This window comes from Streptomyces sp. NPDC008317 (assembly GCF_042955955.1).
Taxonomy (GTDB): Bacteria; Actinomycetota; Actinomycetes; order Streptomycetales; family Streptomycetaceae; genus Actinacidiphila.
This window is the reverse complement of record NZ_JBIBFQ010000004.1, coordinates 408,000-465,670: the sequence shown is the minus strand read 5'-3', so window position 1 is coordinate 465,670 and position 57,671 is coordinate 408,000. Positions and strand designations below refer to the sequence as shown.

Sequence of the window (57,671 nt, the reverse complement as noted above, 5' to 3'; positions counted from 1 at the left end):
CTCGCTCAGACCGCCGAGGATCACGCCCTGGTTGTACGTCCACGTCGGCTGGCCGTTGTTGACGCAGGAGTCGTTGAGCCCGTCGTTGACCAGGTGCGAGGAGTTGATCATCCCGCTGCTCTGGAACCAGCTCCACTCGCTCCGCGCCCGCCCGAGATAGACGCTGTCACCGGAGATCCGGTTGTGGAGCGCGGCGTTGAGCTGGAGGTACAGCTCGTTGGTGATGGCGTTCTTGTACGCGTTCGTCTCGTTCCACTGCACTCCGCCGCCGCACTTGCTCGTCCAGTAGCCGAACATGTGGTCGGCGTCGGCGCGGGCGGTGTTCAGGTAGCGGCTGTCGCCGGTCAGGTCGTACGCGTCGACCCAGGCCAGGCCCCACCAGCCGGTGTCGTCCAGGTAGTCGTTCCTGAACTGGCCCTCGCGCGCGTTGACGTTGAGGTCGTAGGTGCGCGAGACCGCGTAGCCGTAGCTGGGCATGCCGCTGGTGCGGATGTTGTCGATCACCGAGGTGAGCGCGTTGGCCGCGGTCCACCAGCCGTTGCCGCCGAACAGCCCGGTGCCGCGGTCCCACTTCATCATCAGCGCGGTGGCGGCGGCCGTGCTCTGGCTCCAGGCGTTCCAGTTGGACCTGGCCCACTGGGTGCAGGCGATCTCGGGCCGGTCGCCCGCCTTGCCGCAGGCGCGCAGCGCGCCGACCCCGTTGGTGTTCCAGTCGTCCACGTTGTACATCAGCGTGCGCCAGCCGCTGTTGGCCGCGGGCGTGACGGTGTCGCCGAGCTTGCTGCCGTTTGTCCAGGTGGCGCCGCCGTCGAAGGACCGGTCGAGCCAGACCTCGTCGCCCGGACTGCCGTTGCCGATGGACGCCCAGCCCATGGCATCGTTGTCATCCACATGAAGTTGAATGCTGCGGGAGTAGATCGAGGCGCTGACGGGCACGCGCTCCGAGGGCGCGGCGGCCGGATCGCGCGCGTCGCAGTACGTGTTGCAGATCGCTGTCGCGGCCTGTGCCCTGAAGGTCGTGGGGACCAGACTCAGCAGCAGGCAGGACAGCACGAGGACGAGGACGCGCGAGGAACGCACGCGCGACGGACGGTGGGGGACCGCGTGGTGAGCGGACAGGTGCGCGGGCATGTGTGCGGGCATGGCTCCGCTTCCCGGCGGCTCGGACGCCGCCTGTGCGACGGATGGTGGGGGGTGGCCGGGACCGGGGACCGGGCCGGGCCGCGGGGTCCGGCCAAGTGCCGTCCTCCGGGCCGTGGTCGAGACCAGAACACCCCTATGTCCTGCCCATGTCAAGATGGCCGCCCTGCGTCCCATGGGACGGATGTTCCCCGGAACGGACACATGTGCGGGATAGGCTTTCCGCGCGACGGCCGGAAACAGTCCCCCCAAGCCCAGCCCCGAAGGGGATCAGGAACTTGATACAGATAGATTCGGTGACCAAGCGATACCCCGACGGCACTGTGGCGGTCGACGAACTCTCCCTTGACATACCCGACGGCTCGATCACCGTACTGGTCGGACCCTCCGGCTGCGGCAAGACCACCACCTTGCGGATGATCAACCGGATGGTCGAGCCCAGCGGTGGCCGGATCCTGCTGGACGGCGCCGACATCCACGCGCAGCCGGTCAACGCGCTGCGCCGGTCGATGGGTTACGTGATCCAGAACGCCGGACTCTTCCAGCACCGCACCATCGTGGACAACATCGCGACCGTGCCGCGCATGCTGGGCTGGGACCGCAACCGGGCCAGGAAGCGAGCCAGGGACCTGATGGAACGCGTCGGCCTGGACGCCTCGATGGCCAAGCGCTACCCGTACCAGCTCTCCGGCGGTCAGCAGCAGCGCGTCGGCGTGGCCAGGGCGCTCGCCGCCGACCCGCCCGTCCTGCTGATGGACGAGCCCTTCTCCGCGGTCGACCCGATCGTCCGCAAGGGGCTCCAGGCCGAACTGCTGCGTATCCAGGCCGAGTTGGGCAAGACCATCGTCTTCGTCACGCACGACATCGACGAGGCCATCAAGCTCGGCGACATGGTCGCGGTGCTGCGGACCGGCGGGAAACTCGCCCAGTACGCGCCGCCGGACGAGCTGCTGACCGCCCCCGCCGACGCGTTCGTCGAGGACTTCCTCGGCACCGACCGCGGCATCCGCCGGCTGTCCTTCTTCACCTCGGCGGGACTCGAACTCACCACCGCGCCGATCATCGCCGTCGACTCGAGCTCCGCCCAGGTCGCCGAGCGCACCGCGGCGTCCGACGCCCCGTACCTCCTGGTCACCGACACCGACGGCAGGCCGATCGGCTGGACCGAGCCCGCCGCCGCGGCCAAGGGCGCCGACCGGCTGGACCGCGCCGATCTGCTGCCGCACGGGCGCCCGTTCGTCTTCGGCGAGGAGTCGCTGCGCGACGCGCTGGACTGCGCGGTGCTCTCGCCCACCGGCTGGGCGGTCGCCGTGGACGACACCGGGCGGGTGGTCGGCGTCACCTCGCAGACGACGATCGCCGAGGCCATCCGCGGCGCCCACGCGGAACGCGGCGCGGGCAGGGGCGCCGCGAAGACCGCCGCGTCCGGCGGGCACGGCGGGTCCGGCGCGAAGGCCGCGGACCCGGCCGACGCCGACCCGGAGACCGCTGCCAAGGCCGCCCGATGAGCGAGTACTTCACCATCCCCAGCGACCTCCAGCACTCCTATCTCGGCCTGATCGGCCTGCACTTGCGCGAGGCGCTGCTCCCGGTGCTCTTCGGCACGCTCATCGCGCTGCCGGTCGCCCAGCTCTGCGTCCGCTTCAAGTGGATCTACTCGCCCGTGCTGTGGGTCACGACCGTGCTGTACGCGATCCCGTCGCTCGCCTTCTTCGTCGTCCTCATCGACTACACCGGCGCGACCGAGACCACCGTGATGATCCCGCTGACCGTCTACAGCCTCGTGCTGCTGGTCCCGGCGATCGTGGACGGCGTCCGGTCGGTGCCCGAGGAGACGATGGCCGCCGCGACCGCCATGGGCCTCGGCCCCGGACGCCGGTATCTCCAGGTGCAGTTGCCCATCGCGGTGCCCGCGATCTTCGCCGGGCTGCGGGTCGCGGCCGTGTCCAGCATCAGCCTGGTCAGCGTCGGCGCCCTGATCGGCAACCAGGGAGCGCTCGGCAATCTGCTCACCGACGGCATGTTCTACCACCGCACACCGCTGGTGGTGACCTCCGTGGTCTCCATCGCCGTACTGGGCATGGCGGTCGACGGCGTACTCGTCCTGATCCGCATGCTGCTCACGCCGTGGATGCCGCGCGGCGGACAGGCCAGGCGCAAGGGCGTACCGCTGTCGGAACCGGCGGAGCCCGCCTCACGACCCGCGCCCACCGCGCCCACCCTGAAGGACGCCGCCCGATGAACGTCCTGCACTTCGTCAACGCCTTCTTCAGCGACGGCTCGCACTGGCACGGCGCCGACGGCATCCCGCACCGGCTGTTCGAGCACGTCCAGTACAGCCTCATGGCCCTCGCCATCGCCGCCGCCATCGGACTGCCGATCGGCATGTTCACCGGCCACACCGGACGCGGTGGGAACGCGCTGGCGGCCATCGCGACCGCCGCGCGGGCGCTGCCCAGCTTCGGCCTGCTGGTGCTGATCACCGTATGGGTCGGCATCGGCCTGACCCCGGTGATGATCCCGCTGGTCGCGCTCGCGGTGCCGCCGATCCTGGTCACCACCTACGAGGCCGTGCGCACCGTCGACCCCTCGCCGGTCGACGCGGCCCGCGGCATGGGCATGAGCACCACGAGCGTGCTCTTCCAGGTCGAACTGCCGGTCGCGCTCCCGCTGATCCTCAGCGGCCTGCGCTCCGCGGCGATCCAGGTGGTCTCCACCGCGTCGATCGCCGCGTACGTCAGCTTCGGCGGTGTCGGCCGCTACATCATCGACGGCCTCTACCAGCGCAACTACGAGAAGGTCGTCGGCGGGGCGACCCTCGTGGCGGGCCTCGCCCTCGCCACGATCGGCCTGTTCTGGCTGGTCAACCGGCTCGTGGTGTCCCCGGGAGTGCGCCGCGGCGGCTGACCGCCGGGCAGCGCGAAGGAGCAGGGGGAAGCCACGCGGGAGCGGTGGGGGAACGGTCGGGGGCCGTACGGCAACGGCCCCCGCTCAGCCCTCCGCGCGCGCCAGCGCCAGCTCCAGGACGACCAGCAGCGCGTCCCGTACCGAACCGCGCTCGCGCGCGTCGAAGGTGAACACCGGCACCTGCTCGGCGATGTCCAGCGCCCAGCGCACCTCGTCCATGGCGTGCTCGACGTGCCCGTCGAAAGCGTTGACGGCGACGGCGAACGGGATCGCCTTGTGCTCGAAGTAGTCGACGGCGGCGTAGCAGTCGTCGAGCCGCCGGGTGTCGACGATGACGAGCCCGCCGAGCGCGCCCTCCACCAGGTCGTCCCACATGAAGCCGAAACGGTCCTGCCCCGGCGTGCCGAACAGGTACAGCTTCAGCGACGCGTCGATCGTGATGCAGCCGAAGTCCATGGCGACCGTGGTGGTCGTCTTGTGCGGCGTGTGGCTGAGGTCGTCCACGCCCGCGGCGACCTCGGTGATGGCCGCTTCCGTGGTCAGCGGCCTGATCTCGGAGATCGACCCGACGGTGGTGGTCTTGCCGACACCGAAGCCGCCCGCGATCACCATCTTCACCGGCAGCGGCGGCCGGACGGCGGTCGGCAGCCCTGAGTCGGTCCTGCGGGCGGCCCGGCCCGCCGGTTCACTCGGTGTCACGTAATGCCCCCCTGGAGTCGGGGATGGTGCGGAGCCCATCGATAACCCTTCGCAGTACGGAGATGTCCTGGGCGATGTCGGAGCTGGGAACGTAGACCGACAGATGGCCGCCGGACTGGAGGTCCTCGGCCAGCACGCGGACCACGTTCAGATGCAGGCGGAGCTTGGCCGCGATCTCCGCCAGCGACTGCGGCACGCGGCAGAGCGCGACGATGTCGTGCTCCTCGAAGGAGAGCCCGTCGAGCGCCCCGACACCGGCCGCGGTCGTCACCACCTGGGTCTCGACCGGGATCGGCGGTCCCGACCTGGTGCCGGCCACCCGGCCCGCGGTGACCAGGAACGGCCGTACCGCGGGTGCCCGGCCGACCGGGTCGTCGGCGGAGCCCGTACGGGACCCCTCGCCGACTGGCGTGTCACCGGCCGCCATGTGCCTGCCTCCTCCTTCTGCTCTCCTCGCTTTTCGCTAGTCCCAGGACCGGCCGCGCGGGGACGGAACGGCGACGCTGTTCTTGAGTTCGAGGACGAGCTGCGGGCTGAGGGCGGCGCCCGCGCGGTTGGCGAAGACCGTCATCTCGTAGGCGATGTTGCCGAGCTTGGCTTCCTTGGAGGTGACGACGCCGAGCACCGCGCCGCTGCCGATCGCGGAGACCAGCACATGGCCGTCCTCCAGATCGATGATCACCTTGTTGAGGCCGCCGAGACCGTAGTTGCCCGCCGCGCCCGCCGCCAGGCTCGTGATGCCGGAGACGATGGCCGCAAGCCGCTCGGAGTCGGCCGCGTCGCGCAGTTGCGAGACGGCGATGAGCAGGCCGTCGGAGGATACGGCGATGGCGTCGACCACGCCCGCGGTCTCGGTGGCGAAACGGTTCAGCAGCCAGGTGAAGTCGGCTGCGGCGGCGCGCAGATCGGCGGGCGGGTCCTGTCCGGCCGGGGTCCCACCTGTCGGCGATGTCACTGGTCCGCTCCTTCCGGAAGCCCTGCTTGGCTGTTCGTCGTACCGGGTGCCGTGCCGCTCGCGACGTCACGGTTGGCCCGCTCCACTGCGGCCTCGAACTCGTCGAGTTCCGAGCGGACTTCTTCTGCGTCTGTCTGACGGGGGGCCCGGCGCGCGGCCGCGCGTCCCGCGTCGGTCAGTGTGGTGGCGAGCGTGGCACCGCGCACCCGGCGGCGCAGCGGACGGGCGCCGCCGTCCTCGCCGTCGCTCGGGGGCCGGTCCTGCTCGGAGTGGGGGGCGGTGGGTCCGCCCGCCGCGGGCGCCGGGGCGGCCGGGGTCTCCTCGGCCGCCTGGCGCTGCGGGACGCGGCGGGGGAGCGGGGTCAGGCCGTCGCGGCCGTCGCCCGGTCCGCCGGGGCCGCCGGGTTCGCCCGGTCCGGCTGATCCTGATCCGTCGCGTCCGTCGTCGCGTCCCGCCGCCGGTTCCGGCGCGCGCGGCGCGGGCACCGGGGCGGGGCCCGCGGGTGTCGTGGGAGTCGTGGGGGAGCCTGCCGCGGGCGTACCGGCCCACGACGGCGCGGTACGGCGTTCGGGCAGCGCGACCGTCTCCTCGGCCTCGACGTGGCGGGGAGCCGCGACGGCCTCCCGCGCGCCGCCGACGGCCTTGGCGGCCGGAGCCGCCCCCTCTGCGACGGGCTCCGCGAACGGGCTCATGAGCAGCAGCAGCGTCGCCGGGATCGTCACCCGGCTGGTGACACCGCCGCCGGGCGTCCGCGTCAGCGTGACCCGTACGCCCCAGCGCCGGGCCAGGCTGCCGACCACGAACAGGCCGAGCACCTTCGTCGGCACCAGGTCGAGGCGCTCGCGGCGGATCAGCCGGGCGTTCTCCTCCGCCAGCCGCTCCGCGCTCATGCCCAGGCCGTGGTCGGTGATCTCGATCAGCGCGCCCTCGGCGCCGTCGCGCACCGACACCTCGACGGGGCTGCGGGCCGGGGAGAACGCCACGGCGTTCTCCAGGAGTTCGGCCAGCATCAGCGTCAGGTCGGCGATGATGTCGGGCGCGACCGTGACGTCGGTGTCCGCGAGCAGCGAGACCCGCTGGTAGCCCTCGATCTGGCCGAGCGCGGCGCGTACGACGTTGGTCAGCGCGGTGGGGCTGGCGTCCAGGCCCGCCTCGCGGATACCGGCGAGCAGCATCAGGCTGTCGGCGTTGCGCTGGAGGCGTACGGCCAGGTGGTCGATCCGGTACAGCCGGTCGAGCAGCGCGGGGTCGGTCTCGCCGCGCTCCAGGGCGTCGATCAGGGTGAGTTGACGGGCCGTCAGGTTGCTGACGCGGCGGCCGACGTTGCCGAACATCTCGGCCACGTTGCGGCGGCTGAGCACCTGGCGTTCCAGCAGCGCCGCCGCGGTGGACTGCACGCGGTTGAACGCCTCGGCAAGGTCGCCGATCTCGTCGTGCGCGGTGACCGGCACCTCCTGGAGGCGCGGCGCCCCGGCGAAGTCCGCGTCGTCGTCGGCGACCCGGGCCAGTTCCTGCCCGGCCACCTCGGCGACCTCCGTCGCGGCCCCGGTCAGCACCTGCACCGGCCGGATCACCGAGCGGCGTACGGCCACGGAGAAGGCCAGCCACAGCACGAACGCCAGCAGCGCGCCGCCGAGCAGCCACGCGGCCCGCCACCAGGCGTCGTCGGACGCCCGGTCGGCGCGGTGCGCGATCTGGTCGATCAGCGAGCCGGTGATCTTCAGCCGGGTCTGCGCCTGCTTCTGGTAGTCCGGGTAGGACTTGAGGGCCTTGGTGAAGGCCGCCCGCACCTGCGCGGGGCCGCTGGCCTCCAGCGCGCTCGGGTCGATCTGGAGGCCCGCGTACTGGAGCGCGATGCCGTTCCAGACCGGGTTCATCTCGATCCCGGCCAGCTCCGTGCGCTGCGCGTCGCTGGCGAACCGCCCGAAGCGGCTGGCCTGGGAGACGTAGAGCTGCTGGTAGCCGACCGCGTTGTTGAACTCGATCAGCGCGTTGGTGTCACCGGTCTGCGCGGAGAAGACGCTGGTCTCGAAGGAGGCGTGCGCGGCCTCCGCGCGCAGCAGCGAGTCCAGCATGCTGCCGGTGCGGGTCGAGCTGAGGTTCTTGTTCAGATCCAGGCCGAGGCCGTCGATCAGGCCGTCCACGGTCGCGGTGTACGCCGGGTCGATGTTGTCCGCGGGCAGATAGCTCTGCTCGATGGTGCTCCGCAGGCTGCCGAGGCCGTTGATCTCCTTGAGGACCTGGGCCTCCGCGGCGGGCAGCCGCGATCCGAAGGTGGCGCGTACGTTCTCCACCTGCGCGTCCACGGCGGTGCGCGCCTGCCGGTAGGCGACCAGCGACGGGCGCTTGCCCGAGGTGGCCGATTCGTAGCGCACGGACAGCAGCAGAGCCTGCTGGTGCTCGGTCTCGACCAGGTCGACGAGTTCGGCGACCTGGCGGCTGTCGCGGACGAGCTGCGCGGCCGAGGCCGCGTCCTGGGCCTGGCCGACGAGGCCGGTGATCACGTAGGCGAGCAGCATCGCGACCACGACAAGCGGAACGCCGACGAGGACGTTGAGCTTGCGCCGGAACGGCCAGCGGTCGGCGAAGTTCCGTACCCCGCCCCTGACGTGTGGCTCCGGGTCAGGACGTGCCGACCCGTCCACCTCGTGCACGGACACCAAGCCTCCTCCGGAACCGCTTACCGGCTCGCCGACAACCGGACACGACGACAGTGGCGCAAAATGAACGCTTCTGTACGTAACCGGAATGAAGTGACCGGATACTCCCCGCGGTTGTCCGAGCACCTGACCAACGTCGGGGAGACTACCTCCTCTTGACCACGACTACCTGACCACACCATCAATAATTTGTTACGGACACGACCGTACGGAACGGGAATCACCGACCAATCCACCGGTGTTCAGACATCGATGCCGATCGGTGATCAGGCTGCTCTTGACTGACGCGGAAGCGGCTGGATTGGATCGCTGGGTAGCACTCGCAACCGCACGTGTGTACGTACTCGACGTACGTCCGCGTGTGTGGGTGCGCCTACGCCACGAGTACGCCCGATCAGAGACCGAAACTCCCCGAGCCCGGAAGCGGAAATCGTGACCTCTCACGTGAAGAGCACCTGGTCCAGCCCGAGCCACATACGCCGCCTCGCGGCGGTCGCCGTCGTCGCCGCCGTCGCGGCGCCCCTGCTCGCGGGTTGTGGTGACTCCGGCTCCGACAAGGCCAAGGACCCGCTGGCCGGGTCGAAGGCGAGCGGCGACACCGTGGTCGTCGGCTCCAACAACTTCCCCGAGAGCATCCTCATCGCCGACATCTACGGCGAGGCCCTGAAGGCCAAGGGGATCAAGGTCAGCTACAAGCCGAACATCGGCAGCCGGGAGACCACCTACGGCCTGCTGAAGAACGGTTCGCTGACCGTACTGCCGGAGTTCAACGGCGCACTTCTGGCATACCTGGACGCCAAGGCCACGCCCAAGACGGCCCAGGCCACCAACGAGGCGGCACTCGCCAAGCTCGACCCGAAGCTGACGCTGCTCGACATGGCACCGGCCGAGGACAAGGACTCCCTGACGGTCAACGCGGCCACCGCGGCGAAGTACAAGCTGACCGAGAAGTCCACCATCGCGGACCTGGCGAAGTACGGCTCCGAGATCACCATCGGCGCCTCGCCCGAGTTCCAGACCCGGCAGCAGGGCCTGGTCGGCCTGAAGTCGGTCTACAACCTCACGCCGAAGTCGTTCAAGGCGCTCGACGCGGGCGGTCCGCTGACCGCGGCGGCGCTCAAGAACAACAACGTGCAGGCCGCCGACGTCTTCACCACGGACCCGACCATCGAAAAGGAGAAGTTCGTCGTCCTCCAGGACCCGGAGAACCTCTTCGGCTTCGAGAACGTGATCCCGCTGGTCTACAAGAGCGGTCTGTCCAAGGAGGGCGTCGCCGCGCTCAACGCGGTGTCGGCGAAGCTCGACACGGCGGCCCTGCTCCGCCTGGACACCCAGGTGCAGAGCGACAACAAGGACCCGCTGGAGGTCGCCAAGACCTGGCTGACCTCCGTCGGCCTCGGCTGACCGCGGCAGCGGGACCGATACAGCGCAGTGGGTACAGCCTCTGATTCCGAGACGCCGACGCACCGCACGACGGCACCCTCCGCCGAGGAGGGGGCCTTCGTGGTGCTCGACGGCGCCGGCCTGGACGCCGACGCCGTGACGCGGATCGCGGACCGGACGGCCGTACCCACCGTGCCGCCCGAGGCGCTGGCCCGCGCGGACCGCTCCTGGCGGGCCGCGCGGCAGGCCGCCGCCGCGGGCCGGATGTACGGGCGGCACACCGGCGTCGGCGCGAACCGGCTCGTGCCGGTCAGCGACGAGGACCAGGCGGGACAGGACCTGCGGCTGCTGCGCAGCCACGCGGGCGGGGTCGGGGCGCTGCTCCCGGCCCGCCAGGTGCGTGCCGCGCTCGCCGTCCGCGCCAACCAGGCGCTGGCGGGCGGCTCCGCGCTCCAACCGGCCGTCGTGCAGGCCCTGGTGGAGGCGCTGCGGCTCGGTGTGCACCCGGCGGTCAGCGAGTACGGGGCCGTCGGCACCGGCGATCTGACGGCGCTCGCCGAGACCGGTCTCGCGCTGATCGGCGAACGGCCGTGGCTGCACGAGGACTTGGGGCGGCAGCCGGATCCCGCGGACGCCTTCCGCGAGGGGCCGTGGCCGTCGCCGTCGCCGCAGTCCTCGCCGTCGCCGTCGTTCTCGCCGCAGTCCACGCCGTCGCCCTCGCGGGCACCTTCGCAGTCGCCTTCGCCGTCGTCCGGTCCGTCGCCCGACGGTGAAGTGCCGCCGTCCGCCGGTGGGTTGGACCCGGCCGCCGCGCTCGACCCGGCCGCGGTGCCCGCGCCCTTCCCCGGCCGCGTCACCCTCCAGCAGGGCGACGCGCTCGCGCTGATGAGCAGCAGCGCCTTCACCCTCGGGCAGGCCGCGCTGGTCTGCCACGACCTGGACATCCTGCTGCGCGCCTCGCACGCCGTGACGGCCCTCTCGCTCGCCGCCGTCTCCGGCTCGCTCGAGGCGTACGCGGCGCCCGCCCTCGCCATCCGCCCCTATCCGGGCGCGCTGCACGCCGGGGCCGAGGTCCGCAGACTGCTCGGCGTCCCCGACCGGCCGCGCGCCACCGGCCGCCGCATCCAGGACCCGTACGGCTTCCGGGCCTTCCCGCAGGTGCACGGCCCGGCGCTGGAGGCGGCCTGGGCACTGCGCCGGATTCTGGACGTCGAGGTCAACTGCCCCTCGGAGAACCCGCTGATCGGCGAGGAGGGACCGGACGGCGGGCCGGTCGCGTACCACCACGGCGGTTTCATGGCCACGCCCGTCGGGCTCGCGCTCGACCACCTCTGCCTCGCCGTACTCCAGACCGCGCAGCTGTCCGCCGCGCGGCTGACCGCCTTCGGCGACCCCGAGATCACCGGCCTGCGCTCCTACCTCGCCGGGGGCTCGGCGGCCAGCTCGGGCATGATGATCCTGGAGTACAGCGCCAATTCCGCCCTCGCGGAGATACGCGCCAGCGCCGTACCGGCCTCGGCCGGGCACGCGGTGCTCTCGCGCGGCGTCGAGGAGGCCGCGAGCTTCGCCTCCCAGGCCACCCGGCAGGCGCTGCGCGCCGTGGACGCCTACCGGCTCGTGCTCGCCTGCGAACTCGTCGCCGCCGTACGGGCGTTGCGCCTGCACCCGGCGCTTCCCGCGCTGTCGGCGGGCGCCGGTACGCACGCGCCGGTCTTCGCCGTCCTGGACTCCGCGCTGCCGACGGCCACCGAGGACCGGGCGCTGACCCCCGACGTGTCGCTCGCGGTGGACCTGCTGCCGGAGCTGGCGGCGCTCTGACATCCGCCGCCGGGAGCGGGCGGAAGCGGCGGCGCTCTGACATCCGCCGCCAGGAGCGCGCGGAGGCGGCGGCGCTCTGACATCCGCCGCCGGGACCCGCGGAAGGCGACTGACCTGCGGCAGGGCGCCGCGCGGCGGACGGGCGGCACCTGTAGAGTCCGGGTGCATGGCTCAGATCATCGAAGGGGTCTCGCGCACCTTCAACGAGTTCCTGCTGCTGCCCAACCGGACGCGGACGGACTGTTCGCCGGAGGCGGTGGACCTGCGGACACCCCTGGTCCGGCACGCGCGGGACGAGCCGTCGCCGATCGAGCTGCGGACCCCGTTCACGTCCGCGATCATGCAGTCGGTGAGCTCTCCTGAGCTGGCCATCGCGCTCGCGCGCGACGGCGGGCTGAGCTTCCTGCACCACAACCGGCCGGTGGCCGACCAGGTCGCGGACGTCCGCGCGGTGAAGAACTTCAAGGCCGGATTCGTGGTCAGCGACACCAACGTACGGCCGCAGGACCCGCTGGGCCGGCTGCGGGAGCTGATGCGGGCCACCGGTCACAGCACGGCCGCCGTCACCCACGACGGCACCGGCACCGGGCGGCTGCTGGGCCTGGTGACCTCCCGCGACTTCCACCCGCAGCGCCACCGGTCCGACGAGCCGGTCTCCAGCCGGATGGTCCCGGTCGACGTCCTCGCCTGCGCGACCGACGACATCACCTTGTCGCAGGCCAACTCCCGGCTGTGGGACGAGCGTCTGGACTGCCTGCCGGTGGTCGACGCCGAGGGCTTCCTGCGCTACCTGGTCTTCCGCTCCGACTACTCGGACAACAAGCGCTTCCCCCACCAACTGGTCGACCAGGACAAGAGGTTGCGGGTCGGCGCGGGCGTCAACACGCACGACTACCGCGAGCGCGTCCCGCGACTGGCCGAGGCCGGGGCCGACGTGCTCTGCTTCGACTCCTCCGACGGCTTCAGCGACTGGCAGGCCCAGGCGATCGCGTGGTCGAAGGAGCACTTCCCGCGGATCCCGGTCGGCGGCGGCAACGTCGTGGACGGCGAGGGCTTCCGCTTCCTCGCCGAGGCGGGCGCCGACTTCGTCAAGGTCGGTGTCGGCGGCGGTTCCATCTGCATCACCCGCGACCAGAAGGGCATCGGCCGCGGCCAGGCCAGCGCCGTCCTCGACGTCGCCGCGGCCCGCGACGCCTTCGCCGAGCGGACCGGCCAGTACGTGCCGATCTGCTCCGACGGCGGCCTGGTGCACGATTACCACATGTCCCTGGCCCTCGCGATGGGCGCCGACTTCGTCATGATGGGCCGCTACTTCGCCCGCTTCGACCAGGCACCCGGCGCCAAGCTCCCCACCCGCGACGGCTTCGTCAAGGAGTACTGGGGCGAGGGCTCCAGCCGCGCCCGCAACTGGCAGCGCTACGAACAGGGCGGCCAGGGCCTGGTCTTCGAAGAGGGCGTGGACGGTTACGTCCCCTACGCGGGCGACCTCAGCGAAGGTCTCGCCGTCACCGTCGCCAAAATGAAGGCCACCATGGTCTCCTGCGGCGCCCTGACCGTCCGCGACTTCCAGGCCACCGCCCGCCTCACCGTCGTCTCCGAACAGAGCTTCCAGGAAAGCCACGCCACGGTCGCCCTCCGCGACCCCACCGACTCCTTCGACCGCGCCTGACGGTCAGTCACCCGCTGCGGGCGACACCGGCTCGGCCGGTTCCTCGGCTTCCGCCGCCTCGACGGGCGCCAGGACCGCCGCCGGGTCGGGGAGGTGGGGGAGGACTTCGGTGGTGTAGCTCTCGACCGTGGCGTCGAGGCCCACGTCGCGCTGGGCGCGCTCGGAGAGGTACCAGCGGTGTTCGAGGAGTTCGTGGTAGACCTGCGCCGGGTCGACGCGGGCGCGCAGGTCCTGGGGGACGGAGCGGACGGCGGGGCGGAAGACGTCGCGCAGCCAGCGGTGGGCGAGGACTTCGGGGCGGGCGGCGGGCAGGCCGTCGGCGGGGGCGTGGTCGTCCTGGGTGGCCATCCAGGACTCCAGGTCGTTGAGGAGGCTGCGGGCCTGGTTCTCCTCGGTGTCGAGGCCGGTCAGGCGCAGGAGTTGGCGCTGGTGGTGGCCCGCGTCGACGACCTTGGGCAGGAAGGTCACGGTGTCGCCCCCGGGTGAGCGCTCGATCTGCATCTCGGCGACGTCGAAGCCGAGGTCGTTCAGGCGGCGGATTCTGCGGTCGATGTAGTGCCGCTTGCTGGCCGGGTAGACGGACTCGCGGGTCAGCTCGTGCCACAGGTCGGCGTAGCGGCGGACGATCGCCTCGCCGAACGGGACCGGGTCGACCGAGGGGTGCAGGGAGCCGCCCGCTTCGAGGTCCATCAGCTCGCCCGCGATGTTCACCCGGGCCAGCTCGATGTCGTACTCCCGCTGCCCGCGCGTGAGTTCGGGCTGGATCTGCCCCGTCTCGGCGTCCACCAGGTAGGCGGCGTACGCGCCCGCGTCACGGCGGAAGAGCGTGTTGGACAGCGAGCAGTCGCCCCAGGCGAAACCGACCAGGTGGAGCCGTACGAGGAGGACCGCGAGCGCGTCCAGCAGGCGGTTGACGGTGTCAGGGCGCATCGTCGTCTCGAACATCGAGCGGTACGGCAGCGAGCCGTTCAGGTGCCGGGTGATGAGCGCGGGCTCCAGCGGGGTGCCGTCGGCGGCGGCCCGGCCGGTCACCACCGCGATCGGGTCCACGGCCGGTATCGCGAGCCGGTCGAGGTCGCGCAGCAGCCCGTACTCGCGCACGGCCGCCCACTCGCTGACCTCCTTGATCGCCACGACCTCGTCCCCGGCCCGCGCGAAGCGCACGACGTGCCGGGAGATGCCGCGCGGCAGCGCGACCAGTGAGGTGTCCGGCCACTCCTCCAGCGGCAGGTTCCACTCCAGGTCGAGCAGCGCCGACGGGTGCTCCGCGTCGGTGGCGGTGATCTGCAACGGCATGCTGTGCGCCTCTCGCTTCCTTGTCCGGTCCGGCCGTCCCCGATGCTGCCATGCCCCGCCGGGGAGGCGGTGGCGCCCACCGGGCCATACTCGGTATACATACTCAGTATGCATACCGAGTATGGTCTTTCCCGGCCGACCCGCTGTCCCCGCCGCTTCCGGGGAAGGCGTCCGCTATGAGTGACGTGTCGGTCGTTCAGCCCGCGGTGCTGCCGCGGCCCACGCAGCGGACAGGACAGGTACGGCCGGCCCCACGGCGCAGGCGCTGGCCGGTCCCGGCGGTGGCGGTCGCCTGCGCGGCGCCGCTGTACGCGCTCTGGGCGTGGCTGCTGGCCACGGGCGGCGGCGACCTCGCGGCCCAGGTCGCGTGGGCCGGTTTCGCGGGGCGGCATCCGGGCACGCCGTACAACCTCGCCTGGTACGGCGGCATGCACACGATGGACTACAGCGTGCTCACCCCGCCGCTGATGGCGTACGCCGGGGTCCGGGCCGTCTCGGTCGCGGCCGGTCTGGCGGCGACGTGGGCGATGGCCGTGCTCTTCGTCCGCTCCGGCGTGCGGCGGCCGATGGTCCCGGCGCTGCTGGGCGCCGTGTGCCAGTGGTGCGACGTGGCCTCGGGGCGTACGACCTTCGCGGTCGGCGCGGCCTTCGGGCTGCTGGCGCTGTGCCGGGTGCGACGGGCGCCGGACCGCTGGGCGGGCGCCGCGGTCCTCGCGGCGCTCACGGCGATGTCCAGCCCGGTCGCCGCCCTCTTCTTGTGGGTCGCGGGCGCGGGTCTGCTGGCGGCGGGCCGCCGCGCCGCCGCGCTCGCCCTGGCGGCGCCGCCGGTGCTGGTGCTGGGCGCGGTGTACGTGCTCTTCCCCTTCCAGGGCGAGCAGTTGATGAGCGCCGACGCGGCGGTCTGCCCGCTGGCGACCTCCCTGGCGCTGGCCCTGGCCGCGCCGCGGTCCTGGCGCACGGTCCGGGCGGGCGCGGTCGCGTACGCGCTCGGCACGGCGCTCACCGCCTGCGTGGCCTCGCCCGTCGGCACCAACGTCGAGCGGCTGGCCGGGATCGCCGGACTGCCCCTGCTGGCCGCCGCGCTGATGGAACGCGTGGCCCGACGCCCGCGCGGCGGCTCGTACGTGCGCCTGGACCGGGGCCCGACCCGTACGGCCGCCCGCGCCCCCGTGCTCGGCGCGGTCCTCGTCGTCGTGCTGACCGGCGCGCTCGGTCACAACGGCTACGCGCTGGCCGCCAAGACCGGCAGGGAACTGCGCATGTCCACCGCCGTCCCGGACTGGGCCTCGCACACCGAGGGGGTGACCCGCGCGCTGCGCGAACTGCGCGCCGAGCGGCACCGTATCGAAGTCGTTCCGGCCCGCGATCACCGCGAGTCGACGCTCTTCGCCGACGTCGCCCAGATCGCCCGCGGCTGGAACCGCCAACTCGACGTGAAGAGGGACCCGTTGTTCTACGGCGGGACGCTGCCGGACGGGACGCTTCCGGCCGCCGCCTACCGCCGCTGGCTCGACGACTGGGCGGTGGCGTACGTCGTGCTGCCCCACGGCGACATGGGCGGTCCCGGCGCGGCGGAGGCCGCGCTGCTCGCGCCCGCCGCCCGCCCCGACTGGCTGCGGCCGGTCTGGCGGGACCCGTACTGGACGGTCTTCGCGGTGGAGCGCCCGGTGCCGCTGGCCTCGGCGCCCGCGCGGGTGCTGCGGGCGGGTGAGGCCGACGTGACGGTCCGGCTGCCGAAGGCCGGGAGCACCGTCGTCCGCGTCGCCTGGTCGCCCTGGTTCCGGGTGACCGGCGGATGCGTGAGCCGCGCGGGCCGCTGGACGCGGATCACCGCGCCGTCCGCCGGCGACTACCGCCTATACAGCATATACAGTCGCGCTAAAAGGAGTTGCGGATAAAAAAGACGCTGTCTTTGCGAACCCGCGCGCATATGCCGACACCCGACGGACATCTTCGTGCGGGTGCGCGCGGGCATGTGTAGGGTATACGTTGTACACATGCTCAACCATGCCCCATGGGGCAATTGACGGCACCGGCACCGACCGCGATCATCGGCCAGCACCCTGGATCGGCCTGTCCGCCGACGCGGGGCGCCTCGGCAGCGGTGCTTCCACCACGGCATGGTCACCATCCATAGTCAGCAGCCAGATTCGCCGGATACGGCGACTTTCCACACTCTGGAGTCGGCATGACCGAAACGCCCCACCCCCCCGCTGCTTTAAGGTGGTGGACCCTGGCAGTGGTATCCGTCGGCACATTCATGCTGATGCTGGACCTGAGTGTGGTCTCGGTCGCCCTGCCCGGCATTCATGATTCACTGCACGCCAGCTTCAGCGGTATGCAGTGGGTGTTCGACGCGTATGCGCTGACACTCGCGGCTTTCCTCGTGACCGCCGGATCGGTGGCGGACAGGACCGGCCGCAAGCGGCTCTTCCTGATCGGCCTGATCATCTTCACCGCGGCTTCCCTCGCCTGCGGACTGGCCGGGGATATCGGGGTATTGAATGTCAGCCGCGGAGTCCAGGGTGTCGGCGCGGCCATCATGTTCGCCGTGGGCCCCGCTCTGCTCGGTCATGAGTTCCGCGGCAAGGAGCGCGCCACCGCGTTCAGCGCGTTCGGCGCCGCGGTGGGTCTCGCCGTCGCCACGGGACCGCTGATCGGCGGCGCGCTGACCAATGGCCCCGGTTGGCGCTGGATCTTCTATCTGAATGTGCCGGTCGGCCTGATCACCGTCCTGATCGCGATGCGCCAGGTCCGTGAATCGCGGCTGCCCAGCGCCGCCGCCCCCGACTTCGTCGGCATGGTCTCCTTCACGCTCTCGCTGGCCGCCCTGGTGCTGGCCATCATCCGCGGCAACACCGACGGCTGGTTCTCCGGCAGCAACATCGCGCTGTACGCGGTGGCCGCGGTGTGCCTGGCGGTCTTCCTCGCGGTCGCGCGCTCCCGCGGCGAGCAGGCGATGTTCGACACCCAGCTCTTCCGCAACCGCACCTTCCTCGGCCTGTCCGCGACGACCTTCCTGGCCAACGCCGCGGGTCTGCCGCCGATCTTCCTGGTCACGACGTATTTGCAGAGCGTCGAGGGCGCTTCCGCCTGGTCCGCCGGCCTGCGCTTCCTGCCGCTGACGCTGGCGATGTTCTTCTTCGGCGCGCTGGCCGGCGGGCTCACCGGCAAGGTGCCGTTCCGGGTCATCATGGCCACCTCCCAATTCGCCCTGGGCATCGGCCTGTTGCTCATCCACCTCAGCGGCGCGGGCGACAGTTGGACCTCGCTCATCCCCGCCCTGGTGGTCATCGGCCTGGCCTTCGGCCTGTTCAACCCGACCCGCGCGGCGCTCGCCATCGGTGTCGCGGAACCGGCCAAGGCCGGTGTCGCCTCCGGCATCAGCGAGACATTCCAGCAGGTGGGAACGGCTCTGGGCATCGCGGTCGCGGGCGCGTTCTTCGAGAACCACGTCACCAGCGCCTTCAAGGCGTCCGACGCCGCGGCCACGCTCACCAGCGCCCAGAGCGACAAGATCGCCAACGGGATCAGCGCGGGCAGCATCGACGAGGCCGCGCACTCGGCGGGCCCCGGCCTGGCCGACAAGGTGCTGGCCGCCGGGCGCGACGCGTTCACCACCGGCTTCCACGACGCCATGACCCTGTGCGCCGTGTTCGCCTTCGTCGCCGCGGTGATCGCCGCGCTGACGCTGCGCCACAAGGACCTGCATGAGAGCGCGTTGACCGGCATCCTGCCCGAGCTGCCCGAAGAGGGCGAGGAGTCCGTCCGCGAGACGGCGCCGGCCGGACAGCGCTGACGGAACCCGCCGGGCGGCACTGACCCGGCTCAGGAGGACCGCGCCGGGCGGCACTGACCCGGCTCAGGAGGACCGCCCGCGGCGCCGTACGACAGGCGTCCGCACGGCGAGCGTGACAGTGGCGGCGGGCCCGCGGAAGCGGCCCGCCGCCACTGTCGTTGTCGCCGGGCTTCACAGGAATTCACTTTGACCGATCTGGTCAGTAATGCGACGGCGTCCCGGTGACCAGCCCATTGTGACTCCCGCAGGGGAAATGCGCTGGTCACCGGGATGAGTTCCGGTCATCGGGACGCGTTCCAGTATGGTATTGCCATCGGAACTGCCGGACGCTAGGCTGTCAAACAATTCCAGTACTGATACGGGGGTATGCGAGTGCTGGCACGAGAATATTCGAGGTCCGACACCTGGTCGGCCTCTCATGCACGGTTGATCGACCCCGCACCACCAGGCCGTACGGCCGGTGACGTCCGGACATCCCGTCCCTCCGTGCCTTCGGGCGCGAATCCACGGGAACAGCAATCCGTGATCTCGCACAACTCGTGACTTCGGCTGGAGCCTGACGCGCCGCCGAGGCACTGAGTAATCGTTGTGCCGAGGCACGACTCCACCGCGCTTCACCGTTCCTCTCGCCGAGATTTTTCGCACCCAAAAGCCCAATGCCTGACTTTGTCATGCCGGAAATCAATTCCCCACGAGGGTGCCGGCCCGGTCAGGCATGCGCAGGTCCGTACGAGTGTCACTGCATTTCGTCAGCAACCACGCTCTTAAGGGGACGCAAGGTATGAAGCCGCTCGGCTTAATCGACCGTGTCGATCTTCCGGTCGATAAGATTCCCACCCGTTGGTACAACGTCATCCCGGATCTGCCCCGCTTGCCCGAGGAGTACATCGACAACTCCACCGGCAAGAAGGTCACGCGGGAGTGGCTGGAGCGGCTGTTCGTCAAGTCGATGGCCGCGCAGGAGACCTCGCTGGAGCGCTGGATCACGATCCCCGAGCCGGTACGCGAGGCGTACAAGCTCTGGCGGCCGACCCCGCTGATCCGCGCCGTCGCGCTGGAGCGGGAGCTGGGCACTCCGGCCCAGATCTGGTTCAAGTACGAGGCCACCTCGCCCAGCGGCAGCCACAAACTCAACTCCGCCCTCGCGCAGGCGTACTACGCCAAGCGCGACGGCCACACCCGGCTGGTCACCGACACCGGCGCCGGCCAGTGGGGCAGCGCCCTGGCCATCGCCTGCCAGATCTTCGGCCTCGACCTCACGGTCTTCATGGTGCGGGCGAGCTACCACACCAAGCCGTACCGCCGGAATCTGATGGAGACCTACGGCGCCGAGGTGCGGCCCAGCCCCGGCGACACCACGGACTACGGCCGCAAGCTCCTCGCGGAGTACCCCGACCACCCCGGCAGCGAGGCCACCGCGGTCAGCGAGGCGCTGGAGTGCGTCGACGCCGACGAGGGCACCCGCTTCGCGGTCGGCGCCTTCTCCAACCACTGCCTGCTGCACCACTCGGTGATCGGCCTGGAGCTGAAGGAACAGCTCAGGATGATCGGCCGCACCCCCGACTACCTGATCGCCTCGGTCGGTTGCGGGTCCAACCTCAGCGGCTTCGCCTCGCCCTTCGTCGAGGACAAGCTCAACGGCGCCGACATCACCATCCTGGCCGCCGAGCCGGAGGCGTGCGCGCCGCTGACCTACGGCGAGTACCGGCTGGACTTCGCCGACTCCAACGGCCGCGGCCCCGGTGTGCACACCTACACCCTCGGCCACGAGTTCGTGCCGCCGCCCATCCACGCGGGCGGCCTGCGTTACCACGGTTGCGCCCCGATCGTGGGTCTCATGCGGCACGAGGGGCTGCTCGACGCCGAGGCGTACGGGCAGGTGTCCGTCTTCGACGCGGGCACCACGTTCGCGAAGCTCCAGGGCTACCTCCCGGCCCCCGAGACCTCGCACGCCATCCGGGCCGTCATCGACAAGGCCCTGGAGTGCAAGCGGACCGGGCGGGAGGCCACCATCGTGTTCAACTACAGCGGCCACGGCCTGCTGGACCTGGGCGCGTACGGCCGGTACAACGAGGGCCTGCTGCGCGACGTCGAGAAGGAAGACTTCGTCGCCCCCAGCATGGAGGGCCTCCAGGCATGAGGTCCTACCCTCAGTACATCGACGGCAAGGACGTCGAGGGTGCTCGATGGACGTACGTCCTGCGCGCCTCGGCGTACCTGAAGGAGAACCGCCCGACGTTCAACCTCAAGCGGGCGCTGGAACTCGGGCGGCCCGTGGAGTCGACCGAGGCCGTGGTGGCCCGGTGCGCGGTGGGCGCCCCCGAGGACAACGACCGGGCGCTGGAAGCGGCCCGCCGGGCGAGCCGGACCTTCCGGCTCCTCCCGCAGGAGACCCGCAGCCAGATCGTCCTGGAGTTCAACGAGACGCTGGCCGAACGGTCAGAGGAACTCATCGACATCCTGATCGCCGAGGGGCACCCGCGCCGGCTCGCCCAGTGGGAAGTCAGCGGCATGCTGCGCTGCTGCGACGAGCCGACGGTCCGCTGGTACGAGAGCCAGCTCCACCAGGAGTTCGCGCCGCAGGGCCGCACGCTGGAACTGGTGCGCAAGCCCGACGGCGTGGTGTGCGTCAACCCCCCGCAGAACGCGGCGGGTTCGAACTCCACGCTGGGCGTGCTCGCCCTCCTGGCGGGCAACACGCTGGTGGTGAAGGCGCCGCGCACCACGCCGCTGAGCGTGATGTTCGTCTACCGCGACATCCTCGCGCCGATCCTGGAGAAGCACGGCGCCCCTCCGGGGACGCTCAATGTGATCTGCGGTCACACCGAGGCCGTGCTGCGGACCTGGCTCGCCAGCCCGCTGGTGGACGACATCCTGTTCTTCGGCGACAGCGCCGCGGGCCTCAAGCTCGGCGAGGACTGTCTGCGCAACGGCAAGAAGGCGATCCTGGAACTCGCGGGCAACGACGGCTTCGTGGTCTGGAAGGACGCGGATCTCGAAGCCGCCGCGCGGGCCCTGGAGGAGTCGTTCTACGGCTCCAGCCAGATCTGCATGGTGCCGAAGTACGCGATCGTGCACCCCGAGGTCGCCGACCGCTTCCTCGAGGTGTTCGTGGAGCGCGCCAAGGCCATCGTGCCCGGCTACCCGGAGAACCCGGAGATCCTGCTCAGCCCGGTACTGAAGGTCGACGGCTTCTTCGACTTCCTGTCCGAGGCCGAGACCAAGGGCGCGTCCGTGCTCTGCGGCGGCACGCGCGTGGACGTCGACGGCGAGACATCGAGCACCGGGATGTTCTGCCTGCCGACGGTGGTCAGGGTCGACGGACTCACCGAGTCGCGGGACCTGTCCTGCGTACGCGAGGAGACCTTCTTCCCGCTGCTGCCGGTCGTGGTGCCCGAGGCGACCACGGACGACGACGCGCTGCTGGAAGACATCATCGACTTCCTCAACGCCAACAAGTACGGGCTGCGCAACTCGGTGTGGACCGGCGACGAGCAGACCGCCCACCGGTTCGCCGACGGCGTGACCAACGGCGGCCTGCTGAAGGTCAACGACTCGCACATCGGGTTCAACTCCATCCTCTCCACCCACGGTGGCAACGGCCTCACCGGCGGACCGTACGGAGAGCTGAACTACGCGGGACTGCGCACCACGCACCTCCAGGGCATTTCGTGGGGTGACGGTGATCCGCGTCCGCTGGACTCGCAGATCGTCCCGGCCGGCGAAAGGGCGCGGAGCTAAGACCATGACGACCAAGGGCCTGGCCGGGAGCGAAATCCGGCGAAACCGTACGGACGCCGAGCACTTCGACGTCATCATCGTGGGCGCCCGCTGTGCCGGGTCGCCGCTCGCCACGCTGCTCTCGCGCGCGGGCCTGAAGGTCGTCGTGGTCGAGCAGGCGACGTTCCCCCGTGAGGTGCTCTCCTCGCACCTCATGGAGGCCGACGGACTCCTGTTCCTCAAACGCCTCGGTGTGCTCGACTCCGTCGAGAAGACCGGTGTGCGTTTCATGCGCCGCGCCGACACCAAGCTCAACGACTTCCACGTCGTCTCGCAGTTCCCGCTGCGTTTCGACGACGTGGGCGGCGCGACCTTCCTGCGTCGGCACCTGCTCGACTCGATCCTCCACGAGGCCGCGGTCGAGGCCGGTGCCGACGTCAGGATGGGCACCAAGGTCGTCGAAATGATCTGGGAGCGCGGCCGGGTGGCCGGTGTGCGCGCCCAGCACGACGGCAAGGAGACGGTGCTGCGCGCGCCGCTCGTCGTGGGCGCGGACGGCCGCAACTCGACGGTCGCGTACATGGTCGGCTCGCGCAAATACAACGTTGTACCCAACGAACGCTCCTACTACTTCACCTTCTTCGAGGGCGCCCACCCGTCCTCCGACGACACCTTCGTCTTCCACCGCTGGGGCGACCGGATGGTGTGGGCGGGCCCCGCGGACAACGGCCTGTACCTGGTCGGCGTCTCTCCCGAGGGACACGAACGCGAGTACTTCCGCCGCAACACCGAAGCGGGCCTGCTGGCCCACATGCGGTCCTGCGAACCGACCGCGGAGGCGCTGGCCGACGCGAAGATCGCCACCAAGATCTCCGGGATCGTCAAATTCGAGGGCTACTTCCGGCAGTCCTCGGGACCCGGCTGGGTGCTGGTCGGCGACGCGGGCCACTTCAAGGACCCCTCCGCCGGCCGCGGCATCGGCGACGCCTTCCGCCAGGTGGAGCGCCTCGCGCCCGCCATCGTCGCCGCCCTCGGCCGCTCGGGCCCCGGTGTGTCGGCGCTCGGCCAGGACGAGACGCTGCGGCTGTGGACGCAGTGGCGCGACCGCCGCTTCGAGGGCCACTACTGGCTCGCGAACATCCTCGGCGAGGCGGGCGCGCTGCCCGCCGCCGTCCCCGAGGCGCTCAAGGGCATGGCCGAGCGCGGTGAGATCGGCCGCTTCCTCGACCTCTACCACCACCGCTCGAAGTACTACGAGGTCTTCCCGCTGACCGACATGGCCGTGATCACCGGACGGATGATGCTGTCCGGCAAGCACAAGCGGCTGCCGCTGGTGCGGGAGACCGTCAAGCTGCTGGCCCGCGAGCCGCGCCGCCGGTGGATCAACCGCCACCCGCAGTTGGTGTCCTCCGACGTCACCGCGGCCCCGCCGGTACGCGTACGGCCCGTCCCGTCCGCCGCCGCCGACCCGCTCCCGGCCCCGGCCCCGGCCCCGCAGAACGGCTCCAACGGCTCCGCCGGCGCGAACGGGACCACCGGCTCCGTAGTGAAAGACGCCGATCAGAAGAACGCGGAGGTCTGAACGTGCTGCATGTGACAGACGAGCCCAGCGCGGAAGCCGATGTCATCGTCGTCGGCGCGGGCCTGGCGGGACTGACGGCGACCCGCGAGCTGAAAGAGGCCGGGTGGACCGTCAAGACGCTCGAAGCGCGCGAGCGCGTCGGCGGACGGCTCAAGGGCCTCGACGTGGGCGGCGGCAAGGCGGTCGACCTGGGCGGCGAGTACTTCGGCGACAAGAGCACGATGATCGCCGAGACCGCCGAGTCCGTCGGCGTGACCGGCTTTCGCAGCTACGACGAGGGCGAACGCCTCACCTTCGTCAACGGCCGCCGCCACGCGTACTCCGGCCTGTTCCCCTGGCGGATGGGCCCGGCCGCCATCGCCGACCTCGGCCAGGCGATCCTGAAGATCGAGCGCATGGCGCGCACGGTCCCGCCCGACGGCCCGTGGAACGCGCCGAACGCCGAGAAGCTGGACAGCCAGACCCTCTGGTCGTGGATGCAGCGCAACGTCACCACCTCCACCGCGCGGGCCTTCATCACCATGATGATCGAGGCCGCCTTCTGCGCCCGCCCGGCCGACCTGTCGCTGATGCACGTGCTCTACTACGCCAACGCCTCCGGCGGCTTCCGCTACCTGCTGGAGGTCAGCGGCGGCATCCAGCGCTACCGCTTCGACGGCGGCGCGCACAGCATCCCGAAGAAGATGGCCGCGCGGATGCCCGACGAGGTACGCGTCGGCGCCGCCGTCCGCACCATCGAGCAGCGCTCCGACTCCGTCGTGGTCTCGGGCCCCGGCTTCGAGTACCGCGGCCGGTGGGTCGTCGTCGCCATCCCGGTCACGCTCGCCGGACGCATCACCTACGCGCCCTCGCTGCCCGGCTACCGCGACCAGTTCGCGCAGCGGATGCCCGCGGGCGCCGCCATGAAGTGCCTGGCGGTCTACGACGAGCCGTTCTGGCGCGCCGCCGGGCTCAGCGGCCAGATCACCAGCAGCGACGGCCCGTTCCGGGTCGCCTTCGACACCTCGCCCGCCGACGGCAGCCCCGGCGTGATGTCGGCCTTCGTCACCGGCTCCGCCGCCCGCGCGCTGACCCGCCTGTCGCCGTCCGAGCGGCGTACCGCCGTACTCGACGGACTGGTCGCCGGGCTCGGCGCGAAGGCGGGCAAGCCCCGTGAATTCGTCGAACAGAACTGGCTGGACGAGGAGTTCACCCGCGGCTGCTACCACGGCTTCGGCCCGCCCGGACTGTACACGGCGTACGGCAAGGCGCTGCGCGAGCCGATCGGCCGGATCCACTGGGCGGGCACCGAGAGCGGTGTCCACCAGATGGGTTCGATGGGCGGCGCCGTCGACTCCGGCCGCCGGGTGGCCCGCGAGCTGTTCGCGCGGGCGGCGGAGGAGCGCGGCGAGGAGCGCAAGCCGGACACCACGATCAGCGGCGCGGTGAGCCATGGCCAGTAGACCCAGACGCGCCGCCGCCCGGCCGCCGCTGCTCATCGTGGGCGGTTACGGAGTGGTGGGCGAGCACGCGGCGCGGCTGATCCGGCAGCGCCACCCCGACCTGCCGATCGTGCTGGCGGGCCGCAACCCCGAACGGGCGACGGCGCTGGCCGCGCGGATCGGCGCGAGCACCGCCGTCATCGACGTACGCGCCGAACGCCCGCTGGGGGCGCTGCCCGAGCGGCCCGCGGCCGTCCTCGCCGTGGTCAGCGACCCCGGCGACCACCTCATCGTGGACGCCATGCGCCGGGGTATCCCGATCGCGGACATCAACCGCGCGGGCCACGCCGGGATTCTCGACGTCACCGTCGCGGTCTCGCGTGAACGGCCCACGTCCCCCGTGCTGTTGTCGGGCGCCTGGTACGCCGGGCTCAACGCGCTGATGGCCGCCGCGGCCGTCCGCGAACTCGGCCAGGCCGAGCGGGTGGAGATCGCGGTGCTGTCCTCGTCCGACGACAAGGTCGGCCCCGACTCCTGGGGCTTCGCCGAACGGCTGGCCTGGCCGTACTACGCGATGCGCGACGGCAGGCGGCAGCCCACGCACCCGCTGACCGGCCGCCGCCTGGTGCGCTGCGCCGACGGCAACGAGCGGCCCGCCGCGTATGTGAGCACGCTGGAGCAGACCACCGTGCCGCTCACCCTCGGCGTGCCGACGGTCGAGACCCGCATCGCGCTCCAGAGCGTGCCGTCGCTGTACGCGATGATCGGGCTGAAGCGGTCGGGCGCGCTGCGGGCGCTGACCAAGCCGCCGCTGCACGGGGTGCGCGCGGCGCTCTTCCAGAGCGCGGGCACCGGCGACTTCTGCGGGCTCACCGTCACCGCGCACAGCGCGAACCGCTCGGTCTCCATCGATCTGCTCGACACCCGCGGCCAGGGCCACCTCAGCGCGATGGGCGCGGTCCGCGCGGCCGAGCGCGTGCTGAGCCGGGACCTGCCGGCCGGGATCTCGTTCCCCGAGCAGTCCGCGGAACCCGAGACGGACATCGAGATGTTGCGGCAGGCCGGAGTCGTCGTCCGGCTCACCGGCTTCGCCAAGGAATTCCCACCGACACCGGCTCCCAGTGCCACGACGTGATGTCGATGGCCGAGGCGCGAGAGGAACTCGCATCACTATGAACAAGAGCGATACGCCGGCTGTTCTGCTCAGCACCCTGCGTACGGTCGGCGCGGCGGCGTTCCTGGCGCCCGCCATCGGGGCGAAGAAGCTGCACATCAACGAGGACGCCGACGGCGAGTACCTGGTCCGGCTGTTCGCCGCCCGCAACATCGCCCTGATCGTGGGCGTCCTGGCCAGCAGGGGCGAGACCCGCAGGCTGCTGCTCAAGGCCGGCATCCTCTGCGACGGCCTCGACGTCGCGGCCGGAATCCTCGGCCACCGCAAGGGCCGGCTGAAGAAGTCCACCGTGGTCGACACCAGCGCCGCGGCCACCGCGACCCTGCTCGGCCTGCTGGCGCTGGCGAGCACCGAGCGCGCGGGGGAGTCCTGATGACCACCACGCACGAGCCGGTGGCCGATGCCGCGTCCGCGCCCGAGGACCGCAGGGACAAGGTCTGCGTCATCGGCGCGGGCTCCGCGGGCATCGCGATGTGCCGCTCGCTGAAGATCCGCGACATCGCCTTCGACGCCTACGAGCGGCGCTCGGAACTCGGCGGCCTGTGGCGGTATCCCGCGCAGGGCGGCAAGAGCTGCGCGTACCCGGCGCTGTTCGCCAACACCTCCAAGACCGTCATGCAGTTCCCGAGCTTCCCGATGCCGGACGACTACCCGGACTACCCCCACCACACCCAGGTGGCGCGGTACTTCGACTCCTACGTCGACCACTACGGGCTGCGCGAGCACATCCAACTGGACACCGAGGTCAGCCGGGTCGAGCAGGCGGCGGGCGGCGGCTGGGCGGTGACCTTCGGCGACGGCACGACGCATCTGTACCGCGCGGTGATGGTCGCCTCCGGCGGGCGGCACGGGCTGCCGCTCTTCGGCTCGTACGAGGGCAAGTTCACCGGCACCGAGATGCACTCCTACGACTACGAGGGTCCGGCGGACCTCGCGGGCAAGAAGGTCGTGATCATCGGTCTCGGCGCCACCTCCGCCGACATCGCCACCGAGGTGTCGCGCGTCGCGGAGGCCACGTACCTGTCGGTGCGCACCGGCCACTACGTCGTCCCGAAGATCCTCGAAGGCGGCCCGATCGACAAGCTGTCGCCGATGATGAAGAAGCTCTCGGTCGAACAGCGGCGCCCGCTGGTGACGTTGATGATCAAGCTGGTGCACGGCCACATGTCGGCGTACGGGCTGCCCGACCCGCCGTACAAGGTCGGGCAGGGGCCGCTGGTCGCCAGCAGCGAGCTGCTGCCCGCCATCGCGCACGGCAGGATCACCGCCAAGCCGGTGATCGACACGGTCGACGGCCGTACCGTCCGCTTCTCGGACGGCACCGAGACCGAGGCCGATGTGATCATCCACTGCACCGGCTACAAGATCGACTACCCCTTCCTCGACGACACCCTCGTCGGTGACGGCGACGACGCGCCCGCGCTCTACCACCAGGTGGTGCCGCCGGAGACCGAGGGCCTGTACTTCATCGGCCTGCTGCACTCGATGATGTCGCTGATGCCGCTGGCCGAGTTCCAGTCGGAGTGGGTCGGCGACCTGCTGACCGAGACCGTCAGCCTCCCCTCGCGCGCGCAGATGTGGTCGGAGCTGAGGAACGCCCGCCGCCGCCAGGACAAGCGGTTCCACGACTCGTCCGGCCATCTGCTGGTCGACCCCAACGAATACGAACGGCTCATGGCGGACGAGCGCCGCAAGTACGCAACCACCGATCGCACGGGTGTCGGCACGGCAACCCGCAGGAAGGGATGAGTCGTATGGTTTCGATCGCTGGCGACCGGACACGGTCCAAGATCCCGCTCTCCGCCCGGCGTCTGGACGCGGCCAAGATGCTCAAGGCCCAGTTCAAGCCCGACCGGGTCGCCCTGGTCAAGCCGCTCAACGTCGGCCTGGTCGCCGAGCGCGCGGCCGAGAAGCACGGCCGGGTGCCGATCTACCTCGACCAGCCGTTCACCTGGGACCCCGAGCAGCGCGTCGAACTCGACTTCGTCGAATTCGCCACCCTGGTCGACCAGATGGCCGCCGTCCTGAAGTCCGCGGGCGTCAAGCGCTGGGACCGGGTCGCGATCGTCAAGTCGCCCAACTACGACATCCAGGCGCTGGCCTGGGCGACCGCCAGGATCGGCGCGATCCCCGCGCTGCTGTCGGCCCGCCTGGACCCGGACATCATCAACATCCTGCTGGAGCGCCTCCAGGCGAAATTCCTGGTCACCGACCCCGAGGTCGCCAAGTACGCCCGGCTGGACGGCGAGCGGCTGCGGCACCTGGGCATGACCGCCATCGCCGACATCGACGGCGGCATACCGGTGGCGGACCTGTGGGGCGGCCGGATTCCGGCGCCGAGTCCGCTCAAGGACGACGAGCCGATGCTGATCACCCACACGTCGAGCACCACCGGGGTGTCCAAGCTCGCCGAGGCGTCCGCCAAGGGCGTGTCCTACAACGCCCTGATGGAGTCGATCTTCCCCGGCTTCCACACCCCCGACGAGCTGTTCGCCAGCGCCATCTCGCACGTCCATGTGCGGGCCGCCATCACGCAGATGGCGTCCTTCTCGCGCGGCACCCCGCTGCTGGGCATCGCCAGGCCCGACGAGGAGACGATGCTGCGGCTGCTGCCCCAGTACCGGCCCACGATCCTGGAGTCGCACCCCAACAACTTCATGGGCTGGGAGCGGATCATCGACGATCCGTCGGAGCCGTTCTCCAGCATCCGGCTGTACTTCAACTCCTTCGACGCGATGCACCCGCGCACCATCCAGGCGCTGCTGGACGCGTCCAAGCGCAAGTACCCGGTCTGGCTCCAGTGCTACGGCATGACCGAGACGCAGGTGGTGTCGGTCCGCCCGTACACCCGTGGCTCGTTCGGCCGGCTCAAGGGCCGCGACACCCGCAGCGTCGGCTGGGAGGTGCCCGGCATCCGGGCCAGGATCGCCGACCCGGAGACCGGCAAGCGCCGCTCCGACCAGTCGGAACCGGGCATGATCCAGGTCAAGACCCCGGCCCGCGCGCTGTCGTTCGTGGGCACGCCGGAGAAGTTCGCCGAGCGGCGGCACGGCAAGTGGTTCGACACCGGCGACTGGGGGCGGCGCGGCCGGCTCGGGCAGATCGAGATCCTGGACCGCATCGCGGACCGGATCGAGGGCGTCGAGAGCTGCCTGTGGATCGAGGACGTGCTGCTGGAGCGGATTCCCAACGCCGAGGAGATCGTGGTCGTCCCCGACGAGCAGGGCAAGCCGGTCCCGGTGGTCTGCATGCGCGACGGGAAGTCCCTCGACCCCGAGGTCTGGAAGTCCGCCTCCGCCGGGATCACCGGCCTGGGCGTCCCGTTGGAGGTCACGCCCGACGACCTCCAGCGCACCGCGACCGTCAAGGCCCGGCGCTACCTCCTCACCGAGATGATCAAGAACCGCGACAACGGCGGTCTGGAGGCGGTCAGCCAGGACGTGGTGCTGCGCGACGGCGCGTAACCACGGTCCACGTCACGGCCGGTGCACGGCGGAACCCAGCGCGGATCGACACCCGAACTGTAGGAGAGGGCATTGCACGACATCAGCGAGTACCCATCGATAGAAGCCGATGTGATCGTCGTCGGTGCGGGTTTTGCCGGGATCACGGCCGCGCGCGAACTGAAGATGGCCGGGAAGAGCGTGGCGCTGCTCGAAGCCCGCTCCCGCCTCGGCGGCCGGTCGCTGAGCAAGCCCCTCGGGGACGGCAAGGTCGCCGAACTGGGCTGTGAGTTCTACGGCCAGGCCGGGACGATCAGCCACCGGGCCGCCCAGTCCGTCGGCATCAAGACCGCGAAGGTCTACGACACCGGCTACCGGCTGATCGACGACGGCGGCAAGATGCAGCCCTGGAAGGGCATGGCGCCCAAGGTCAGCGCGGCCACGCTGCTGGACTTCGGCCAGGCGGCGCTGCGCATCGAGCGGATGCGCCGCGAAGTACCGCAGGACGCCCCCTGGGAGGCCCCGCACGCCACCCAGTGGGACAGCGAGACCATGTGGTCCTGGACGCAGCGCAATGTCCGCACCAAGGGCGGCCGGGCCCTGATGCGGCTGATGATCGAGGCGGGCATGGCCGCCGCACCGGCCGACGTCTCCCTGCTGCACGTCCTCAACTACTCCAACGGCACCGGCGGGTTCAGGGCCATGACCCAGATCACCGGCGGCACCCTGGAGAACCGCTTCGTCGGCGGCTCGCACAACCTCGCGACGACCCTGGCGAAGACCGTCGACGACGAGACGTACCTCAACGCCGAGGTCCGCAGCATCCAGCACTCCGGTGAGCACGTCCGGGTGCGCGGCGCCGGATTCGAGGCGGTCGGCCGCTGGGTCGTGATGGCCGTGCCCGTGCCGCTGGCCGGGCGGATCGAGTACGACCCGCCGCTGCCCGAGCACCGCGACCACGTCAGCCAGCGCATGACGATGGGCGCCGCCATCAAGTACCTGGCCCTGTACGACGAGCCGTTCTGGCGCGCCGAGGGCTTCACCGGGCATGTGATCAGCCACTCCAGCCCGGTACGCGCCACGGTCGACAGTTGCCCGCCCGACGGCACACCCGGCGTCCTCACCGGCTTCGTCACCGGGCCGCCCGCCCGGCAGGTCGCCAAGCTGCCCGCGGGGGAGCGACGCGCCCTGGTCCTGCGGGAGCTGGAGCGCTTCTTCGGACCGCGCGCGGGCAAGCCGTACGACCTGCTGGAACAGAACTGGATGGCGGAGCCGTACACCCGCGGCTGCTACCACGCCTACGCCCCGCCCGGTCTGTACACCGAGTACGGTCCCGCGCTCAAGCAGCCGGTCGGCCGGATCCACTGGGCCGGAGCGGAGTCCGTGCCCCACGAGTTCGGGTCGATGTCCGGGGCGATCTACTCCGGCCGCCGCGTCGCCACCGAGATCATCGGGCGCGAGACCGGCGAGGACCCCGGGCGGCTGCTGGTGACCCAGAAGACCGCCGTGCCCGTCGAAGAGCCCACGCGATGAGATCCGGAAGCGCCCACGCGACGAAAGGCGACTGCCAGCGTGCCTGAGAACCTGGAAACACCCCGTATCGGCTCGGGCATGATCATGTCCCTGCACCTCGCCGAGGTCGGCCCCGCCAAGGCCATGAGCGCCCTGCGCAACGGGCCCAAGCCCGAGGCGCACGAGGGCCTGCACTGGGCGAGCCCCTTCCTGATGAGCCCGCTGCGCTCGCAGAGCGCGATGTTCGACGTCAAGCCCACCGGCGCCGCGATGATCGCCGCGTGGGACAACGACGAGGCGCTGGACCGCTTCCTGTCGCACCCGGTCGCCAAGCCGTACGAGAACGGCTGGCGGGCCCGGTTCGAGCCGGTCCGCACCCTCGGCGCCTGGCCCGGCCTGCTGGAGCTGCCGCGCCGCGAGATACCCGTGGACGATCACCCCATCGGGGTGCTCACCCTGGCCCGGGTACGCCTCAACCGGGTGGTGCCGTTCGTCGCCGCCGCCTCGCACGCCGAGCGCGACGCCGCCCACCACCCCGCCTTCCTCGAGGGCACCTCGCTGATCAGGCCGCCCAATCAGGTGGCGACCTTCTCGCTCTGGCGCAGCGTCAAGGAAATGCGCCAGTACACGGTCGGTTCCTACCCCGGCGGCCACGTCAGGGCAATGAAGAAGCACGAGGAACGCGATTTCCACCACGAAACGCTGTTCGTGCGGCTCAGGCCGTACGCGGTCGACGGACATTGGAGCGGGCGCAATCCGCTCGATATGCTCAAGCCGCTGACCACCAACTGAGGCCAATGCGGGGAGTGCTGACGGAGCATCCGTCGGATAAACCCCGCCACGGCGAGCCGACAGACGGGTTTGACGTATGACCATGGAACAGATCGAACTCTCGGCCGGGACGATCGACTACCAGGACACCGGCGGCGACGGGCCGGTGCTCGTCCTGCTGCACGGCCTCCTGATGGACGAGACCCTCTGGGCGGACGTGGTCGCCGATCTGCGCGCCGACCACCGGTGCGTGGTGCCGGTGCTGCCGATGGGCGCCCACACCAAGCCGGTCAAGGAGGACGCCGACCTTTCGCCGCGCGGACTCGCCCGGCTGGTCGGGGAATTCCTCGAACGGCTGGATCTGGACAATGTCACCCTGGTCGGCAATGACACCGGCGGCGCCGTCGTGCAATTGCTCGTGGACGAAGGCGCGCCGCGCGTCGGCTCAATTGTGCTGGCGTCCTGCGACGCATTCGACAACTTTCCGCCGGGGCTGACCGGCAAGACCGTCGTGATGACCGGCAAGTTGTCGCCCACCTTCTTCGGCCTTTTCATGCAGCAGATGCGGCTGAAGCTGGTACGGCGCCAGCCGATCGCCTTCGGCTGGCTCACCAAGCGGGGCGACGCCGTCAGCAAGAACTGGATCAAGCCGATCCTCGCCCAGGCCGACGTGCGGCGCGACACGGTGCGGGTGCTCCGCGGTATCGCCGCCGACAAGAAGCTGCTGGTCGGCGTGAGCGAGGGGCTCTCCTCCTTCGACCGGCCCGCGCTGGTGGTGTGGGCCGAGAAGGACCGCGTCATGCCGCCCGCGCACGGCCGCCGGCTCGCCGAGATCCTGCCGCAGGGAAGCCTCGTCGAGATCGCCGACAGCTACTCGCTCCTCCCGCTCGACCAGCCCACCCAATTCGCCACCGCGGTACGGGAGTTCACCCGCAAGAGCTGATCCTCCCCATGCCGTGACGACCCGACGCCGGCGGTTCGGGGCACCGCCCCGAGCCGCCCGTACGCCTTGCCCTGCCCGAAAACACCCGCCCACAAGGTTCCCTCTCGCCTCCGCCTCCCCTCATGGCAACCGCCCGCGCCGGTCACCACCGGCGTATCGCGCCCGCACCCGTGCCCGGTCGGGGGACCAGGCCACCGGATGGAGAAGACCCATGAGCATTGCGGCGGACCTCGCCGTCTGCCTCGTCGGCGCCGGCCCGCGGGGCCTGTCCGTACTGGAGCGGCTCTGCGCCCACGAGCGCAAGTCGCCCTCCTGCTCCTCGCTGACGGTCCACGTGGTGGACCCCGCCGAGCCGGGGGCAGGAAGCGTCTGGCGCACCGACCAGTCGCGGCATCTGCTGATGAACACCGTCGCCTCCCAGATCACCGTCTTCACCGACGACCGGGTGACCATCGACGGCCCCATCGAGCCGGGCCCGAGCCTGTACGAGTGGGCGAAGGGCCTGCTGGGGCCGGGGGACGGCGATCCGGGGGCCGGGGCACCGGGCGGTGCCGTGCCGGGGAGCCGTATGCCCGACGCGCACGACCCGGAGGACCTGGCCGAGGCCCGGCGGCTCGACCCCGACTCGTACCCCACCCGCGCCTTCTACGGCCGCTACCTGCGCTCCTGCTTCCTGCGGATCACCGGCAACGCGCCCGCGCATGTCACCGTCGAGGAACACCGCTCGCGCGCGGTGGCCGTCGCCGACGCCATGGGCGACCCGGACGGGCCGCAGAGCATCCGGCTGGACAACGGCACATGGCTGCACGGGCTGGACGCGGTGGTCCTCGCCCAGGGCCATGTCGCCGCGCGCCCGACCCCGCGCGAGGAGCGCACCGCGACGCTGGCCGCGATCCACCGGCTGACGTACATCACCCCCGCCAACCCGGCGGACGTCGACCTGTCCCGGATCGCTCCCGGCGAGACCGTGCTGCTCAGGGGCCTCGGCCTGAACTTCTTCGACCACATGACGCTGCTCACCGCGGGCCGCGGCGGCACCTTCCGCAGGGAGGGCGACCGGCTGGTCTATCTGCCCTCCGGGCGCGAGCCGTCGCTGTACGCGACCTCCCGGCGCGGGGTCCCGTACCACGCGCGCGGCGAGAACCAGAAGGGCGCGTACGGCCGTTACCACCCGCGGCTGCTCACCCCCGCCTACATCGCGGCCTCCCGCGACCGGGCGACCGGCGGTCCCGGACTGCACTTTCGGACCCATCTGTGGCCGCTGATCTCCAAGGAGGTCCAGAGCGTCTACTACCAGGCGCTGCTGCACGCCCAGGACCGCGCGGCGGAGGGCGCGGAGCTGGGCGTGCGCTTCCTGGAGACGGCCGGGTCGCGCGAGGAGACCGAACTCCTCGACAAGTACGGCGTCGAGCCGGAGGAGCGCTGGAGCTGGGAGCGGCTGCTGACGCCCTACCTGGGACGGCGGTTCGCCGACCGGGAGGAGTTCAGGGTCTGGCTGCTCGGGTACTTGGCGCGCGATGTGCGCGAGGCCAGGGCGGGCAATGTCAGCGGCCCGCTGAAGGCCGCGCTCGACGTGCTGCGCGATCTGCGCAACGAGGTGCGGCTGGCCGTGGACCACGGCGGACTCGACGGCACGTCGCACCGGGACGAGCTGGAGGGGTGGTACACCCCGATGAACGCCTTCCTGTCCATCGGGCCCCCCGCCTCCCGCATCGAGGAGATGATCGCGCTGATCGAGGCGCGGGTGCTGGTCGTCACGGGACCCGGCACCGAAGTGCGCCTCGACCCGGCCAGGCCCGCCTTCGTCGCCTCGTCGCATGTCGTGCCGGGGCCGCCGGTCGTGGCCTCCGCGCTGATCGAGGCGCGGCTGCCGGAGCCGGACCTGCGCCGGACCGCCGAGCCGCTGCTGAACTATCTGATGGCGACCGAGCAGTGCGCGCCGTACCGCATCCCGACCGGCTCGGGCGGCGGATACGAGTCCGGCGGCCTCGCCGTCACCGAGCGCCCCTACCGGCTGCTCGACCCGCGCGGGCAGGCGCATCCGCGCCGTTTCGCCTACGGTGTGCCGACCGAGTCCGTGCACTGGGTCACGGCGGCGGGCATCAGGCCCGGCGTCGACTCGGTGACGCTCGGCGACTCGGAGTCCATCGCGTGCGCGCTGCTCGCGCTGGCGGCGGGCGGCCGGGGCGCCGGTGACACAGAGGCGCGGGGCGCGGTCCCCGCGGCCAGGCTGGCCGGGGCCGGGGCCGGGGCTTCGGGCAGCGGGGCTTCCGGGAGCGGGGCTTCCGGCAACGGTGTTTCCGGGAGCGGGGTTTCCGGCAGCGGGGCCGCGGGCAACGGGACTTCCGGCGAGGGGGCCACGGGTGCCGGTTCCGGCGTCGGCGCTTCCGCCGCTGTCGCCGGGGCTTCGGGCGCGGACCCCGCCGTCCTGGCCGAGACCCACACCTTCGGAGTGATCGTATGAGCAGCCGGCCCAGTGAGCAGGACACCCTCATCGACGCCGGGCTGCTCTCGCCGGTCCGGGCGGGCACCCCGGTCGAGGCGGCGGTGTCCGACATCGCCTGGCTCCAGGCGATGCTGGACGCCGAATCCGCGCTGGCCCGCGCGCAGGCCAGGCTCGGCACGCTGCCGAAGTCGGCGGCCACGGCCATCGCGGCGGCGGCGCACACCGACCTGATGGACCTGCGCGCGCTGGCGCTCGCCTCCCGCGAGACCGCCAACCCGGTGGTCGGCCTGGTCCAGGCGCTGACCCGGGCGGTCGCCGAACACGACCCGGCGGCGGCCGAGTACGTCCACCGCGGCTCGACCAGCCAGGACGTCCTCGACACCGGGATGATGCTGGTCGCCGGGCGGGCGCTGCGGCTGATCCGCGGCGACCTCGCGCGGGTCGAGCGCGCGCTGGCCGCGCTCGCCGCCGAGCACCGCGACACCCCGATGGCGGGCCGCACCCTCGCGCTGCACGCCGTGCCGACCACCTTCGGCCTCAAGGCGGCGGGCTGGCGGCAGGGCGTACTCGACGCGGACGCCCGGCTGGCCGCGCTGCTCGACCACGGGCTGCCGGTCTCGCTCGGCGGGGCGGCGGGCACGCTGGCCGGATACCTCGCGTACGCGCGGGTCGACGGGTACGGTGCCGGTGCCGGGGACACCGCCGCCGGTACGGGAGTCGACGGCGGCGGGCGGGCCGGTGACCCGGGGGAGTACCTGGACGAGCTGGTCGCGGCCTTCGCCGACGAGACCGGCCTCGCCAGGCCCGTACTGCCCTGGCACGCGCTGCGTACGCCCGTCGCGGACCTGGCGGCGGCGCTCGCGCTCACCGCGGGCGTCCTAGGCAAGATCGCGGTCGACGTGCAGTCGCTGGCCAGGACCGAGGTCGCGGAGGTGGCGGAGCCGGGAGTCACGGGGCGCGGCGCGTCGTCGGCGATGCCGCACAAGCGCAATCCGGTGCTGTCCACGCTGATCCGCAGCGCGGCGCTCCAAGTCCCGGTGCTGGCGGCCGGTCTGACGCAGTGTCTGGTCGCGGAGGACGAACGGTCGGCCGGGGTCTGGCACGCCGAGTGGCAGTTCCTGCGCGAGTGCCTGCGACTGGTCGGCGGGGCCTCGCACACCGCGGCGGAACTGGCCGAGGGGCTCGCCGTCCACCCCGCCCGTATGCGTGACAACCTGGACATGACGGGCAGTCAGGTCGTCTCGGAGCGGATCGTGGCCGTCCTCACCCCGCGTCTCGGCAAGGCCGCCGCCCGCGCGTTGCTCACCGCGGCCTCTACGGAAGCCGCCGACTCCGGCCGCCCGCTCGCCGACGTCCTCGCCCAATCTCCTGACCTGGCCGGCCACTTCGGCCCGGACGAGCTGGCCGCCCTGTGCGACCCGACCGCGTACCCGGGCGCGGCGGGCGCCCTGGTCGACCGCGCGCTGCGCGAGGACGGGCCGAGGCCGTAGCGGGGCTCGCGCCGGTCGCGGGCGTGGCGGGGCGCGTCCGCTACTCCCCGGTGAGGCCGTCCACCGACTCGCGGATCAGGTCCGCGTGGCCGACGTGCCGCGCGTACTCCTCGACCATGTGGAACAGGATCCAGCGCAGGCTGGGCGCCCGGCCCGCCGAGTCCGCGCGCCGCGAGAGCGTGTCGAGCCCGCCCTCGGCCAGCGCCGCGGCGGTCAGTTCACGCGAGCGCGCGACGCAGTCCTCCCAGAGCGTACGGATCTGCTCCGGGGTGTCGTCCGCGGCCGAGTGCCAGTCCCAGTCGGCGTCCGCCGACCAGTCGACCGTGTCCCACGGCGCCTCCGGCGACCGCCCGGCCAGCCACTGCGAGAACCACCACTGCTCCACGTACGCCAGGTGCTTGAGCATGCCGCCCAGCGTCATGGCGGAGGTGGGAAGGGCCGCCGCGAGCCCGGCCGCGTCGAGTCCCGCGCACTTCCACGCCAGCGTCGCCCGCTGGAAGTCGAGGAAGCCCAGCAGTGTCTCGGTCTCCCCGCCCGTCTCGGGGGGAAGCGGCCGGCCCTGCTCGTCGATGTCGGTCATGAGCAGGGAGTATAGGAGCCGTTCGCGGTTCCGGGCGGTCGCCGCGGCTCCGCCTACACCTTGTCGAGCCAGATCACGATCCCGGTCAGGTCGCTGAGCACGGCCGCGACCCCCGCCCTGATCGAGGCCGCGCAGCGCGCGGCGGTGAACGAACCGGCGTCGTACGTCGAGGACATGCCGAGCCCTTCGCCGCGGAAGGACGCGCCGGACCAGTCGACGGCGGTGACATTGTGCGTCGGCTCGGCCAACTCCGCGCCCACGACGAGGAATTGCTGCGACAGGTGGTTCGCGGTGACCGGCACGAGCGGGTCGATCAGGTCGTTGCCCGCGCTGACGATGAGGTCCGCGTGCATGTCGAGCGCCCTGGTGACGCTCGGCAGCAGGTCGGCCGCACCGTCCGCGACGACGGTCCTGAGCTTGACGTGCTCCTCGTCCGCCCACTTCTCGACCGCGTCGACCAGCGACCGCGTCGGCCGGTCGGTGCCCGCGCTGAGCAGCACCACGCGGTAGCCCTTCGGCGGGTGGACGCCCTCCCACGAGCCGGGCGCCGGGGTGACGGTCGACTCGGGCGCGGGCGGCGACACGCTGTCCACGAAGCGCGGGCCGAGCGTGCCGACGGGCGAGGGTTTGGCGCGCGGCTGCGACCAGTCGTCGTCGGAGCCGCATCCGGCGGTTCCGAGGGCCAGCGCGGTGACCGCCGCCAGCATGGCAACGGCCCGAAGCGGGGGGCGCACGTCGATCGTCCTCCGAGATGAGTGGTGAGCGGTGAGCGGTGACTGCTGAGCGATGGGTGCTGAGCGGTGAGCGGTGAGCGGTGAGTGCTGAGCGATAAGGGGTGAGCGAGGTGCCGAGGGCTTGCTGTGAACGGTGTGACGAGAGAACGCCCTGGTGAGAGCCATGGGCGGGTGCCGCGGGTCCATCCTGCGACGCCGATCGCCTCCGTGGGGAACCTCGAACGCCTTTGCGGACCTTGTTGGCCCAGGGTTCGCCGACCCGCCGGTTTCAGTTCACCCGTGACGTGCAGCGTGCTCCTCCTACCCAAGGAGTCCCATGTCAGAGCGGGTCCGTCGCGCCGTCATCTGCATCGCCGCGGCGCTGATCGGTTTCCTCGGCGCCGTCCAACCGGCGTTCGCCCACGGCTTCTCGTCCACCGCGTACGTCCATGTGACGGCGGCGGACGAAGGCCATGTCCGTACTTCCCTCAAGCTTGAATACGACCTTTTTGTCATATCCGCTGCCGATGCCGAACATGACGACGACCTCTTCCGCACCGGCAACGGCGCCTTCGACGCCGGTGACACCACCGCGCAGGCCGCGGCCCTCAACGCCCACAAGAAGTCGGCCGTCGCCTATGTCACCCAGCGCTTCTCGGTCACCGCCGCGGGCAAGGCGTGCGCGCCGGAGCAGGTCGGCGACTTCACGATGGACCGGCAGGAGGGCGTGCCGTACACCGTCCTGCTGCTGGACTGGGACTGCCAGGAGCTGGCCGGTGACCACCGGGTCCGCAGCGGTCTGTTCCCCGACAGCGAGACATACGTCCGCGGTACGAAGACGATCGTCACGTACGACCTGGACGGCCGCTCCGGCAGCGCGGCGCTCGACGCGGCGCACCCGTCCTTCTCGATCGACCAGCCCTGGTACGCCTGGTTCTGGGAGTTCTTCCGGCTGGGCGCCGAGCACCTGCTGACCGGCACCGACCACATCCTGTTCCTGCTGGCGCTGATCGCCGGGTCGCGGCGGCTGCGCGAGATCGTGCTCGCCGCCACCAGCTTCACGCTCGCGCACTCGGTGACCTTCATGCTCGCCGCGCTCGGGGCGGTCGACGTGCCGTCGCGGCTGGTCGAGCCGGTCATCGCGCTGTCGATCGCGGTGGTCGCGGGCTGGCACCTGTGGCGGATACGGCAGCGCGGCAGCCACGCCTCCGACCTGGATCCGGGCGCTTCGGCCTGGGGCGCCGCCGGCTCGGGGCCCGGCTCCGGCGGGCGCGGCTTCCTGCGCGACCACGTCGCCCTCGACCGGGCGGGCTGGCTGCGGCTCGCGGTGGTCTTCTGCTTCGGCCTCGTCCACGGCCTCGGCTTCGCGGGCGCGCTCGGCATCGACCAGGCGTGGTCCTGGACGCTGCTCGGCTCCCTCCTGGTCTTCAACGTCGGCATCGAGGTCGTGCAGTTGTCGATCATCGCCGTCGTCTTCCCGCTGCTGGCCCTGCTGCGCCGCCGTTCGCCGACCGCGGGGCTCTGGGTGACCGGCACCGTTTCCGCAGGTGTAGCGCTTATGGGACTTGTGTGGTTCCTGCAACGGGTGGGCGGTGGCTGAGCCTTCAACTGAGGTGAAGTTCAGGTCAGGCGAAGATCGCATTTGCCGCCTGTTTACCAACCGATGGGAGCTTGATGACCTCAGCTCCATGCAGTTCCGTCCAAAAAGGAACAAACACAGATGAGATCGATCAGATCGGTACGGACCCACGGGTCCGTACGACGCCGCGTGGTCACCGGGGCCACCGCGGTCACCATGGGTCTGGCGCTCGCCGTAGGCGCGGGACTCACCTCCCCCGCCGTGGCCGCCGACCCCGCCGCCCTCACCAGCATCATCCTCGGTGTCGGCGCGAACGAGACGCAGCGCACGGTGACCTGGTACTCCTCGGCCGACACGGCCCAGGTCATCCAGGCCGCCCCGACCGCGACCCTGGTCAACGGTGAATTCCCGGCGGACGCCGCCACGTTCGACGCCATCGGCGGGGCGAACATCGCCACCAGCGGCGGCTTCAACCGGCACGCCACCATCACCGGCCTGAAGGAGAACACGGCGTACTCCTACCGTGTCGGCTCCGTGGGCAACTGGTCGCAGACCTACGCCTTCAAGACGCAGGACTTCGAGGGCGACTACGACTTCCTGTTCTACGGCGACCCGCAGATCGGCTCCTCCGGCAACCTCGCCAAGGACCAGGCGGGCTGGAAGGACACGCTCGACGTCTCGCTGGCCGCCAACCCGAACGCCGAACTGCTGGTGTCCGGCGGCGACCAGGTCGAGACCGCGAACACCGAGGCGCAGTGGGACTCCTTCCTGGCCCCCGACAAGCTCCGTCAGTACCCGTGGGCCGCGACCATCGGCAACCACGACGTCGGCGGCAAGGCGTACGAGCAGCACCTGTACACCCCGAACACCGACCGCTCGGCGCCGTACTACGCCAATGGCAACCCGGGCTCGAACACCTCGGGCGGTGACTACTGGTACATCTACAAGGACGTGCTGTTCATCGACCTGAACAGCAACAGCTACGCCGCCTCCTCGGGCGGCGGCGGTGACGAGGCGCACGTCAAGTACGTCACCGACATCATCAACAAGCACGGCTCCGAGGCCAAGTGGAAGGTGCTCACGTACCACCACGCGATCTACTCCCCGGCCAGCCACGCCAAGGACTCGGACAACAAGCAGCGCCGTACCGACTTCACCACCGCCTTCTCGCAGCTCGGCGTGGACGTCGTCCTCCAGGGCCACGACCACAGCTACTCCCGCAGCTACCTGATCAAGAACGGTCAGAAGGCGGACGCGGCCGAGCAGCCCGGCCAGGCGGACGTGTACCCCGGTCCCGGCGGTGTGCTCTACGTGACGGCCAACTCGGCGTCCGGCTCGAAGTACTACGACATCACCAAGCCGGACAGCAGCGGCACCGGTGTCACGGGCCAGGGTCCCGACCCGCTGAACCCGGACAGCTACTGGTACAACTCGGTGCAGAACCAGGAGCACGTGCGCTCCTACGTCAAGGTCCAGGTGCGCAACGACAAGCTCGTCGTCGAGAACCTGCGCAGCGGCACCTGCACCGCGCCCAACGCGGCGGTCGAGCTGGGCCAGGTCTCCTGCGTCAACACCCCCGAGGGCCAGCCGATCGGCTCGGTCGTCGACAAGGTGACGGTGCACCCGTACCACGGCACCGGCCAGGACCTCGCGGTCAAGGTGCCCACCGCGCCCCCCGGCGAGTTCGGCTGGACCATCGACGGCTACAACGGCCTGGTGGACCTCGGCACCGCCAAGGACCACGACGGCGACTACTTCGACGCGGCGGGCACGATCAACCCGATCGTCGTGTCGGACAGCCGCCGCTCGCTCGCTCCCTGGTCGATCTCGGCCAGCGTGGGCGACTTCACGGACGGCGCCAAGAAGTTCTCCGGCGCGTACCTCGGCTGGACGCCGAAGATCCTCGCCCCCGGCGCGGGTGCCAAGGCCGGCGGCACGGTCAACTCCGGTTACGACGGCGGCTCCGGCCTGTCCGTCTCGCGCGGCCTCGGCTGGGCGGACCAGGGTCACACCAAGGGCACGGCCAAGCTCGGCGCCGACCTGGATCTGAAGATCCCGGGCAGCGTCGCCAAGGGCGACTACCGCGCGACTCTCACGATCACCGCGCTCAGTAGCTGATCCCGCCCGCTTGACCGCTCCACCTGAGTGACCCCGCACCACCCGGTGGGGCAGGCGCCCGCGGGCGCCCGCCCCACCGGTTCCTCAGCTCCGACAGCTCCGACCAGAACGCCCGAGGACCCCGACATGCATGTGCCCGTGACCCGCCGGACGACCGTCGTCGCCACCTTCGTCCGTACCGCCGTCCTGGCGCTGCTCCTCGCCCTCGCGGTCACCGGTCTGTCCGCGCGACCGGCCGCCGCCGCCGAGGGCGACGTCGCCTGGACCGTACGCACCGCGTCGAACAGCTTCGGCGCCGACCGGTCCAGCTACAGCTACGCCGTCAATCCCGGCGGCAAGGTCGAGGACGCGATGGTCGTCGCCAACCGGGGCAAGGCGCCGGTCGACCTCGGCGTGTACGCCGCCGACGGCTTCACCACCGACAAGGGCCAACTCGACCTGCTGCCCGCCGACAAGAAGTCCCGCGCGATCGGCGTGTGGGCGCGCGCGGCGCGCGAGCGCGTCGTGGTCCAGCCGGGCAAGACCGTCGAGGTGCCCTTCACCCTCGCCATCCCGGCCAACGCGACGCCCGGCGACTACGTGGGCGGCATCCTCACCTCGCTGACCCAGCCCGACGACGCGCAGGGCATCAACGTCGACCGGCGGCTCGGCATCAAGATCAAGCTGCGGGTCAGCGGCGCGATCAAGCCCACGCTCGCGGTGGAGGACCTGCACGTCTCCTACGGCGGTACGGCCGCCCCCTTCTCCAAGGGCGACGCCACCGTCACCTACCGCATCCGCAACACCGGCAACGCGATCATGTCGACCCGTCAGTCGGTCAAGCTCAAGGGCCTGTTCGGCTGGTTCGCGGTCACCGGCGGCAAGACGGCCACGCCGCCCGAACTGCTCCCCGGCGAGAGCTGGAAGGTGAGCGTGCCCGTCCACGACGTGGCCCCCGCCGTCCGCCTCACCGCGACCGTGACCCTCACCCCGCTGTTCACCGACGCCTCCGGCTCCACCACCCAGCTCAAGACCGTCCAGTCCACGGCCCACACCTGGGCCTTCCCCTGGACCCTCAGCGCCCTCGTCCTCGTCCTCCTCGCCCTGGCCGTCGCCGCCTTCCTCCACACCCGCCGCACCCGCACCAAGCGCAAAGCCGCCGAGGACGCCCGCGTCCGCACCGCCGTGGAACAGGCCCTCCGCGAGGCGTGAGCCACCTGGGGCCTCCGGGGCAGGCACCAACGGCGCGGCTGTCAAAATTCTTTGACAGCCGAGCGCGTTGTCAGGGAACCTTGAGGAACGTTTTTCCCGGTGCGGAGAGGGCTGAGCCATGGAGTGGGTGGACGAGACCCGGCGCCACACCGGTTATGTGACAGCGGTGTTGGCCGACGGCGCGGAACCGGCGACGCCGCCCGAGGGCCGTCAGCCCTGGTGGTCGTACAACGGAGCGGACGGCCCCCGTGCGATCGGCGTCAAGGGCGCCTGCGAGTGCGGCTGGCGCGGCGCAGAGACCCACCCCATCATCCGGGGCGACGACGACGCCACCGAGGGCAACGACTCCCGCACCGGCCCGATGGCCGACTGGGAGTACCACGTCACCGCGACCGAAGGCGCCGTCCCCCACGACGTCGAGCAGATGCTCGCCGCCCTGCGGCGGCGCGTCGAGGAACTCTCCCGCGACCAGCCCCTCACCGCGCTGCGCGTCGTCGCCCGCGTCGAAGAGACCGCCCCCGCGCTCAGCCGCGAAGCCGTCCGCGCCGCCCGCCGCTCCCTCGTCTCCTGGGAGGCCATCGGCCGCGCCTTCGGCACCAGCCGCCAGACCACCCACGCCCGCTTCGCCCGCCACCTCCCCGACTGACCGGCCCGGGGCCCCCGCTCCCGACGCGTTCAGAACCTGCTCAGACTCTGCTCACTGCGGCTCGTGCGGCCCGGACCGGGCCCAAACGGTGTTTGACTGCCGGGGTATCGGGCGAGGAAGGGCGGATTCCATGGCTGACCAGCCTTCTGTGAGCGTCGGTGGCGTCACGTACCGGGTCACACCCGAGTACCTGGCCACCGCCTCCAGCAACACGATGTCCACGGCGAGCGAGATCGCCGGGCAGTTGGCGGAGCTGAAGACGTATGTGAGCAGTCTGGAAGCGAGTTGGCAGGGCATCGCCCACAACCAGTTCCAGACGCTGATGGCGGAGTACGACGTCTACGCGCGGATGCTGCACGACGCCCTGGAGGGAATCTCCAAGGGCCTCCAGGGCAACTACGTGAACTACAAGGACTCCGAGCAGCAGAACCTCAACAACCTCGCCGCGCTCGGCGAGGACCTGCCGAAGGCACCGTCCGGCACCAACTTCAACTGATCCGGGCCGCACAACGAGGAGCGATTCATGGCCGATATCGACGGCACGCCGATCTACGTCGGTGAGGGACTGGCGGCGGCGGGCGGCGTGATCAACGCCAGGGCCGGGGAGATCTCCGGCGAACTCCAGTCGCTGAAGTCGCAGTTGGCGCCGATGGTGGAGGCGTGGCGGGAGAGCCAGGCCGCCACCTATTACCAGGACATGCAGAACGAGTGGGACCTGGCGGCCGACGGCCTGTTCGGACCCGACGGTGTGCTCGGCCGCATCGCCCAGGCGATGCATGTGAACTGGAGCAATTACAGTGACGCCGAGTGGTCCAACATCTCCACCTGGCGCCACTGAGACCGGAACCACGAAGACCACGCGTCACAAAAACCCCACGCCACCGAAACCAGGCGCCGCCGAACGCCGTCTTTGACGTCGGTGTCTCCGAACCCCGGCGGCACCGACCCACCGCGGCCCGCGGACGCGCGGCCGTGAGGTCCGACACCGAAGGAAACATCCGTGCCCGATGAACGCTGCCGGGTTACCGTGGTCGGCGAACGCAGGCGGATCGACCTCGCGCTTCCGGCGCAGGCCCCGATCGCCGAGTACGTTCCCCGACTCGCCTCCCTGTGCGGGCAGTCCGAGTCCGAGGCGCTGCCGCCGGTCTGGTCGCTCGCCGAGTCGGGCGGCGCTCCGATGGCCCCCGGCGACTCGCTGTCGGCGGCGGGCATCGTGGACGGCGCCACCTTGTACCTGCGCGACCAGCGGGCGGCGGAACTGGGCGAGTTGACCGTCACCGACCTCGACGAACAGGTCGCCAGCGCCCAGGACGACGGCGGCCTGTGGAGCTCCCGCCGCCGCGCCCAGTGCGTCGTGGGCGCGGGCCTGATCTTCATGGTGGCCGCGGCGGCCTGGCTCGGCGCGCTGCGGCCGGCCGGCCCGTGGGCGGCGCTGTTCGCGCTCGCCGCGCTCTGCTCGGCGCTGCTCGCCTGGTACGCGGAGCGCAAGAACTGGCCGCTGCCGCGCGCCGTACGGCAGTTCTTCGCGCTCGCCACCGTCCCGCTGCTGGCCTGCGTCGGCCTGGACGGACCGGTGCACGGCCCGGTCGCCACCCCCGTACTCGTCTCCGTCTTCGCCGTGCTCGGCGCGGTGATCGGGCTGGTCGCGCTGCCGTCGCCCGCCACCGTGGTGCTCAACCTGCTCACACTGGTGGCCGCGCTGCTCACCGTGGCGCTGACCGCCTCGCACGCCGGGCTCACCGGCTCCGCCGCCGTCGTGTCCGTGGCGCTGTTCCTGACCGCGGGTCTACTGCCCAGGGCCGCGGGCCAGATCGCGGTGCTCGTGCCCTCGGGACCCGACGTCAGCGCGCCCGCGCTGGACGACGGGACCGTGGCCACCGTCGTCCACCGCAGCAACGCGCTGCTCACCCTGCTCAGCGTGGTGAGCGGGGTGTTCCTCGCGGCGGCCCTGCTCACCCTGAGCGCGTCCCACGACGTCTACGCCCTCGTGCTGGCGGGCTGCGTCAGCGTCGGACTGCTGCTCCAGGCCGCCACCGTACGCGTACTGAGCGCGGTGGTACCGCAGTTGGCCGCCGGGGTGCTGGGGCTCGTGGCGCTGACCGTACGGGTGCCGCTGTACGCGTTCGACTCGCGGCTGGCGGGCCCGCTGGCCGCCTTCGGCGTGGGCGCCGTCCTGGTCGCCTGCGGACTCTTCCTCGCCTTCGGCGCGGCTCTGCGGCCCATCGAGCCGGACCGCCCGACCTGGCCCGCGGCCGTCACCAGCGTTCTGTTCGTGGCCGCCGTACCGCTGGCCGCCGGTGTGTTCGGCCTCTTCGGCTGGCTGGCCGACCTGGGGAGCGGCCTGTGACCGAGCGACCCGCGGCCGGGCGGCCGGTGAGGGAACGGCCGGTGACGGAACTGCCCCTGGCAGAAGGGCCGTTGACCGGGCGGCCGGTTGTCGAGCGGGCGCCGTATGAGCGGCCCGCGTCCGGTCGGCCCGGGACCCGGCACGTCCGCCCCGTGACCCGCTCCTCGACCCGCCCCGTGACCCGGCGGGCGATCCCCGGGAGCGCCCGGTGAAGGCCGCCGCCCAGCGCGTGGCGCCGGGCAGTTGGGGCGGCCACCGCACCATCGCGGCGGCCGTGCGGAGCGCGGACACCGGCGCCGTCATCACCGTACAGGCGGGCACGTACAGCGAGAGCCTGCTGCTTGACAAGGATGTCACCCTGGTCGCGAAGGGCGCCGTACGGCTGGTCGCCGTCCGCGGCCCGGCCGTCACCGTGCACGCGGGCCGCGCCGAGATCCGCGGCTTCACCCTCGTGTCCGCCGTGCCCCGCGAGGCCGCGCTGCTGGTGCGCGCGGGCGAACCGGTGCTGCGGGACTGCGAGATCACCGGCGGCCGGATCGAGGTCGCGGGCACCGCCGCCCCGCTGCTGAGCGGCTGTTCGGTACGGAAGGCCGAGGGCGCGGCGGTCCGGCTGACCGGCACCAGCCGCACCACACTGGAGAATCTGACCGTCGGCGGCTGCGTCGGCGACGGCCTGGTGGTCGAGGACGAGGCGCGCGCCGAGCTGACCGACGCCCTGGTGGACGGCGCCAGCGGGCGCGGCGTCCTGCTCACGGGCGGCGCGCACGCGACGCTGACCCGCTGCGACGTCCGCGGCAGCGGCGGCACCGCCGTCGTGGTCGAGGGACACGCCACCGCGGCGCTGCGCGACTGCCGCCTGCACGAGACGGGCGCCGCGGGCGTCTGGGTCCGCGAGACGGCGGGCCGCCTGACCCGCGCGGCCTCCGGCACGGGTCACCGGCCCCTCGCCCACGGCGAGGACGCCGAACCGGCCGCGCCCGCCACCGGATCCGCCGCCCGCCCGGGCCACGACACCCCGGGCGTACGGCTGCGCGACTGCGAGATCTTCCGCACCGAGGGCGCCGGCGTACTGGCCGACGGCAGCAGCTCCGTCCTGCTCGACGGCTGCCATGTGCACCACACCACCGGCGCCGCGATCCTGGTCACCGCCGAGGCCACCGCCGAGTTGACCGGCGTGCGGGCCGTCGACTGCCAGGACACCGCGCTGGCCGTCAGCGGGGCGGGCCGGGCCACCGCGCACGACTCCACCTTCGCCCGCAGCGGCGCCAACGGTCTGTACGCGGTGGCCGAGGCGGAGGTGACGCTGACCGGCTGCACCGTACGGGACACCGCGTACACCGGCGTGCACCTCGGCGGCGGGGCCCGCCTGCACGCCAGGGGCTGCACCGTCAGCGGTTCGCCCGAGTACGGCGTGCGGGTCACCGAACGGTCCGAACTCCTCGCGGACGACTGCGAGATGACGGACGCGGGCCTGGCCGGGGTGTACGTGCAGGGCGGCGACGCGGCCGTCCGCGGCTGCCGGGTGTCCGGCGGCCGGGAGGGCGTACACCTGCACACCACGCACCGCCCGCTGCTCGCGGAGTGCGAGATCACCGCCTCCGGCGAGACCGGCGTCCGGGTCGGCCGGGACACCGGCGCCCGGCTGGAGAACGTCACCGTCACCGGCAGCGGCACCGCGGGCCTGCTGCTGGAGGAGGGCAGCACGGCCGTCGTGGAGGGCGGCGCGGTCCGCGAGCCGCGCGGCAGCGGCGTCGTCGTACGCGCCGGGGCCCGGCCCCGCGTACGCGGCCTCACCGTTGAGGGCGCGGCGAAGAACGCGCTGTTCGTCGAGGAGGGCGGCGAGGGCCTGTACGAGGACTGCCACCTCACCAAGAGCCGCTTCCCCGCCGTCTACGCCGGTGCCCGCTCGCGTTTCCTGCTGCGCCGCTGCACCGTGGACGGCACCGACACCGACCTGCTGCGGGACGACGAGGCCGACGTGCGGGCCGAGGACTGCCTGGTCCAGGACGCGACCGATCCGCTCCTGCCGACCCTCGCGCCCCCGGCGGCGGGGGAGGAGGGGCGCGTCGCGGTGCCCGCCGTCGCCGGAGCGCCCCGCTCGGCCGCGGAGAAGGCCGAACAGGCCGCCGGTGAGACCGAGTCGACCGCGGAGGCGGCCCGCGCGAAGCTCGCGGAACTCCATGTGGAGCTGGACCGCCTGGTCGGCCTGGACAGCGTCAAACGCGACGTGGTCACGCTGACCAAGCTCATGCAGATGGTCAAGGTCCGCCAGGAGGCCGGGCTCGCGGCGCCGCCGCTGAGCAGGCATCTGGTCTTCGCGGGCAATCCCGGCACCGGCAAGACCACGGTGGCCCGCCTGTACGGCGGCTTCCTCGCCGCCCTCGGCCTGCTCGAACGCGGACACCTGGTCGAGGCCGACCGGGGCGACCTGGTGGGCGAGTACGTCGGCCACACCGCGCCCAAGACGACGGCGGTCTTCCGGCGCGCGCTGGGCGGGGTGCTCTTCATCGACGAGGCGTACTCCCTCGTGCCCCAGGGGCAGTTCACCGACTTCGGCTCCGAGGCCATCTCGACGCTGGTGAAGCTGATGGAGGACCACCGCGACGAGGTGGTGGTCATCGTCGCCGGATACCCGAGCGAGATGAACCGGCTGCTGGAGTCCAACGCGGGCCTGGCCTCGCGCTTCACCCGCACCCTGCTCTTCGACGACTACACCTCGGAGGAGCTGGTGCGGATCGTGGAGCACCAGGCCGTCGACCACGAGTACACCTTCGCGCCGCAGACGACGGCCGCGCTGCACGACTACTTCGCGGCCGTCCCGCGCGGCGAGCAGTTCGGCAACGGGCGCAGCGCGCGGCAGGTGTTCCAGCGGATGACCGAGCGGCACGCGTACCGCGTGGCCGAACTCGACCTGAGCGCCGTCGATCTCGCGGCGGCCGACGTGGAGTTGCTCACCACGCTGCTGCCCGCCGACCTCCCCCCGGGAGGCGCCGCTTGACCGCGCGGGCGGACGTACGCCCCGCTGCCCGGCGGGCGCACCGTACGGCGGCGGGCCCGGCACAGGACTTCGGCGCAGGCCCGGCACAGGACTTCGGCACAGGACCGGCACAGGACTTCGGCACAGGACCGGCACAGGACTTCGGAGCGGCTGAAAGGAAGGTGACCCGCGGATGTCGGACCAACCGACCCCGGAAGAGTGGCGCGCGGACCTCGCGGCGCTGAACGACGCGATCGGCGTGGTGAAACGCGAGTCCGGCACGATCACCACCACCATGAACTCGATCGACGCCAAGGTGAAGCAGATCGGCGCCGACTGGTCCAGCCCGTCGCACGAGTCGTTCGCGGCGATGATGACGTGGTTCCACAAGGTCCAGCACGAACTGGACGAGTTGCTCAAGGACATCGCCTCGCGGATGACGACGTCGTACAACAACTACCACGACTCCGAGCACGTCAATCTGAACAACCTCAGCGACGGCGGGACCCATGGCTGAGAGCCGCCGCCGCGCACCGCGTGGGCGGTACGCGGCGGCGCGTTCAGCCCGCGGGCGGCGGCGGGAAGCGCGACTCCCGGTCGGTGTGCGCGTACACCTGCCCCGAGTGGTTGAGCAGCGCGATGTACTCGCCGAGCTTCTCCAGCGTCGAGCCGATCTGGAGCAGGGCGCGGTCCTGGGCCGGGTTCATGTCCGCGCCGAATTTCACGCCGGTCTCGGCGAACGGGTTGTCGTGCGTCTTGCCGACCGACGGGTCGTACCCGGACGAGAGCGAGGTGTGGCCCTCGCCCTCCGCGTTCTTGTCCTGGGCGCCCTGCCCGAAGACATGGCCCTTGACGGCCATGACCCGCTTGCGCAGCTCCTCGTACCGGTCGACCGCGCCGCGGGCCTCCGTGAGCATCGACTTCTCCGCGACGCGTACCGCGCTCAGGTCGATCTTCAGGTCCGCCGCGGCCTCGTACGAGTTCGGGTCGGGGCCGGAACCCTGGTCGGACTGGCTGTCCTTCGGGTCGATGTTGAAGGACGGCGGGGTGGACCAGATGACCTTGTCGGTCGGCACGAGACCGTCGAGGTTCTTGTCGTGGTCGGGGTTGGGCGTCTCCGACCCGTCCGCGGGCGGATCGGGCAGCGGAGTGGTGTCGTATTTCGAGGTGATCGGATCGGTCACGTCGTCTGCCTCGTCTCTCTCGCGCCGACCGCACGGCCGGTTCGCCAAGCATGGGCCCGGCAGGACACCGCCAGGTTTACCACTTATATGAGGAATTGTCAGCATGCAGGTGCCGCACCGGTATCCGCTCCCCGAGAAAGGCGCGTCATGGCCGACTCCGGCACCGCCGACTACGACACCTCCGTCCTCAACATCTCCCCGACGGGCCTGAAGTCCGACGCCAACGACCTGGTCACCCTCAGCAAGACCGTCCTGTCGAGCCTCACCACCATCCGGGGCCAGTTGGAGGGACTGCACGTCGCCTGGCAGGGCCAGGCCGCCTCGGACGCCGACGAGGTCAACAAGAAGTGGGTGTCGGTCATGACCGAGCTGTTCGGCACGGAGGACGACCCGCACAAGGGAGTTCTGTCCGCGCTGGCCGACGGGGTCGGCATGGCCGCGTACAACTACACCACCGCCGAGGACGGCATCGCCGACGCCTTCAAGTCGTTCCGCACGGCCTTGACCAGTGACGACGGGAAGTCCAGCGACAAGCCGCCCGCCGCGGTCACCGACCCCAACAAGACCGCGGTCACCATGGAGTTCTAGTGCCGGCGCACCGCCCCCGCCACCTCGCCCCCACCGCCCCGACAGCCCGCTAGGCAGCCATCGTGAGTCGAATCCCCTTCCACCGCCCCGTCCGCATCACGCCCCCGCCGATGCCGGAGGGCCGGACGAAACTGGCCGGCCTGCCCCAGCGGCCACAGCCGCAGGGCGCCGCGGGCTGGCTGATGCTCCTGCTGCCCCTGCTGTCCAGCATGAGCATGGCCGCGTACATGATCGCCTACGGCAAGGCGTGGATGATCCTGCTGGGCATCGCCTTCGTCGTGGTCTCCGTGGGCATCACCATCGGCGTCCGGATGCAACTGCGCAGCCACCGCCGCCGCAACCAGTACCGGCAGCGGGAGCGGTACCTGGAGTACCTGGCCGGGGTGCGCAAGCAGGTCATGCGCTCCCAGCTCGGCCAGCGCGCCGCCGACGCGTGGCGGCACCCGCACCCGGACCGGCTCTGGGCGATCGCCACCCGCCGCCGCCGGGTCTGGGAACGCCGCCCGGGCGACGACGACTTCCTGCACCTGCGGCTCGGCACCGGCACGGTGGCGGCGGCCGACGCGCTCCAGATGCCGGGGCAGAACGACCCGACCATCGACGTCGACACGCCCTGCCAGCACGCCGCGGCCGAACTGGTCCGCGCGCACGGCACCGTCGCCGACCAGGCCGCCTGGCTCGACCTGCGCGCCGCGGGCGTGGTGAGCCTGCTGGGCCCGCGCGACCGCACCCGCAAGCTCGCCCAGACCCTGCTGCTCCAGCTCTCCGTGCTGCACGCCCCCGACGACGTGCGGATCGCCGTCGTCACCGGCGGCAACTCCGACTGGGACTGGGCCAAGTGGCTGCCGCACGCCCAGCAGCCCGACCAGGCCCAGCGCCGTGAACAGGAAGTCGTGCCGCTGCTCGCCGACGACCTCGCAGGACTCCAGGACCACCTCCAGGCCACCCTCGACCGGGCGGTCGCCGCCCGCGCCGAGCGCAACGCCCGGCTGATCTCCCAGCGCGACACCAGGCCCCGCGGTCACGTGGTGGTCTTCCTCGACGGATACGAGCCCGACGCGCCGTGGGCCCGCTCGGCGCTGCTGTCCGACCTGCTCACCGAAGCGGGCCCCGACCTCGGCGTGCACGTGGTGTGCCTGGTGGAGGAAGAGGGCTCCGAGCCGGGCCGGGTGGACGTACGCGCCCGCACGGACGCCCGCGGCGGCCTCGCGCTGGAAGGCCGTACGGCCGCGCTGCACGCCCCGGTCGAGCAGGCCGTCGTGGACGAGGTCGCGCCCGGCGTCCTGGAGGCCACCGCCCGTTCGCTGGCCCCGCTGCGGCTGACCGGCGAGCGTGAACAGGTCCTGTCGGAACACGTCTCCCTCTCCGACATGCTCGGCGTCCCCGACATCGCCCACTTCGACCCGGCCGCCCTGCGCCGCGCACCCGACGACAGGGAACTGCTCTCCGTCCCCATCGGCGTCACCGGCACCGGCGAACCGCTGACCCTGGACCTCAAGGAGTCCGCGCAGGGCGGCATCGGCCCGCACGGACTGATCGTCGGCGCCACCGGCTCCGGCAAGAGCGAACTGCTGCGCACCCTGGTCACCGGACTCGCCATGGCCCACGCGCCGGAGCACCTGGCCCTGGTCCTGGTCGACTTCAAGGGCGGCGCCACCTTCGCGGGCGTCACCGAACTGCCGCACGTCTCCGGCCTGATCACCAACCTCGCCGACGACCTCGCGCTCGTCGACCGGATGCGCGACGCGCTGCGCGGCGAACAGCAGCGCAGGCAGCGGATGCTGCGCGAGGCGGGGAACGTCGACTCCGTCCGCGAATACCAGTTGCGGCAGGCGGCGGGCGCCACCGACATCAACGGCAAACCGCTGGAGCCGCTGCCCTATCTGCTCATCATCGTCGACGAGTTCGGCGAACTCCTTTCCCAACGCCCCGACTTCATCGACCTGTTCGTGCAGATCGGCCGGGTCGGCCGCTCGCTCGGCATGCATCTGCTGCTGGCCACCCAGCGGTTGGAGGAAGGCAGGCTGCGCGGCCTGGAGTCCCACCTGTCGTACCGGATCTGCCTGCGCACCTTCAGCGCCGCCGAGTCCCGCGCCGTCATCGGCACCTCCGACGCGTACACCCTGCCCGCCATCCCCGGCTCCGCCTACCTCAAGGTGGACGAGTCGGTCTACGAACGCTTCCGCGTCGCGTACGTCTCCGCGCCCTACCAGGACCACGACGCCGACAGCGCGGGACCGGCCCTGGAACCCGTGCCCTTCGCCGTGCACGGCGACCTCGCGCCGCTCGCCGCGGACGAGGCCGAGACGCCCGGCTGGGACTGGGACCCGGAGGGCGGCTCGACCGAACTCCAGCTCGCCGTCGAGCGGTTGGCCGACAAGGACACCGCGGGCCACCAGGTGTGGCTGCCGCCGCTGCCCCCGCGCTTCACCCTCGACCCGCTGCTCGGCGAACCGGAGGCCGACCCGGAACTGGGCCTGCGCTGCGCCCTGTGGCCGTACTCCGGCGAGCTGAAGTTCCCGGTCGGCGTGCTGGACGTGCCCTCCCGGCAGGAACAGCAGCCCCTCGTACTGGACCTGGCGGGCCGTCAGAGCCACATCGCCCTGGTCGGCGCCCCGCAGAGCGGCAAGTCCACCTTCCTGCGCACCGCGATGCTCAGCGCCATGCTCACCCACACCCCCGACGAGCTCCAGTTCTACGGGATCGACATGGGCGGCGGCTCGCTGCACGGCCTCGGCGACGCACCGCACGTGGCGGGCATCGCGGGCCGCCGCGACGACGAGCGGGTCCGCAGGGTGCTGGCCGAGATCACCGGCCTGGTCACCGCGCGCGAGCAGATGTTCCGCGACCTGGGCATCCAGTCCGCGGCCGAACTGCGCGCCCGCCGCGCCTCGGGCGAAGTCCCCGACGGCGTACGGTCGGCCGACGTCGTGCTGGTGGTCGACAACCTCGCCGCCCTGCACACCACCGACGAGAACGCCGTCGTCACCCTCACCGAGATCGCCACCCGCGGCCTCGGCGTCGGCGTCCACCTCTGGCTGACCGCCAACCGCTGGGCCGAGGTACGGATCGGCCTGCGCGACAGCATCCCCGGCCGCCTCGAACTGCGGCTCAACGACCCCACCGAGTCCGAGATCAGCCGCCCCGCCGCCCGCGCGCTCGGCCAGAGCATCCCCGGCCGGGGCCTCGCCGCCGCGGGCCTGACCCACCACATCGCGCTGCCCCGGCTCGACGCCGTCGACAGCGTCGAAGGGCTCGCCGAGGCCGGGCAGGCGCTGGTGGCCCGGCTCGCCGAGAGCTGGCGGCGGCCCGCCGCCCCGGCGCTGCGCGTGCTGCCCGCGCGGATCACCGTCCGCGAGCTGACGGCCGCCGCCGCGCTGCCGCCCGCCGAGCGCTGGGAGGGCCACGGCCCCGCCCTCGGCGCCCGCGAAGTGCCCATCGCCCTGCGCGAGTCCGACCAGCGCCCGGTCGGCCTCGACCTGACCGCCGACGCCCCGCACTTCGTCGTCTTCGGCGACTCCGGCTCCGGCAAGACCGCGTTCCTGCGCGCCTGGATGCGCGGCCTGGCCGCCCGGCACAGCGCGCGCGACCTGCGCTTCATGGTCGTCGACTACCGGCACAGCCTGCTGGGCACCGTGCCCGACGAGTACATCGGCGCCCGCGGCGGCAACGCCGACCTGGTCGCGGCCCAGGCGCAGGCCCTCGCCGAGACACTGCGCACCCGGATGCCCCCCGCCGACGTCACCGCCACCCAACTCGCCGCGCGCGACTGGTGGCACGGCCCCGAGCTGTACGTCGTCGCCGACGACTACGACCTGGCCGCGGGCACCATGGGCCACGGCCCGCTCGCCGCGCTCGCCGAATTCATCCCGCAGGCAGCCGAGTTGGGCTTCCACCTCGTGCTCGCCCGCCGCGTCGGCGGTGCCAGCCGCGCCCTGCTGTCCGACCCCCTGCTGAGCAAGCTCAAGGAGATCGGCACGGACGGGCTGCTGCTGTCCGGCGACCACCGCGAGGGCGTCCTGATCGGCGACCAGCGCGCCTACCGGCGTCAGCCGGGCCGCGGCACGCTGATCCGCCGCAGCTCCGCCGTCCCCGCCATCGTCCAGGTCGCCATCGACGAGCTGGGCGAAGAGGCCCCCGGCGTAACAGCCCCCGGCGGAACGGCTCTTCGTGAAGGTGGCGAGCCGGTGAGCGTACCGGGCCCCGCCGCCGAGCCGGTGCCCGCGGGCGTCGTGGCGGGGCACGGCGACGATCCGGGGTCCCCCGAACCCGCCGCCAGGCAGCCCGACGTGGCCCGGTACGTCACGGGACCCGTGACCCGCCTGGGCGGCGGCCCCGAGAACAGCACCCGTCCGAGTAGCAGCGGTACGCCCGAGGAAAGCGGCCCCGACCATGGCTGACGCGGATTCCGTACTCAACACCATCAAGCTCGACGACATCTACGAACTGGGCAACGCCTGGATCCGGATGGGCGACGACCTCCACGAGCGCAAGGTCGCCGTCAACGGCTACGTCTCCGAGCTCGGCATGACCGGCAAAGCCGGTGACGAAGCGCGCCTGGCCTGGCAGGAGGGCGTCGCCCCGACCATCGACAGCGCCGCCGAGACCGCCTGGACCATCGGCCAGACGATCAACCGCTACGCCGACGAACTGCACAAGGCCGCGGCGGAGTACGCGAAGAAGCTCAACGCCGCGATGTGGGCCGACATCCTCGGCGCCCTGCTCGGCGCCGTGTTCTTCGCCCTCGGCCCGCTGCTCAGCGGACTGCTCGCCATGATCGGCCAGTTGCTGGCCCGGCTGATCCCGATCATGGCCCAGATGGCCGCCCGGATCGGCTCGGTGGCCACCGCGGTCATCGAGATCACCGGCAGCGCCGTCATCGGCGCCGCGTCCAACCTCGCCTTCGACATCGCCGTCGGCAAGATCGGCGCGGACATCGCCGGTACCGACTACGAGGTCGACTGGAGCATGGAGGCGTGGAGCCTGGGCATCGGCGGTGCCTTCGGCGGCATCAGCGGCGGGCTCGGGGCCTTCCACTACACCCCGCGTCCGGGAAAGCCGGGCTCCGGCCCCAAGACCGGCGCCCCGCCGCCCGTCTCACCTCCGCCTCCCACGCCGATCGGCGGCAAACCGCTGGGCGGTGGTGGCGGCGGGAAGTCCCCGATCGGTCCGCCCCCGTCGCGGATCGGCGGCGGCGACCACGCGACGCCGATCACCGACGGATCGGGCAAGGGCGGTCCCGCCCCCGACTCGGGACCGATCGTCACCAAGAACTCCTCCGGCGGCGAGTTCAGCGGCACCAACAGCGGACCCGGCGGCGGCCACCACAGCAGCGACGTCGGCGCGCCCGCCCCCAAGGGCGACGACTCCGCCGGGGGTTCGAAGGACCCCGGCAGGACGCTGGGCGCTCCGCCGGCCAATCCGTACGGGGTGAAGACCCGTCCGGTCGGCGACGGCGGTTCGAACGGGTCGTCGGGCTCGTCCGGTTCATCGGGTTCATCGGGTAAGGGCGATTCCGATCCGGGCAGGACGCTGGGCGCTCCGCCCGCCAACCCGCACGGGGTGACGTCCCGCCCGTACGGTGACGGCGGTTCGAACGAGTCGTCGGGTTCGTCGGGCAAGGGCGACGGCTCACCGGGAGGTGCGAAGGACCCGGGCAGGACGCTGGGCGCTCCGCCCGGCAACCCGCACGGCGTGAAGGACCGCCCGTACGGCGAGAGTTCCGGCGGTTCCAACGGTTCCAACGGGTCCAAGGGGTCCGGTGGGTCGTCCAAGCCGCTGAGCCCGAATCCGATGGACAATCCGGGCAGGCGGCTGGGCGGTCCCGGTGAGAATCCGTTCCCCGGCCCCGGCACGAAGGCCGAGGGCGGCGGGCCGGTCAAGGCCCAGCCGACCGGGCCCGGTTACGACTACCCGGCGACCAGTTCCCACGGCCGTCCCGACGGGTCGGGCTCCGGCAACCCGATGGACGGGCCGGGCCACCGCCTCGGCGGCGGCAAGCCGGACCCCAACAGCCTCTGGAAGGAACCGAATCCGGACGCGCCGGGCAGCAACGGTCCGTCGAAGGCGCAGCCGACCGGACCGGGTTACGACTATCCGGCGACGAGTTCCCACGGCCGCTCCGACGGATCGTCCGGATCGGGCACCGAAGGGAAGCCCGGCGGGCCGGGCGGGTCGAATCCGATGGACGGGCCGGGGCACCGCCTCGGCGGCGACAAGCCGGACCCCAACAGCCTCTGGAAGGAACCGGGTTCTGGCAACCGCGGCGGTGGTCCGCGCGACAACGGATCGACGGCGCCGCCCGCGCCGAAGGCCCCGGCGCGTACGGGTCCCGGCCATGACCAGCCCGCGACGCTCGGCGACAAGCCGGGCGGGCGGCAGAACGGCGGCGACGCGGCGGGCTCGGGCGACGGCGGCGGCAATCTGCGGTCCAACCAGGGCAACAGCAGCCACACGCAGATCGAGACCGCGCCGCCACCGCACGAGCCCGGTTCCGGCACGAACTCCGGCTCCGGCAAGGGCAGTCACTCCGACAGCGGCCAGAGCGCGCCGCCGCCCCGGAAGGAGACGACGGAGACCGCACCGCCTCCGGGCGAGGCCCCGCCGACCCCGGTGGCCCCCGCGCCCAAACCGCCGGTGCCCTCCGGCAAGGAGGGCGGGAACCCGCAGGGAGGGAATTCCCAGGGCGGCAACACGCAGGGAGGCAACCACCAGAGCGGGAATCCGCAGGGCGGGAATTCCCAGGGCGGGAACTCCCAGGGCGGGAACCGTCAGGGCGGGACATCGAAACCCCCGGCTTCGAGCGGCACCGGCCCCGACCCGATGGCGAATCCCGGCCGGACGCTGGGCGACGGGAAGCCGGTACCGGCCAGGGAGCCGCGTTCGGGTGGTTCTTCTGAGTCGTCGCCGGTGCCGTTGAG

General features: G+C 71.7%; 42 protein-coding genes (1 of these 42 only partly in view). 33 read left to right on the top strand and 9 right to left on the bottom strand.

Annotated features, from left to right (window positions below):
• Positions 1–1,131, bottom strand: partial view of a glycoside hydrolase family 76 protein gene (locus tag ACFY9V_RS15380; protein WP_391161740.1) — the 5' portion only. Its footprint begins 363 nt before the window's first position; the window shows 1,131 of its 1,494 coding nt (coding positions 1–1,131); it begins with the start codon at positions 1,129–1,131; its stop codon lies beyond the left edge, outside the window.
• 287 nt (positions 1,132–1,418) lie between these two features.
• Between ACFY9V_RS15380 and ACFY9V_RS15375 the strand changes: the two genes are divergently transcribed.
• Genes ACFY9V_RS15375 through ACFY9V_RS15365 form a run of 3 tightly spaced genes read left to right on the top strand, consistent with a single transcriptional unit; the run spans position 1,419 to position 4,047 of the window.
• A complete protein-coding gene (locus ACFY9V_RS15375; protein ID WP_355344357.1) occupies positions 1,419–2,648 on the top strand; it encodes an ABC transporter ATP-binding protein in 1,230 nt (409 codons plus the stop codon).
• Positions 2,645–3,382: an ABC transporter permease gene (locus tag ACFY9V_RS15370; RefSeq protein ID WP_355344354.1), complete on the top strand. Its 738-nt coding sequence runs from the start codon at positions 2,645–2,647 to the stop codon at positions 3,380–3,382. The genes ACFY9V_RS15375 and ACFY9V_RS15370 overlap by 4 nt, the downstream gene beginning before the upstream one ends.
• Positions 3,379–4,047, top strand: coding sequence for an ABC transporter permease subunit (locus ACFY9V_RS15365; protein ID WP_391122545.1), 669 nt, complete (start codon positions 3,379–3,381; stop codon positions 4,045–4,047). The genes ACFY9V_RS15370 and ACFY9V_RS15365 overlap by 4 nt, the downstream gene beginning before the upstream one ends.
• An 84-nt stretch (positions 4,048–4,131) precedes the next feature.
• Here ACFY9V_RS15365 and ACFY9V_RS15360 read toward each other — a convergent pair whose 3' ends face one another.
• The 4 genes from ACFY9V_RS15360 to ACFY9V_RS15345 are packed head-to-tail and all read right to left on the bottom strand — an operon-like array spanning position 4,132 to position 8,361.
• Positions 4,132–4,746, bottom strand: a complete 615-nt coding sequence (locus ACFY9V_RS15360; protein ID WP_355344348.1) for an ATP/GTP-binding protein — start codon at positions 4,744–4,746, stop codon at positions 4,132–4,134.
• Positions 4,733–5,173: a DUF742 domain-containing protein gene (locus ACFY9V_RS15355; protein ID WP_188280651.1), complete on the bottom strand. Its 441-nt coding sequence runs from the start codon at positions 5,171–5,173 to the stop codon at positions 4,733–4,735. Before ACFY9V_RS15355 ends, ACFY9V_RS15360 begins: the two co-directional genes overlap by 14 nt.
• Positions 5,174–5,209: 36 nt before the next feature.
• Positions 5,210–5,701, bottom strand: coding sequence for a roadblock/LC7 domain-containing protein (locus ACFY9V_RS15350; protein ID WP_355344344.1), 492 nt, complete (start codon positions 5,699–5,701; stop codon positions 5,210–5,212).
• On the bottom strand, positions 5,698–8,361 hold the full coding sequence (locus tag ACFY9V_RS15345) for an ATP-binding protein (protein WP_391044470.1): 2,664 nt from the start codon (positions 8,359–8,361) through the stop codon (positions 5,698–5,700). The genes ACFY9V_RS15350 and ACFY9V_RS15345 overlap by 4 nt, the downstream gene beginning before the upstream one ends.
• A gap of 432 nt (positions 8,362–8,793) precedes the next feature.
• Here ACFY9V_RS15345 and ACFY9V_RS15340 point away from each other — a divergent pair, with 432 nt between their 5' ends.
• From ACFY9V_RS15340 to ACFY9V_RS15330, 3 genes are all read left to right on the top strand, one after another.
• Positions 8,794–9,765, top strand: a complete 972-nt coding sequence (locus tag ACFY9V_RS15340) for an ABC transporter substrate-binding protein (protein ID WP_355344338.1) — start codon at positions 8,794–8,796, stop codon at positions 9,763–9,765.
• Positions 9,766–9,864: 99 nt separating this feature from the next.
• Positions 9,865–11,562: an aromatic amino acid lyase gene (locus ACFY9V_RS15335; protein WP_391161571.1), complete on the top strand. Its 1,698-nt coding sequence runs from the start codon at positions 9,865–9,867 to the stop codon at positions 11,560–11,562.
• 166 nt (positions 11,563–11,728) lie between these two features.
• Positions 11,729–13,231 (top strand): IMP dehydrogenase, encoded by a 1,503-nt coding sequence (locus ACFY9V_RS15330; RefSeq protein WP_391161569.1) that lies wholly within the window; start codon positions 11,729–11,731, stop codon positions 13,229–13,231.
• Positions 13,232–13,234: 3 nt separating this feature from the next.
• Here ACFY9V_RS15330 and ACFY9V_RS15325 read toward each other — a convergent pair whose 3' ends face one another.
• A complete protein-coding gene (locus tag ACFY9V_RS15325) occupies positions 13,235–14,527 on the bottom strand; it encodes a DUF4032 domain-containing protein (RefSeq protein ID WP_391161568.1) in 1,293 nt (430 codons plus the stop codon).
• A gap of 176 nt (positions 14,528–14,703) precedes the next feature.
• On the opposite strand from ACFY9V_RS15325, the gene ACFY9V_RS15320 reads away from it, so the two are divergent.
• From ACFY9V_RS15320 to ACFY9V_RS15250, 15 genes are all read left to right on the top strand, one after another.
• Positions 14,704–16,425 carry a hypothetical protein gene (locus ACFY9V_RS15320; RefSeq protein ID WP_391161567.1) on the top strand — a complete coding sequence of 574 codons (1,722 nt, stop codon included), beginning with the start codon at positions 14,704–14,706 and terminating at the stop codon, positions 16,423–16,425.
• A gap of 368 nt (positions 16,426–16,793) precedes the next feature.
• Positions 16,794–18,326 carry a DHA2 family efflux MFS transporter permease subunit gene (locus ACFY9V_RS15315; RefSeq protein ID WP_391044479.1) on the top strand — a complete coding sequence of 511 codons (1,533 nt, stop codon included), beginning with the start codon at positions 16,794–16,796 and terminating at the stop codon, positions 18,324–18,326.
• A 781-nt stretch (positions 18,327–19,107) separates the two neighbouring features.
• Positions 19,108–20,466 (top strand): TrpB-like pyridoxal phosphate-dependent enzyme, encoded by a 1,359-nt coding sequence (locus ACFY9V_RS15310; protein ID WP_188281833.1) that lies wholly within the window; start codon positions 19,108–19,110, stop codon positions 20,464–20,466.
• Positions 20,463–22,067 (top strand): aldehyde dehydrogenase family protein, encoded by a 1,605-nt coding sequence (locus tag ACFY9V_RS15305; protein ID WP_355344320.1) that lies wholly within the window; start codon positions 20,463–20,465, stop codon positions 22,065–22,067. The genes ACFY9V_RS15310 and ACFY9V_RS15305 overlap by 4 nt, the downstream gene beginning before the upstream one ends.
• Positions 22,068–22,071: 4 nt before the next feature.
• Positions 22,072–23,628, top strand: a complete 1,557-nt coding sequence (locus ACFY9V_RS15300) for an FAD-dependent monooxygenase (RefSeq protein ID WP_391161566.1) — start codon at positions 22,072–22,074, stop codon at positions 23,626–23,628.
• A 2-nt stretch (positions 23,629–23,630) separates the two neighbouring features.
• Positions 23,631–25,070, top strand: a complete 1,440-nt coding sequence (locus ACFY9V_RS15295; RefSeq protein WP_391044483.1) for an FAD-dependent oxidoreductase — start codon at positions 23,631–23,633, stop codon at positions 25,068–25,070.
• Complete coding sequence (locus ACFY9V_RS15290) at positions 25,060–26,184, top strand: hypothetical protein (protein ID WP_355344312.1); 1,125 nt, start codon at positions 25,060–25,062, stop codon at positions 26,182–26,184. Before ACFY9V_RS15295 ends, ACFY9V_RS15290 begins: the two co-directional genes overlap by 11 nt.
• A gap of 37 nt (positions 26,185–26,221) precedes the next feature.
• Complete coding sequence (locus ACFY9V_RS15285) at positions 26,222–26,596, top strand: hypothetical protein (RefSeq protein ID WP_188281828.1); 375 nt, start codon at positions 26,222–26,224, stop codon at positions 26,594–26,596.
• Positions 26,596–27,972, top strand: coding sequence for an NAD(P)-binding domain-containing protein (locus ACFY9V_RS15280; RefSeq protein WP_391161565.1), 1,377 nt, complete (start codon positions 26,596–26,598; stop codon positions 27,970–27,972). The genes ACFY9V_RS15285 and ACFY9V_RS15280 overlap by 1 nt, the downstream gene beginning before the upstream one ends.
• A 5-nt stretch (positions 27,973–27,977) precedes the next feature.
• Complete coding sequence (locus tag ACFY9V_RS15275; protein ID WP_355344300.1) at positions 27,978–29,687, top strand: class I adenylate-forming enzyme family protein; 1,710 nt, start codon at positions 27,978–27,980, stop codon at positions 29,685–29,687.
• A gap of 72 nt (positions 29,688–29,759) precedes the next feature.
• Positions 29,760–31,199 (top strand): FAD-dependent oxidoreductase, encoded by a 1,440-nt coding sequence (locus ACFY9V_RS15270; RefSeq protein WP_391044485.1) that lies wholly within the window; start codon positions 29,760–29,762, stop codon positions 31,197–31,199.
• A 39-nt stretch (positions 31,200–31,238) separates the two neighbouring features.
• A complete protein-coding gene (locus ACFY9V_RS15265) occupies positions 31,239–31,970 on the top strand; it encodes a spheroidene monooxygenase (protein WP_355344294.1) in 732 nt (243 codons plus the stop codon).
• A 76-nt stretch (positions 31,971–32,046) separates the two neighbouring features.
• Positions 32,047–32,892, top strand: coding sequence for an alpha/beta hydrolase (locus ACFY9V_RS15260; RefSeq protein ID WP_355344291.1), 846 nt, complete (start codon positions 32,047–32,049; stop codon positions 32,890–32,892).
• Positions 32,893–33,103: 211 nt separating this feature from the next.
• Positions 33,104–35,356, top strand: a complete 2,253-nt coding sequence (locus ACFY9V_RS15255) for an FAD/NAD(P)-binding protein (RefSeq protein ID WP_391161564.1) — start codon at positions 33,104–33,106, stop codon at positions 35,354–35,356.
• Positions 35,353–36,828: a lyase family protein gene (locus tag ACFY9V_RS15250; RefSeq protein ID WP_391161563.1), complete on the top strand. Its 1,476-nt coding sequence runs from the start codon at positions 35,353–35,355 to the stop codon at positions 36,826–36,828. Before ACFY9V_RS15255 ends, ACFY9V_RS15250 begins: the two co-directional genes overlap by 4 nt.
• A gap of 40 nt (positions 36,829–36,868) precedes the next feature.
• On the opposite strand, the gene ACFY9V_RS15245 is transcribed toward ACFY9V_RS15250, so the two are convergent.
• The gene (locus ACFY9V_RS15245; protein ID WP_391161562.1) at positions 36,869–37,408 is read right to left on the bottom strand and encodes a DinB family protein; all 540 of its coding nucleotides are present in this window, start codon (positions 37,406–37,408) and stop codon (positions 36,869–36,871) included.
• A gap of 53 nt (positions 37,409–37,461) precedes the next feature.
• Positions 37,462–38,142: a hypothetical protein gene (locus ACFY9V_RS15240; RefSeq protein ID WP_391161561.1), complete on the bottom strand. Its 681-nt coding sequence runs from the start codon at positions 38,140–38,142 to the stop codon at positions 37,462–37,464.
• Between the two features lie 316 nt (positions 38,143–38,458).
• Here ACFY9V_RS15240 and ACFY9V_RS15235 point away from each other — a divergent pair, with 316 nt between their 5' ends.
• From ACFY9V_RS15235 to ACFY9V_RS15195, 9 genes are all read left to right on the top strand, one after another.
• Positions 38,459–39,721: a HupE/UreJ family protein gene (locus tag ACFY9V_RS15235; RefSeq protein ID WP_391161560.1), complete on the top strand. Its 1,263-nt coding sequence runs from the start codon at positions 38,459–38,461 to the stop codon at positions 39,719–39,721.
• A 120-nt stretch (positions 39,722–39,841) separates the two neighbouring features.
• Positions 39,842–41,818: a metallophosphoesterase family protein gene (locus ACFY9V_RS15230; RefSeq protein WP_355344273.1), complete on the top strand. Its 1,977-nt coding sequence runs from the start codon at positions 39,842–39,844 to the stop codon at positions 41,816–41,818.
• A 126-nt stretch (positions 41,819–41,944) separates the two neighbouring features.
• Positions 41,945–43,009, top strand: coding sequence for a WxL protein peptidoglycan domain-containing protein (locus tag ACFY9V_RS15225; RefSeq protein WP_391161559.1), 1,065 nt, complete (start codon positions 41,945–41,947; stop codon positions 43,007–43,009).
• A gap of 118 nt (positions 43,010–43,127) precedes the next feature.
• Positions 43,128–43,655, top strand: coding sequence for a hypothetical protein (locus ACFY9V_RS15220; protein WP_355344267.1), 528 nt, complete (start codon positions 43,128–43,130; stop codon positions 43,653–43,655).
• Positions 43,656–43,785: 130 nt separating this feature from the next.
• Positions 43,786–44,151: a WXG100 family type VII secretion target gene (locus ACFY9V_RS15215; protein ID WP_223186817.1), complete on the top strand. Its 366-nt coding sequence runs from the start codon at positions 43,786–43,788 to the stop codon at positions 44,149–44,151.
• Between the two features lie 27 nt (positions 44,152–44,178).
• Positions 44,179–44,493 (top strand): WXG100 family type VII secretion target, encoded by a 315-nt coding sequence (locus ACFY9V_RS15210; RefSeq protein WP_188281815.1) that lies wholly within the window; start codon positions 44,179–44,181, stop codon positions 44,491–44,493.
• A gap of 162 nt (positions 44,494–44,655) precedes the next feature.
• Positions 44,656–46,002, top strand: a complete 1,347-nt coding sequence (locus ACFY9V_RS15205; RefSeq protein WP_391161558.1) for an EsaB/YukD family protein — start codon at positions 44,656–44,658, stop codon at positions 46,000–46,002.
• A gap of 208 nt (positions 46,003–46,210) precedes the next feature.
• On the top strand, positions 46,211–49,000 hold the full coding sequence (locus ACFY9V_RS15200) for a right-handed parallel beta-helix repeat-containing protein (protein WP_391161557.1): 2,790 nt from the start codon (positions 46,211–46,213) through the stop codon (positions 48,998–49,000).
• A 172-nt stretch (positions 49,001–49,172) separates the two neighbouring features.
• Entirely contained in the window at positions 49,173–49,496 is a 324-nt protein-coding gene (locus ACFY9V_RS15195; RefSeq protein ID WP_355344257.1) for a WXG100 family type VII secretion target, read from the top strand.
• A 43-nt stretch (positions 49,497–49,539) separates the two neighbouring features.
• Here the strand turns inward: ACFY9V_RS15195 and ACFY9V_RS15190 are convergent, their stop codons facing one another.
• On the bottom strand, positions 49,540–50,163 hold the full coding sequence (locus ACFY9V_RS15190; protein ID WP_355344254.1) for a hypothetical protein: 624 nt from the start codon (positions 50,161–50,163) through the stop codon (positions 49,540–49,542).
• 147 nt (positions 50,164–50,310) lie between these two features.
• Here ACFY9V_RS15190 and ACFY9V_RS15185 point away from each other — a divergent pair, with 147 nt between their 5' ends.
• From ACFY9V_RS15185 to ACFY9V_RS15175, 3 genes are all read left to right on the top strand, one after another.
• Complete coding sequence (locus ACFY9V_RS15185; RefSeq protein WP_355344251.1) at positions 50,311–50,751, top strand: hypothetical protein; 441 nt, start codon at positions 50,311–50,313, stop codon at positions 50,749–50,751.
• Positions 50,752–50,813: 62 nt separating this feature from the next.
• A complete protein-coding gene (gene eccCa, locus ACFY9V_RS15180; protein ID WP_391161556.1) occupies positions 50,814–55,151 on the top strand; it encodes a type VII secretion protein EccCa in 4,338 nt (1,445 codons plus the stop codon).
• The coding region (locus ACFY9V_RS15175; protein WP_391161555.1) for a hypothetical protein at positions 55,144–57,671 on the top strand (2,528 nt) is incomplete at its 3' end. The genes eccCa and ACFY9V_RS15175, both read left to right, overlap by 8 nt.

Excerpts from the sequence above, each read along its gene's own strand:
- ACFY9V_RS15370 (WP_355344354.1), top strand. The coding sequence starts at position 2,645 with ATGAGCGAGTACTTCACCATCCCCAGCGACCTCCAGCACTCCTATCTC.
- ACFY9V_RS15365 (WP_391122545.1), top strand. The coding sequence starts at position 3,379 with ATGAACGTCCTGCACTTCGTCAACGCCTTCTTCAGCGACGGCTCGCAC.
- ACFY9V_RS15355 (WP_188280651.1), bottom strand. The coding sequence starts at position 5,173 with ATGGCGGCCGGTGACACGCCAGTCGGCGAGGGGTCCCGTACGGGCTCC.
- ACFY9V_RS15330 (WP_391161569.1), top strand. The coding sequence starts at position 11,729 with ATGGCTCAGATCATCGAAGGGGTCTCGCGCACCTTCAACGAGTTCCTG.
- ACFY9V_RS15325 (WP_391161568.1), bottom strand. The coding sequence starts at position 14,527 with ATGCCGTTGCAGATCACCGCCACCGACGCGGAGCACCCGTCGGCGCTG.
- ACFY9V_RS15320 (WP_391161567.1), top strand. The coding sequence starts at position 14,704 with ATGAGTGACGTGTCGGTCGTTCAGCCCGCGGTGCTGCCGCGGCCCACG.
- ACFY9V_RS15315 (WP_391044479.1), top strand. The coding sequence starts at position 16,794 with ATGCTGGACCTGAGTGTGGTCTCGGTCGCCCTGCCCGGCATTCATGAT.
- ACFY9V_RS15310 (WP_188281833.1), top strand. The coding sequence starts at position 19,108 with ATGAAGCCGCTCGGCTTAATCGACCGTGTCGATCTTCCGGTCGATAAG.
- ACFY9V_RS15305 (WP_355344320.1), top strand. The coding sequence starts at position 20,463 with ATGAGGTCCTACCCTCAGTACATCGACGGCAAGGACGTCGAGGGTGCT.
- ACFY9V_RS15300 (WP_391161566.1), top strand. The coding sequence starts at position 22,072 with ATGACGACCAAGGGCCTGGCCGGGAGCGAAATCCGGCGAAACCGTACG.
- ACFY9V_RS15290 (WP_355344312.1), top strand. The coding sequence starts at position 25,060 with ATGGCCAGTAGACCCAGACGCGCCGCCGCCCGGCCGCCGCTGCTCATC.
- ACFY9V_RS15285 (WP_188281828.1), top strand. The coding sequence starts at position 26,222 with ATGAACAAGAGCGATACGCCGGCTGTTCTGCTCAGCACCCTGCGTACG.
- ACFY9V_RS15280 (WP_391161565.1), top strand. The coding sequence starts at position 26,596 with ATGACCACCACGCACGAGCCGGTGGCCGATGCCGCGTCCGCGCCCGAG.
- ACFY9V_RS15275 (WP_355344300.1), top strand. The coding sequence starts at position 27,978 with ATGGTTTCGATCGCTGGCGACCGGACACGGTCCAAGATCCCGCTCTCC.
- ACFY9V_RS15260 (WP_355344291.1), top strand. The coding sequence starts at position 32,047 with ATGACCATGGAACAGATCGAACTCTCGGCCGGGACGATCGACTACCAG.
- ACFY9V_RS15255 (WP_391161564.1), top strand. The coding sequence starts at position 33,104 with ATGAGCATTGCGGCGGACCTCGCCGTCTGCCTCGTCGGCGCCGGCCCG.
- ACFY9V_RS15250 (WP_391161563.1), top strand. The coding sequence starts at position 35,353 with ATGAGCAGCCGGCCCAGTGAGCAGGACACCCTCATCGACGCCGGGCTG.
- ACFY9V_RS15245 (WP_391161562.1), bottom strand. The coding sequence starts at position 37,408 with ATGACCGACATCGACGAGCAGGGCCGGCCGCTTCCCCCCGAGACGGGC.
- ACFY9V_RS15235 (WP_391161560.1), top strand. The coding sequence starts at position 38,459 with ATGTCAGAGCGGGTCCGTCGCGCCGTCATCTGCATCGCCGCGGCGCTG.
- ACFY9V_RS15230 (WP_355344273.1), top strand. The coding sequence starts at position 39,842 with ATGAGATCGATCAGATCGGTACGGACCCACGGGTCCGTACGACGCCGC.
- ACFY9V_RS15225 (WP_391161559.1), top strand. The coding sequence starts at position 41,945 with ATGCATGTGCCCGTGACCCGCCGGACGACCGTCGTCGCCACCTTCGTC.
- ACFY9V_RS15220 (WP_355344267.1), top strand. The coding sequence starts at position 43,128 with ATGGAGTGGGTGGACGAGACCCGGCGCCACACCGGTTATGTGACAGCG.
- ACFY9V_RS15215 (WP_223186817.1), top strand. The coding sequence starts at position 43,786 with ATGGCTGACCAGCCTTCTGTGAGCGTCGGTGGCGTCACGTACCGGGTC.
- ACFY9V_RS15210 (WP_188281815.1), top strand. The coding sequence starts at position 44,179 with ATGGCCGATATCGACGGCACGCCGATCTACGTCGGTGAGGGACTGGCG.
- ACFY9V_RS15195 (WP_355344257.1), top strand. The coding sequence starts at position 49,173 with ATGTCGGACCAACCGACCCCGGAAGAGTGGCGCGCGGACCTCGCGGCG.
- ACFY9V_RS15185 (WP_355344251.1), top strand. The coding sequence starts at position 50,311 with ATGGCCGACTCCGGCACCGCCGACTACGACACCTCCGTCCTCAACATC.